This is a genomic window from Microbacterium sp. AK009 (assembly GCF_013410955.1).
GTDB lineage: Bacteria > Actinomycetota > Actinomycetes > Actinomycetales > Microbacteriaceae > Microbacterium.
In genome coordinates, this window is the sequence record NZ_JACCCG010000001.1 from 55,394 (window position 1) to 110,703 (window position 55,310).

General features: G+C 70.9%; 61 protein-coding genes (2 of these 61 running past the window's edge). 25 read left to right on the forward strand and 36 right to left on the reverse strand.

Going from position 1 to position 55,310, the window contains the following annotated elements:
* The 3 genes from HDC37_RS00280 to HDC37_RS00290 form a co-directional block, all read right to left on the reverse strand.
* Positions 1-434, reverse strand: the start of a protein-coding gene (locus tag HDC37_RS00280; RefSeq protein WP_179558431.1) for a DUF6177 family protein. It extends 652 nt beyond the left edge of the window; the window shows 434 of its 1,086 coding nt (coding positions 1-434); the start codon lies at positions 432-434; its stop codon lies off the left edge, out of view.
* On the reverse strand, positions 431-1,204 hold the full coding sequence (locus HDC37_RS00285; RefSeq protein ID WP_179558432.1) for an FHA domain-containing protein: 774 nt from the start codon (positions 1,202-1,204) through the stop codon (positions 431-433). Before HDC37_RS00285 ends, HDC37_RS00280 begins: the two co-directional genes overlap by 4 nt.
* Positions 1,205-1,296: 92 nt before the next feature.
* Entirely contained in the window at positions 1,297-1,599 is a 303-nt protein-coding gene (locus tag HDC37_RS00290; protein ID WP_179558433.1) for a YrhB domain-containing protein, read from the reverse strand.
* A 122-nt stretch (positions 1,600-1,721) separates the two neighbouring features.
* Between HDC37_RS00290 and HDC37_RS00295 the strand changes: the two genes are divergently transcribed.
* Positions 1,722-2,153, forward strand: coding sequence for a hypothetical protein (locus HDC37_RS00295; protein WP_179558434.1), 432 nt, complete (start codon positions 1,722-1,724; stop codon positions 2,151-2,153).
* Between the two features lie 90 nt (positions 2,154-2,243).
* Here HDC37_RS00295 and HDC37_RS00300 read toward each other — a convergent pair whose 3' ends face one another.
* The 11 genes from HDC37_RS00300 to HDC37_RS00350 form a co-directional block, all read right to left on the reverse strand.
* Positions 2,244-2,501: a hypothetical protein gene (locus HDC37_RS00300; RefSeq protein WP_179558435.1), complete on the reverse strand. Its 258-nt coding sequence runs from the start codon at positions 2,499-2,501 to the stop codon at positions 2,244-2,246.
* A 12-nt stretch (positions 2,502-2,513) separates the two neighbouring features.
* Positions 2,514-3,161 carry a TNT domain-containing protein gene (locus tag HDC37_RS00305; protein ID WP_179558436.1) on the reverse strand — a complete coding sequence of 216 codons (648 nt, stop codon included), beginning with the start codon at positions 3,159-3,161 and terminating at the stop codon, positions 2,514-2,516.
* 91 nt (positions 3,162-3,252) lie between these two features.
* On the reverse strand, positions 3,253-3,564 hold the full coding sequence (locus tag HDC37_RS00310; protein ID WP_179558437.1) for a YrhB domain-containing protein: 312 nt from the start codon (positions 3,562-3,564) through the stop codon (positions 3,253-3,255).
* The gene (locus HDC37_RS00315; RefSeq protein WP_179558438.1) at positions 3,561-3,983 is read right to left on the reverse strand and encodes a hypothetical protein; all 423 of its coding nucleotides are present in this window, start codon (positions 3,981-3,983) and stop codon (positions 3,561-3,563) included. Before HDC37_RS00315 ends, HDC37_RS00310 begins: the two co-directional genes overlap by 4 nt.
* 40 nt (positions 3,984-4,023) lie before the next feature.
* Complete coding sequence (locus HDC37_RS00320) at positions 4,024-4,323, reverse strand: YrhB domain-containing protein (RefSeq protein ID WP_179558439.1); 300 nt, start codon at positions 4,321-4,323, stop codon at positions 4,024-4,026.
* A 264-nt stretch (positions 4,324-4,587) separates the two neighbouring features.
* Positions 4,588-4,992, reverse strand: coding sequence for a hypothetical protein (locus HDC37_RS00325; RefSeq protein ID WP_179558440.1), 405 nt, complete (start codon positions 4,990-4,992; stop codon positions 4,588-4,590).
* 6 nt (positions 4,993-4,998) lie between these two features.
* Positions 4,999-5,592 (reverse strand): hypothetical protein, encoded by a 594-nt coding sequence (locus HDC37_RS00330; protein WP_179558441.1) that lies wholly within the window; start codon positions 5,590-5,592, stop codon positions 4,999-5,001.
* A gap of 7 nt (positions 5,593-5,599) precedes the next feature.
* Positions 5,600-8,581: a hypothetical protein gene (locus HDC37_RS00335; RefSeq protein ID WP_179558442.1), complete on the reverse strand. Its 2,982-nt coding sequence runs from the start codon at positions 8,579-8,581 to the stop codon at positions 5,600-5,602.
* Positions 8,582-8,584: 3 nt separating this feature from the next.
* A complete protein-coding gene (locus HDC37_RS00340; RefSeq protein WP_179558380.1) occupies positions 8,585-8,929 on the reverse strand; it encodes a DUF6507 family protein in 345 nt (114 codons plus the stop codon).
* Positions 8,930-8,942: 13 nt separating this feature from the next.
* The gene (locus HDC37_RS00345) at positions 8,943-9,254 is read right to left on the reverse strand and encodes a pore-forming ESAT-6 family protein (protein ID WP_124291785.1); all 312 of its coding nucleotides are present in this window, start codon (positions 9,252-9,254) and stop codon (positions 8,943-8,945) included.
* Between the two features lie 15 nt (positions 9,255-9,269).
* A complete protein-coding gene (locus HDC37_RS00350) occupies positions 9,270-9,602 on the reverse strand; it encodes a hypothetical protein (protein ID WP_124291784.1) in 333 nt (110 codons plus the stop codon).
* Positions 9,603-9,752: 150 nt separating this feature from the next.
* On the opposite strand from HDC37_RS00350, the gene HDC37_RS00355 reads away from it, so the two are divergent.
* Genes HDC37_RS00355 through HDC37_RS00365 form a run of 3 tightly spaced genes read left to right on the forward strand, consistent with a single transcriptional unit; the run spans position 9,753 to position 13,349 of the window.
* A complete protein-coding gene (locus HDC37_RS00355) occupies positions 9,753-11,585 on the forward strand; it encodes a glycoside hydrolase family 15 protein (protein ID WP_179558443.1) in 1,833 nt (610 codons plus the stop codon).
* Entirely contained in the window at positions 11,582-11,944 is a 363-nt protein-coding gene (locus HDC37_RS00360) for a DUF4870 domain-containing protein (protein WP_179558444.1), read from the forward strand. Before HDC37_RS00355 ends, HDC37_RS00360 begins: the two co-directional genes overlap by 4 nt.
* Positions 11,945-11,963: 19 nt before the next feature.
* Positions 11,964-13,349: a glycine--tRNA ligase gene (locus HDC37_RS00365; RefSeq protein WP_179558445.1), complete on the forward strand. Its 1,386-nt coding sequence runs from the start codon at positions 11,964-11,966 to the stop codon at positions 13,347-13,349.
* On the opposite strand, the gene HDC37_RS00370 is transcribed toward HDC37_RS00365, so the two are convergent.
* The gene (locus HDC37_RS00370; protein WP_179558446.1) at positions 13,350-13,772 is read right to left on the reverse strand and encodes a DUF1801 domain-containing protein; all 423 of its coding nucleotides are present in this window, start codon (positions 13,770-13,772) and stop codon (positions 13,350-13,352) included.
* Complete coding sequence (locus HDC37_RS00375; RefSeq protein ID WP_179558447.1) at positions 13,769-14,341, reverse strand: HhH-GPD-type base excision DNA repair protein; 573 nt, start codon at positions 14,339-14,341, stop codon at positions 13,769-13,771. Before HDC37_RS00375 ends, HDC37_RS00370 begins: the two co-directional genes overlap by 4 nt.
* A gap of 79 nt (positions 14,342-14,420) precedes the next feature.
* Between HDC37_RS00375 and HDC37_RS00380 the strand changes: the two genes are divergently transcribed.
* From HDC37_RS00380 to HDC37_RS00435, 12 genes are all read left to right on the forward strand, one after another.
* Positions 14,421-16,811: an FtsX-like permease family protein gene (locus HDC37_RS00380; RefSeq protein WP_179558448.1), complete on the forward strand. Its 2,391-nt coding sequence runs from the start codon at positions 14,421-14,423 to the stop codon at positions 16,809-16,811.
* A complete protein-coding gene (locus HDC37_RS00385) occupies positions 16,808-19,486 on the forward strand; it encodes an FtsX-like permease family protein (protein ID WP_179558449.1) in 2,679 nt (892 codons plus the stop codon). Before HDC37_RS00380 ends, HDC37_RS00385 begins: the two co-directional genes overlap by 4 nt.
* 4 nt (positions 19,487-19,490) lie before the next feature.
* Entirely contained in the window at positions 19,491-20,453 is a 963-nt protein-coding gene (locus HDC37_RS00390; RefSeq protein WP_179558450.1) for an ABC transporter ATP-binding protein, read from the forward strand.
* Complete coding sequence (locus HDC37_RS00395) at positions 20,450-21,169, forward strand: ABC transporter ATP-binding protein (protein WP_179558451.1); 720 nt, start codon at positions 20,450-20,452, stop codon at positions 21,167-21,169. Before HDC37_RS00390 ends, HDC37_RS00395 begins: the two co-directional genes overlap by 4 nt.
* Positions 21,153-22,616 (forward strand): FAD-dependent oxidoreductase, encoded by a 1,464-nt coding sequence (locus HDC37_RS00400; RefSeq protein ID WP_308472034.1) that lies wholly within the window; start codon positions 21,153-21,155, stop codon positions 22,614-22,616. The genes HDC37_RS00395 and HDC37_RS00400 overlap by 17 nt, the downstream gene beginning before the upstream one ends.
* 99 nt (positions 22,617-22,715) lie before the next feature.
* Positions 22,716-23,096 carry a hypothetical protein gene (locus tag HDC37_RS00405; RefSeq protein WP_179558453.1) on the forward strand — a complete coding sequence of 127 codons (381 nt, stop codon included), beginning with the start codon at positions 22,716-22,718 and terminating at the stop codon, positions 23,094-23,096.
* Position 23,097: 1 nt separating this feature from the next.
* Complete coding sequence (locus HDC37_RS00410) at positions 23,098-23,499, forward strand: phage holin family protein (RefSeq protein ID WP_179558454.1); 402 nt, start codon at positions 23,098-23,100, stop codon at positions 23,497-23,499.
* Positions 23,489-23,791 carry a hypothetical protein gene (locus tag HDC37_RS00415; protein ID WP_141936698.1) on the forward strand — a complete coding sequence of 101 codons (303 nt, stop codon included), beginning with the start codon at positions 23,489-23,491 and terminating at the stop codon, positions 23,789-23,791. Before HDC37_RS00410 ends, HDC37_RS00415 begins: the two co-directional genes overlap by 11 nt.
* Before the next feature lie 158 nt (positions 23,792-23,949).
* Positions 23,950-24,792 (forward strand): uroporphyrinogen-III synthase, encoded by an 843-nt coding sequence (locus HDC37_RS00420; RefSeq protein ID WP_179558455.1) that lies wholly within the window; start codon positions 23,950-23,952, stop codon positions 24,790-24,792.
* Between the two features lie 2 nt (positions 24,793-24,794).
* Positions 24,795-25,535, forward strand: coding sequence for a sulfite exporter TauE/SafE family protein (locus HDC37_RS00425; RefSeq protein ID WP_179558456.1), 741 nt, complete (start codon positions 24,795-24,797; stop codon positions 25,533-25,535).
* A gap of 25 nt (positions 25,536-25,560) precedes the next feature.
* Complete coding sequence (locus tag HDC37_RS00430) at positions 25,561-26,097, forward strand: GNAT family N-acetyltransferase (protein ID WP_179558457.1); 537 nt, start codon at positions 25,561-25,563, stop codon at positions 26,095-26,097.
* 53 nt (positions 26,098-26,150) lie between these two features.
* Entirely contained in the window at positions 26,151-26,549 is a 399-nt protein-coding gene (locus tag HDC37_RS00435) for an ester cyclase (protein WP_179558458.1), read from the forward strand.
* 45 nt (positions 26,550-26,594) lie between these two features.
* On the opposite strand, the gene HDC37_RS00440 is transcribed toward HDC37_RS00435, so the two are convergent.
* Entirely contained in the window at positions 26,595-27,263 is a 669-nt protein-coding gene (locus HDC37_RS00440; protein ID WP_179558459.1) for a TetR/AcrR family transcriptional regulator, read from the reverse strand.
* 95 nt (positions 27,264-27,358) lie between these two features.
* Here HDC37_RS00440 and HDC37_RS00445 point away from each other — a divergent pair, with 95 nt between their 5' ends.
* Both HDC37_RS00445 and HDC37_RS00450 read left to right on the forward strand, forming a co-directional pair.
* The gene (locus HDC37_RS00445; RefSeq protein ID WP_179558460.1) at positions 27,359-28,375 is read left to right on the forward strand and encodes an SDR family NAD(P)-dependent oxidoreductase; all 1,017 of its coding nucleotides are present in this window, start codon (positions 27,359-27,361) and stop codon (positions 28,373-28,375) included.
* A gap of 2 nt (positions 28,376-28,377) precedes the next feature.
* Positions 28,378-29,304 (forward strand): alpha/beta hydrolase, encoded by a 927-nt coding sequence (locus tag HDC37_RS00450; protein ID WP_179558461.1) that lies wholly within the window; start codon positions 28,378-28,380, stop codon positions 29,302-29,304.
* A 37-nt stretch (positions 29,305-29,341) separates the two neighbouring features.
* Here the strand turns inward: HDC37_RS00450 and HDC37_RS00455 are convergent, their stop codons facing one another.
* From HDC37_RS00455 to cofG, 6 genes are all read right to left on the reverse strand, one after another.
* Positions 29,342-30,775, reverse strand: coding sequence for an HNH endonuclease signature motif containing protein (locus tag HDC37_RS00455; protein WP_179558462.1), 1,434 nt, complete (start codon positions 30,773-30,775; stop codon positions 29,342-29,344).
* Positions 30,776-30,881: 106 nt separating this feature from the next.
* Entirely contained in the window at positions 30,882-31,673 is a 792-nt protein-coding gene (locus tag HDC37_RS00460) for a DNA/RNA non-specific endonuclease (RefSeq protein WP_179558463.1), read from the reverse strand.
* Positions 31,670-32,287, reverse strand: coding sequence for a 2-phospho-L-lactate guanylyltransferase (gene cofC / locus HDC37_RS00465; protein WP_179558464.1), 618 nt, complete (start codon positions 32,285-32,287; stop codon positions 31,670-31,672). The genes HDC37_RS00460 and cofC overlap by 4 nt, the downstream gene beginning before the upstream one ends.
* Positions 32,280-33,296, reverse strand: a complete 1,017-nt coding sequence (gene fgd / locus HDC37_RS00470) for a glucose-6-phosphate dehydrogenase (coenzyme-F420) (RefSeq protein ID WP_179558465.1) — start codon at positions 33,294-33,296, stop codon at positions 32,280-32,282. The genes cofC and fgd overlap by 8 nt, the downstream gene beginning before the upstream one ends.
* Complete coding sequence (locus tag HDC37_RS00475) at positions 33,293-34,807, reverse strand: NAD(P)/FAD-dependent oxidoreductase (protein ID WP_308472035.1); 1,515 nt, start codon at positions 34,805-34,807, stop codon at positions 33,293-33,295. The genes fgd and HDC37_RS00475 overlap by 4 nt, the downstream gene beginning before the upstream one ends.
* Complete coding sequence (gene cofG / locus HDC37_RS00480; RefSeq protein WP_308472036.1) at positions 34,804-37,218, reverse strand: 7,8-didemethyl-8-hydroxy-5-deazariboflavin synthase CofG; 2,415 nt, start codon at positions 37,216-37,218, stop codon at positions 34,804-34,806. Before cofG ends, HDC37_RS00475 begins: the two co-directional genes overlap by 4 nt.
* A 105-nt stretch (positions 37,219-37,323) precedes the next feature.
* On the opposite strand from cofG, the gene HDC37_RS00485 reads away from it, so the two are divergent.
* Positions 37,324-37,815: a hypothetical protein gene (locus HDC37_RS00485; protein ID WP_179558466.1), complete on the forward strand. Its 492-nt coding sequence runs from the start codon at positions 37,324-37,326 to the stop codon at positions 37,813-37,815.
* An 18-nt stretch (positions 37,816-37,833) separates the two neighbouring features.
* Here the strand turns inward: HDC37_RS00485 and HDC37_RS00490 are convergent, their stop codons facing one another.
* Together HDC37_RS00490 and HDC37_RS00495 are read right to left on the reverse strand one after the other, a co-directional pair.
* Entirely contained in the window at positions 37,834-38,655 is an 822-nt protein-coding gene (locus HDC37_RS00490; protein ID WP_179558467.1) for an ABC transporter permease subunit, read from the reverse strand.
* Positions 38,652-39,845: an ABC transporter ATP-binding protein gene (locus HDC37_RS00495; protein ID WP_179558468.1), complete on the reverse strand. Its 1,194-nt coding sequence runs from the start codon at positions 39,843-39,845 to the stop codon at positions 38,652-38,654. The genes HDC37_RS00490 and HDC37_RS00495 overlap by 4 nt, the downstream gene beginning before the upstream one ends.
* A gap of 93 nt (positions 39,846-39,938) precedes the next feature.
* Here HDC37_RS00495 and HDC37_RS00500 point away from each other — a divergent pair, with 93 nt between their 5' ends.
* The 3 genes from HDC37_RS00500 to HDC37_RS00510 are packed head-to-tail and all read left to right on the forward strand — an operon-like array spanning position 39,939 to position 42,396.
* Positions 39,939-41,000 (forward strand): enoyl-CoA hydratase/isomerase family protein, encoded by a 1,062-nt coding sequence (locus HDC37_RS00500; protein ID WP_179558469.1) that lies wholly within the window; start codon positions 39,939-39,941, stop codon positions 40,998-41,000.
* Between the two features lie 5 nt (positions 41,001-41,005).
* Positions 41,006-41,875, forward strand: a complete 870-nt coding sequence (locus tag HDC37_RS00505; RefSeq protein ID WP_179558470.1) for an LssY C-terminal domain-containing protein — start codon at positions 41,006-41,008, stop codon at positions 41,873-41,875.
* Positions 41,872-42,396, forward strand: coding sequence for a hypothetical protein (locus HDC37_RS00510; RefSeq protein ID WP_179558471.1), 525 nt, complete (start codon positions 41,872-41,874; stop codon positions 42,394-42,396). The genes HDC37_RS00505 and HDC37_RS00510 overlap by 4 nt, the downstream gene beginning before the upstream one ends.
* Before the next feature lie 16 nt (positions 42,397-42,412).
* On the opposite strand, the gene HDC37_RS00515 is transcribed toward HDC37_RS00510, so the two are convergent.
* Positions 42,413-42,988, reverse strand: coding sequence for a TetR/AcrR family transcriptional regulator (locus tag HDC37_RS00515; protein WP_179558472.1), 576 nt, complete (start codon positions 42,986-42,988; stop codon positions 42,413-42,415).
* A gap of 87 nt (positions 42,989-43,075) precedes the next feature.
* Between HDC37_RS00515 and HDC37_RS00520 the strand changes: the two genes are divergently transcribed.
* A complete protein-coding gene (locus tag HDC37_RS00520) occupies positions 43,076-43,783 on the forward strand; it encodes an SDR family oxidoreductase (protein WP_179558473.1) in 708 nt (235 codons plus the stop codon).
* A gap of 1 nt (position 43,784) precedes the next feature.
* Here the strand turns inward: HDC37_RS00520 and HDC37_RS00525 are convergent, their stop codons facing one another.
* From HDC37_RS00525 to HDC37_RS00535, 3 genes are read right to left on the reverse strand one after another with little or no spacing between them, the layout of a single operon-like run.
* Complete coding sequence (locus HDC37_RS00525; protein WP_179558474.1) at positions 43,785-44,849, reverse strand: low specificity L-threonine aldolase; 1,065 nt, start codon at positions 44,847-44,849, stop codon at positions 43,785-43,787.
* Between the two features lie 24 nt (positions 44,850-44,873).
* A complete protein-coding gene (locus HDC37_RS00530) occupies positions 44,874-45,548 on the reverse strand; it encodes an SDR family oxidoreductase (protein ID WP_179558475.1) in 675 nt (224 codons plus the stop codon).
* Positions 45,541-46,947, reverse strand: coding sequence for a DUF6421 family protein (locus HDC37_RS00535; protein ID WP_257021224.1), 1,407 nt, complete (start codon positions 46,945-46,947; stop codon positions 45,541-45,543). Before HDC37_RS00535 ends, HDC37_RS00530 begins: the two co-directional genes overlap by 8 nt.
* 88 nt (positions 46,948-47,035) lie before the next feature.
* Between HDC37_RS00535 and HDC37_RS00540 the strand changes: the two genes are divergently transcribed.
* Entirely contained in the window at positions 47,036-47,536 is a 501-nt protein-coding gene (locus HDC37_RS00540; protein ID WP_179558476.1) for an Lrp/AsnC family transcriptional regulator, read from the forward strand.
* Positions 47,533-48,477: a diacylglycerol kinase family protein gene (locus tag HDC37_RS00545; protein WP_257021225.1), complete on the forward strand. Its 945-nt coding sequence runs from the start codon at positions 47,533-47,535 to the stop codon at positions 48,475-48,477. The genes HDC37_RS00540 and HDC37_RS00545 overlap by 4 nt, the downstream gene beginning before the upstream one ends.
* A gap of 110 nt (positions 48,478-48,587) precedes the next feature.
* Here HDC37_RS00545 and HDC37_RS00550 read toward each other — a convergent pair whose 3' ends face one another.
* From HDC37_RS00550 to HDC37_RS00580, 7 genes are all read right to left on the reverse strand, one after another.
* A complete protein-coding gene (locus tag HDC37_RS00550; protein ID WP_179558477.1) occupies positions 48,588-50,120 on the reverse strand; it encodes a CoA-acylating methylmalonate-semialdehyde dehydrogenase in 1,533 nt (510 codons plus the stop codon).
* A gap of 52 nt (positions 50,121-50,172) precedes the next feature.
* Positions 50,173-51,510, reverse strand: coding sequence for an aspartate aminotransferase family protein (locus HDC37_RS00555; RefSeq protein WP_179558478.1), 1,338 nt, complete (start codon positions 51,508-51,510; stop codon positions 50,173-50,175).
* Between the two features lie 103 nt (positions 51,511-51,613).
* Positions 51,614-51,811, reverse strand: coding sequence for a hypothetical protein (locus HDC37_RS00560; protein ID WP_179558479.1), 198 nt, complete (start codon positions 51,809-51,811; stop codon positions 51,614-51,616).
* 173 nt (positions 51,812-51,984) lie between these two features.
* Complete coding sequence (locus HDC37_RS00565) at positions 51,985-53,148, reverse strand: ABC transporter substrate-binding protein (protein ID WP_179558480.1); 1,164 nt, start codon at positions 53,146-53,148, stop codon at positions 51,985-51,987.
* 97 nt (positions 53,149-53,245) lie between these two features.
* On the reverse strand, positions 53,246-54,025 hold the full coding sequence (locus HDC37_RS00570) for an ABC transporter permease (protein WP_179558481.1): 780 nt from the start codon (positions 54,023-54,025) through the stop codon (positions 53,246-53,248).
* Positions 54,022-54,861: an ABC transporter ATP-binding protein gene (locus HDC37_RS00575; RefSeq protein WP_179558482.1), complete on the reverse strand. Its 840-nt coding sequence runs from the start codon at positions 54,859-54,861 to the stop codon at positions 54,022-54,024. Before HDC37_RS00575 ends, HDC37_RS00570 begins: the two co-directional genes overlap by 4 nt.
* A protein-coding gene (locus HDC37_RS00580; protein ID WP_179558483.1) for an ABC transporter permease crosses the window boundary here: on the reverse strand, positions 54,858-55,310 show its end. Its footprint extends 507 nt past the window's final position; 453 of the gene's 960 nt are visible here — the last part of the coding sequence; its start codon lies beyond the right edge, outside the window; its stop codon occupies positions 54,858-54,860. Before HDC37_RS00580 ends, HDC37_RS00575 begins: the two co-directional genes overlap by 4 nt.

A 55,310-nucleotide genomic window follows, 5' to 3' on the forward strand; every position in this document is an offset into this window, starting at 1 on the left:
GCGTCGAGGACGCCGCCGAGGCGCACGGGCCGGCTCACCCGGTGGCGGGTGGACACCGTGACGACCAGCTGCAGGCGGCTCTGGATCGTCGCGCGCACGAACGCCGGGTGCACACGGCTCGGGTCGAGCGGACCGCCCGGTGAGAGGACCGCGTCGGGGGTGTCGAGGCGCATGCCGGAGCGGGCGTCGTAGAAGCCGTCGCTGCGGGTGCGGATGATCCAGTGCCCCTGGGTCGCCGAGAGGGCCTCGGCGAGAGGTTCGGTCATGCGCGCGTGCTCGCCCGAGACGACGAGGGGCCGGCGGCCGGCGGCGGCGGTGCGCCCGATGAGGTCGCTGAGTCCCTGCGACAGGCTCAGCACCTCGCCGTGGATCTCGGTGAGCACCCAGTCCTCGCCGGTCGCATCGGCGAGCGGGTGATCGATGGTGAGCGTCATCGCGCCTCCGTCACCGACAGGCTCCGATCGCCGAGGTCGATCTCGGCGGGGAGCGGAAGCGGGGTGCGCTGGTGGGCGATGAGCGGATGCCGGTTGCCGGCCGTGCGCACGAAGGTGCCGTTGGTCGAGCCGAGGTCGGTGATCCACAGGCGCGCGCCGTCCCATTCCAGTCGCGCGTGCGACTTCGACAGCGAGCGCGAGAGGTCGGGCCACTGGAACACTTCGGCCGGTGCATCGGCGGGCGCGAGGGGAGTGCGTCCGAGGATGAGCGCCGACTCGAGCGAGAGGCGCTCGCCGGAGTCGAGGCGGACGAGCGGCGCGCCGCCGCGCGCCCCGGCGCGGGGGCGTGGGGCAGGGGTCTGCGCCCGGGGGAAGGTGACCGGCGCCAGGGCGGGCGCGAAGGGGTCGCGGCCCCGGCGGAGGTCGAAGGTCTCGAGCTGTCCGCGCAGGAGCGCCGGCAGGAACGAGCGTCCTGCTGCCGCGCCGGTGCGTGCACTCACCGTGCGAAGGCCGATCGCGAGGCCGCCGAGGGCGCGGCCCCCGCGCGCGAACTGCCAGGCGGTGACGGCGACGAGGATCGCGGCGATGACGAGAAGCGCGATGCCGAGGGCGGGGGCGCCCGTGACCAGGGCCAGGATGCCGCCGATCGTGGCCACGAGCGGAGCGGCGAGGTCGATGAAGACCGCCCCGGCGAACTGGCCGGCCCGAGCGCGGGCGGTGAGCACGAGGGGGTCGACGTCGGCCAAGCGCAGCGAATCCTGTGTGGTCATCGTGTTCTTGTGTTCTTCCCGTTCCGGCGAACCCTCCGATCCTAGTCGGGGGCTGCCCGGCGCCCCCTATCCGGGCACCGCCCCGGTCATCGTCAGGATGACTCGCCCTCCCGAAGCCGCGCGAGCTGGACATCGGCCGCTTCCGCGGTACCCAGCGGGAACGGTGCGGAGCCGTCCTTAGGTATCGCGAAGGGGCCGTTTCCGGCGAGTGCCTGCATGACGTCCCCGTCCTCCATGAACGCGCGGCTCTGATAGCCCTGCACCCACCAGCGTCCGTGGTCCTCGGGCTCCCCGATCAAGACGCAGGGAATTCCGCTGCGCTGCTCCACCTCGGCGAGCATCCGGAGAGCAATCCGGTGTGCCCCGGCGGCATCCATCTGATCAGCCGCACTCATCGGGGACCCGCCTGCTGACGAGGACTCTCAGGTCCGAGCTCACGGTATCGCCGGTTTCGTCGAGGACATCGCGATAAGCCTAGACACACGTCAGGTATGTCGTCCGTCGTCAGAATAGGGGTGTGGATGACGCAGGGATTCTCGCATCGTGGGCTGACCGCCTGTCCTATCTCGCGTTGACGAAAGACGGGTCGTTCCTGGTCGGGTGGGGGGACCTCGAGACGGCGTTCGCCATTCGCGAGGCACCAGCGGGATTCACCGTCGACAAGCAGAGTCGGGGTCAGTGGGCGACGCTCGCGCGCTTCTCGTCGCTGTCGGAAGCGAAGGCCTTCCTCGCGGTCTGCCTGGCATCGATCTGGCGAGCGGACCGTGGACTCGGGGATATCTTCCCCGCCGAACCCGCGCCGGACACGACCGTCACCCGGACCGATCAGGGATACGACGTCGAGACCCGGGGACACCGAGCATCCTTCCGTCAGCGTACGGACGCGAAGCGCTACACGTACGTCGCCGGCCACGGGCTTCAGCGGGTCAACGCCCTCCTTATGCAGTAGATGCGCCCTCTTGTGGGCCTTCCTCGAGGTGTCGTGCACCGCCGGAGCTCCTTCTGATCCGACACGAGCCCGCCCGTCCCGCTTCCGGGGTCAGGTGCGCGAGGAAAGGAAGTCTCGCAAGAAGCGCAGTCCTTCGACAGCGTCTGCCAAGGCCTCCGACCGATCGCGGTAGGAGCGACGCGTGGTCTCGATGACTCCCGCGCGCTCGTCCGTCACGACCGTGTACCACGTGCCGTCCCGCTCGAAGAGGCACAATCTGTTCGCAGTCGCCCCGGTCGGCTCGGAACGGGTCAGCCATCGTTCGAGACGCTCCGCCTGGACGACCTCGTCGAACACCGATTCGTTCACGGGGCCACTTCTTCAGGGTGCCGCGGGATTCGAGGAGGGCACCACCATCCGCATCTGTCCTTCTCGTACGAGGTCGCGGATGCCCATCGATGCCTCCTGGACCGCAAATCGGACGCCGCCCCCTTCGCGCCCGAACCACGGCGGCGTGACGGTGGCGGCGACCCGGATCGGTGCTGTCGTGAGGAACGACTGAAGGGGCTGATCCAGGGCGGTGACCGGAAGCGAACGCGCCTCGAACGACGTGCCGGTCGGGTAGAGGAGGAACCCGTCGAGGGCTCCGATCCGGTCGACCAGCAGGCCGGCGGGCAGGTCGATCACGGTGTCTCTCACCCCGCGGGCGGCCAGATCCATCACGTGCGGGGCCGCCCAGGTGAGAAGCCGTTCCCGCTCGGCGTCGGGGATGTTCTGCGGATCGGGGAGCGGCGAGAGCGCGTACTGATAGAGCGCGGAGACGATCTCCGCGGCAGATGAACGTCGCAGCAGCACGCGCGCCGTTCCGTAGTCGACCGTCGAAAGCGCCCATCGATCGCCGGCGTCGGCGACGACGAGCGACCCTTCCCACGGCACTCCGTCGTCACCGGGAAGGAGGACAGCGCGGTCGGGGACACCGTTCTCGCGCAGGGCGGTTCGGACATCCGCCCACGAGGTCGCGGGCGTCATCAGTCTCCTCTTTCGTCGCAGAACATCGCCGTCAAGCCTATGCATACGGCCGACGTCGCCGGCCGCGAACTGCGTCAGGTCGACGACTTCCTCATGCAGGAGACGAGCCGATCGGGTGATCCTCCGAATCCAGCGCTCGAATCTGTGCGTCCACGTCGCGAACCGTAGGAAGCGCGAACGGCGCCCCACCGTCTTTCGGCACGACGATCGGCGCGTTCCCGATCAACATGGCGTCGATGTCGCCGCTCTCGACATACCCTCGCCCCTGGTAGAAGAACACCCAGTGCCGACCGGACTCGGCCGGATCACCGAGGACGATGCGCTCGATACCGTCCTCGGCGGTCGACTGCTGGAGTGAGGCTTCGACGAGTCGGCGAGCTTCCTCAGCCGTCCGCGCGCTCACGAGGCGGCGCCTTTCGTCGATACTGGACCGGCGAGCGCGCAATTCAGGACCTTGCCTTCGGCCACCGCGAGGTTCGACATCGTGTCGGTGCCGCACGGCGTCGACACCTCCAGTGTCGGGTTCCGCCCCGCGTGCGCCAGGGCGGAGATCATCTCGTGGGCCCGCTCGGCACGAAAGTTCATGGGGTCGTCAGCGGTGATCGTCCATCCGGCGCCGGCCACACCATCTCGGACGCGACGGCCCAGCAGTTCGGCCAGCTCGGGCTCGGAGGCGTCCGCGCCGGTCGCGAGAAATGCATCCCGGCGCCGGAACGCCTCGTCACCGAACCAGCGCGAGACCTCGGCGTCATCGAGCTCACCGATCGGCCGGTCATGGGTTCGCAGCCACGTTCCCGCCGCGGTCCACCAGAGCTCACTCACAGCCCACCTGCTGACAAGGATCCTGACGTCTCCGTCCACCTCACACCTCCCCTTCCGCGACGTTCAGCCGTTTCATCTGCTCACGCGCAGGGTGCGCGCTCGACAGCCGGTAGGGCGTGGACCCATCCTTCGGGACGACGATCGGACCGTTGCCGGCGAGGGCCGCGTCCTCGTCCCCATCTTCGATGAGGCCCCGGCTCTGGAAGGCCTGCACCCACCAGCGTCCGTAGTCCTCCGGATCGCCGACGAGGACGCACGAAACTCCGCCCGCCTCCTCTGTGTCGGCCAGCATTCGGCCTGCGATGCACTGCGCCTCGGCCGCATCCATCTCGTCAGCCATGGTGTTCGCCCGGGTGGCCCTTTCGATCGTTCATCCTGATTCGGATCCCGCCGTGTCGCCAGCGCCGTCCGCAAAGACCTTCCACCGAGTTGATGCCCTGGTAGGCGCCTACTCGACGCCGTCCAACCGGGCATACATCCCGTCGCGTCGCAGATCTGGCGTCATTCTGCTCCTTCGTTACGCCGGAACGCCCCGTTCGAGTACACGGCGACCGGCGTCTTCTCGCCATTCTCCACAGCTTGGTGGGCGGGGACTTTCGGGAGTTCATCCGATGGATGCGCGCAGATCCGCCGCCGGGACGTCGACGTATCGGCCGAATCTGGCAGCCTCGATGTCGCTCGCGAACCGCCAGTTCCGGCCGGACGCGGCGTCGCTAAACACGAATCCATCGTCGAGATTTCCGGAGAGCTCGAATCCGCTCGGGGGCTTCGCCGTTCCGTCGGTGCGCATCTCGATTCCGTGACTGACCGGGCGGAGCCCACGCTCCGCCCGGACCTCTTTGGCGAAGTGAAGTGTGAGGTATCGGTCGACGTCTTCGGCGGTGTGAGCGACGAAGGCAGTCCCGCGATCCTCGTCGCGCCAGGTCCGCCGCACCGACCATTCACGGATGGCCGACGAGGACGCACGAAACCCCGCCCTGGAGAACAGGCAGCCGGCGGTCGATTTCACCGGGCTTCATTCAGCGGTGAAAGCATCGTAGGTTCGGTTCGCGACCATACGCATGAATTCCTCGGCACGCGCGGCCGAGATCTCTTCGAGGTCAGACTCGGTCGGTCGGTCGACGGCGTTCGCCACCTTCCCTTTCAGGTCTGGGGCCCACTGATCCAGGTCGCGCAGAACCTCGTCCGTCACAACGCCGTCGATCACCCTTCGCCGAAACAGCGCCTGCGGAACGCGCGTCCGGCCGCGCAAGCCGAAGAGAGTGAAGTAGCGGCTCAGGTTCGGTTCCGCGACGACCGGGGTGTCGGAGCCCAGCCAGACACGACGATAGAACCACCGGGATGCGAGCGCATCGACCGCCCCCGGGCCGAGGTCGGGTCGCCCCAGCCGCAACATCTCCTTATAGCGCGGTCCGGCATCCGAACCCGACGGATCGATCGACGATGTGTCCAGACTCTCGGACGAGGCGATCGCCTCCGTGACCCTTTCGATCAGCCATGCCGGGTCGACATCATGGGCTGCGGCGAGCGCCGCCACCGCCTCGTGGTCGGACTGCGGAGTCTTCGCCCGGCCCCAGCCCGTGAAGGCCTCGACCGCGCGGGAGACCAACGGGGCGTCAGCGTTGGTAGACATGCAGCGGCCTCCCGGTGTGCGCATCGATGATGGTGATCGATGTGACGTCCTGGTTCGCTATCAATCGCGGGAGCTCGTACTGGTTCCACACGGAGCCCTCACGCACCGCCCCGATGTAGGCGACGACGTCACCCTTGGCATTCTCGGCGATCGACGAGGAGACGGCGCGCCACGTTTCGGCTGTTTCGGGTCGACTCCAGTCTCCGGGCATCTGCTCGAGCAGGCCCTGTTCCGCCAGCATCTGCTCGAGAGTAGCGGAGCGCTGCGACTGTGCGAACACGCCCGCGCCGTCCATCGCCGACACGAAATCATCGCCCACCGTGACCCGACCCGACCAGAACACCACACCATCTTCCGGCGTGCGTGCATCGAAAGCGTCGACGAGCGAACGATCGACCAGTGCCTCATCGATCGCCGCGGCGGAGTGACCCGAGGGCATGGGCTCGGGATCGACCCGGGCAGCGGTGTCGAAGTAGCCGTTCCCGGGTCTCGGCTCGGGCCAGCCGATGTCAGGAGCTCCGTCGGGGCGAGGGACGGAGCCGAAGACGTCGTTCATCGCGGCGTCGAGTTCCGCGCGCAGCTCAGGATCGACGCTCGGCAGGCGCGCCTGCTCGTACAGGTCGTGCACCGCCATCTTGGCGTCGAAGCTCGCGTCGGTGTGGAACTGCACCTCGATCACACGGCTGCTCTGGGGGTCGAAGAAGGTGCTGTTGATGCCGACGTAGCCGTCGGAACCCCAGGCGTTCTTGAGCGGTCCGAAGGGGACGAGACCTTCATTCTGCAGGTCGTCGAGGATGCCCGAGACCGTCGGCGTGTACGCGTCGTCAGCGACGACGTAGGTGTACCGCACGGTGTCCTTCATGCCCGCGACGATCTCTCGGGCGTCTACCCCGGGTGCCGAATCCTGCAGGTCGTCGGCCACCTTGCGGTAGAGCGACTCGTCGCTCTTCAGGCGGAAATCCAACCCCTCGAGGCGTGCCTCGGGATGCCGGGCCGCAATGCTCTGCACCGTCTCGGTGAGCCGGGGCTCGGCGGTGCGCGAGCCTGCCAGGAAGTCGTCGACGACGGCCTTCTGCGACTCGGTGAGGGTGAGCCCCGGGTCTTCCGAGCTCTGCCACGCGACCGGAGCGGATGCGTCCTGAGGCGATGACGCGTTGTCGGAGGACGACGCGTCGGGGGACGAATCACCGGTTCCCGCGTCCGCGTCACCCGCGGCGTACCCGTCATCAGCGTCTCCGGAGCCACCACCGTCGCCGACGGAGCCATCCCCGCCGCCGTGGCCGGAGTCAGGGCCCGACCCGCCGCCCGCCGCCGTCTCGGGCTCACGGATGACCGTCGATTCGCCACGCACACCGCCCGCGCCGACAAGTTCGGGCTCGCGCACCGGAGCGGGGACGGATGTCTCTGCACCGCCGTCCCCAGCGCGCACGCTACCGCCTGCGGCGTTGTCGAACGACCCCGCCGGCATCTCGATCACACCGCCGGGGAACTCCAGCACCGGCGTGCCGGCCTCGTCGACTCGGGCGTAGACGTTCTGCGGGTCGACACCGACCTCGTCGAGGATCCGCATGGCGGACGCCGAATCGGTCGCGGTGTACACCTCGACCGGGCCGAGGTTCACGTCGACGGGCGGGGTGTCCAGTCGCCCGATCAGGTTGTCGAGGCTCCCGAGCCCGGCGCTTCCGAGGCGCATCGTGCCGTTCACCGCCCAGGCGGCCGGGTCGACGAAGTCGGCGACCCGCGCCATCCGGGAGAGGACGGATGCCGCGGTCGAGGCCGTCTTCACACCGGCGACCGCCGCACCGCCCACCGGGATGAGCGCGGTGCCGACGTTGAACACCGACTCGCCGAGCGCGGTGCCGGGGTCATCGGCCCACTTGTCCCAGGCGATGAGCGCCTTGCCGGTGTTGATCGCGGCTTCGTCGGCCTGCGCCTTGAAGTCCCGCACCTCCTGGGGGAGGAACCCGTCGCCGCCGAACTGCTGCATGAGCGTGTCGGCGTGAAAGATCGGCGCGAGCACACCGACGTTGGCGGCACCGGCGAACAGCAGATTGCCGAGGTTCCCCCACGCCGCGCCATAGGCGTCGCCCGAGAAGAAGTCCCCGGTGGCGGGGTTGTAGCCGAGCACGAGGGTCCCGAGACCCTCGACCGTGCCCCAGATGCCGCCGACGGCGATGCCCTCCCAGAGGAAGTCCTTGAAGACGAAGTTCGCCGTCGCCTCACCGCAGCCCTCGGTGCGCTCCACCTCGGCGCCCCAGGGCATCTCGGTGCCCTCGGGGATCTCGTCGATGCCGTAGCCGAGGGCATCATCCTCCGACTGCGCCGCCCGAAGCGGATCGGCGCCGTAGAGAGCGCGGATGGTGTTCGCGCAGTCGCGCTCGGCCTCCCAGAGGAGCACCTGCTGCGCGTTCACCTGCGCGATCAGGTCGTTGTTGCGGTCGACGTATTCCTGGACCTCGTGCCACTCCTTCGTGACGGTCCGGTACTGCTCCACCGGTTCGGCCGAGCTCGTCGACCCGGCCGCGCCGTAGGCGTTCCACGAGCCCTGGTACGACGCCGCGGTCGTGCCGTACGCGCCGTACGCGGTGTAGGCGGGGTTCACCTCCTGCACCTGCACGCCGCCGGCGATCTCGGCACGGAAGGCCTGCGCGTCCAGCCGCAGCTGGTCGAGCGCCGCCTTGATCGGGCGCACCGCCTCGGCGAATCCGCTCAGAGCCTGCGACACCACGGACAGGTTGTCGCCGACCTGCGTGGACTGGGTGTTCACCGGCTGCATGAGGTCGAGCACGATGCCCGACTCGGGCGCCTCGTACACGGCGGCCATGCCCTGCCACTTCGTGTGCACCGCGGCACCGTGGTCGCGTACCTGACCCGACACCGTGGTCACCGTCGCCGCATGCAGCTCGATGGTGTCCGGATCGATGTCTCTACCCGGAATAGCGTCCGGATCGATGGCACTCGGCATGGGTCACCTCACCCCCGGCGGCAGCACGGGCGGGTAGACCGTCGCGTGCGCCGCGGACTGCGCGTTGGCCGCCATGTCCAGGTCGCCCTGCACGTACGCCTCGGTCGCGCTCACGACACCCGTCGCGGCAGCGCCGATCCGGGTGCTCATCCCCTGGATGCGGGGACCCTCGTGAATCTGGAAATACGACTGCACCGCCTCAGCGATCGCGGCCGACTGCGTGGCGGTCACCGCCCCCTCGAGGGCGGGACTGAGGTTGTTCAACGCGGTGCCGAGAGCCTCGGCATCGACGTTGACGTCCTGCAGTACGGCGACGACCCCTGACGGTTGGATTCTCCAGCCCGTCACAGGTCAGCCCTTCTCAGCCGATGGATTCGACCGCGGTACGCGCCTTGCTGAGGGCGGTCTGCGCCGACTCGTCATTGCGCTCGAGCGACGAGCGGAGCGTCTGGATGATCGAGCGCACCTCGCCGGCGGCGTTCTTCCACCGCAGCTCCTTGGCTCGATAGTCCTCCGAGACGCCGTCGGCGGCGTAGTCGGCCATCGCCGCGTTCACGTCGCGGTCGTGGGCGTCGATCAGCGTCTCGAGCTGAGCGGCGACACGGTTGAAGTTGTCCTGCGCGTTCTGCGATGCCGGGATGCTGTAGTCCCGGCGGTCACCCTGATTGGCCATGATGATCCCCTCCCGTCATCGAGCGCCGAAGCGCGCCGCGTCGAACGATGAACCCGACTCGAGGCTGGTGGTGGAGTCGACCATCGACGCCTCACCCTCCTGGAACGACCGGTCCATCCCTGCGATACCGCCGAGCACGCCGTCCAGGGCGAGCTTCAGCTCACCCGAGATCGCGTCCGTACGGGCCTTGAAGCGGTCGAACGCTACGCGTCCCGCTCCCTGGAACTGCCCCTCCAGCGGCTCCGCCGCCTCCAGCAGCTGCCGCACCAGCAGAGCCAGCTCGTCGCTCGACCCGGAGGTCGCCTTTCCCAGCACGCCCAGCGTGTCAGCCCCCATCGCGAACTTCATCGCGTACCTCCCCGAATCGTGGACAACGACTTCGACAGCCTAGACAACCGCGAAACCGCCTTCCACACACATGAGAGAACTCTCCTTTTCGGCCTCTCCAGCTGGCACGATGAGACCGACGGTCACGACGGCCGGATGGGAAGGGCCCTCATGGCGGATTACCCCAACATCGCCGACCACGGCGTGATCGGCGACCTGCAGACGGCGGCGCTCGTGGCCACCGACGGCACGATCGACTGGTTCTGCGCCCCGAGGTTCGATTCCCCGAGCATCTTCGGGTCGCTGCTGGACGCCGAGAGGGGCGGGTCCTGCAGCATCCGTCCGATCGCCGACGACGTGGTGATCCGGCAGCTCTACCTTCCCGACACCGCCATCCTCGTCACCCGGTTCATGACCGAGGACGGCGTCGGAGAGGTGGTCGACTTCATGCCGATCGCGGGCAGGGGGCACACCCAGCGCCACCGCATCGCGCGTCTCATCCGGGTCGTCCGCGGGGCGATGGAGTTCGAAGCCGAGGTGCGCCCGCGATTCGGCTACGGACAGCACCCCGAGAGCATCGAGGTCACACCCGATCACGGTGTGGTGTTCGCCGGAGCCGGCCAGACCCTCACCGTCCACCGGGTCGGCGATGTCATCGAGCGTGACGGCGCCCCCGCCGGCCACCTGGAGATGGTCGACGGTGCCCTCCGCATCCGGGGCGAGCTCCGCGCCGGTGAGAGCACGGGGCTGCTCCTGGAGACCGGCGGTGCCCGCGCCGAGCGGATCCCGGCCGGTGAGCTGGACCGGATGTTCCGGCGCACTCAGCGGTTCTGGCGCGAATGGGTGGACAGATCGACCTATCGCGGTCGATGGCGGGAGGTCGTCACACGTTCGGCCATCACCCTGAAACTCCTCACCTACGCGCCCACCGGAGCCATGGTCGCCGCACCGACGGCCGGACTCCCCGAGCAGGTCGGCGGCGAGCGCAACTGGGACTACCGCTACACGTGGATCCGCGACGCGTCGTTCTCCGTCTCGGCCCTTCTCGCCCTCGGGTATGCCGACGAGGCCGAGGCATTCGTGGCGTGGCTCGCCGATCGCGTCAAGGAGAGCGTCGGCGATGAGTCGGGTCCGCTGAAGATCATGTACCGCGTCGACGGCACCCACGACCTCGACGAGACGGTGCTCGAGAACTTCGAGGGCTACCGCGGCTCACGACCGGTGCGTATCGGTAACGGCGCGGAGGACCAGCTGCAGCTGGACATCTACGGCGAGGTCATGGACTCCATCGCCCATGCCCAGGCCCAGGGTCTGATGCTCTCCCACCACGGGTGGACCGAAGTGGCCCGCATGCTCGACTGGGTGTGCGACAACTGGCAGCGGGACGAAGAGGGAGTCTGGGAGACCCGCGGCGGGCGGCAGCGCTTCACCTTCGGGCGCCTGATGTGCTGGGTGGCGCTGGACCGTGGCATCCGTCTGGCGGAATCGATCGGAAAACCCGCCGACATCGTCCGCTGGCGTACCGAGCGCGACGCGCTCTACTCCGAGATCATGACCGCCGGGTGGGACGACAAGCGTCGTGCCTTCGTTCAGCACGAGGGAACGGACGTGCTGGATGCATCGCTTCTGGTGATGCCGCGGACCGGCTTCCTCTCGGCGCGCGACCCCCTGTGGCTGTCCACCCTGCGGGCGATGGATGAGGAACTCGTCTCCGACAGCCTCGTCTACCGATACAACCCGGCGGCATCGCCCGACGGCCTGCGCGGGTCGGAGGGCACGTTCACCCTCTGCTCCTTCTGGTACGTCGACGCCCTGGCGCGGTCGGGGCGGGTGGATGACGCGCGGCTGACGTTCGAGAAGATGCTGACCTACGCCAACCACCTGGGCCTCTACGCTGAGGAGATCGGTCTCACGGGTGAGCAGCTCGGCAACTTCCCGCAGGCGTTCAGCCATCTCGCCCTCATCACCGCCGCCGTCAACCTCGACAGGATGCTGGGAACATGACCAATCCACCGCCCGTCCCGCCCGCCGCCGCACCGTTGAATCCCGCCGATGAGAAGCTCTGGGCAACCCTCGTCCACCTCGGTGGGCTCTTCTTCGGGTTCCTCGCGCCGCTCATCGGCTACCTCGTGCTGAGGGATCGAGGGCCGTTCGTCCGGGCGCAGACGGCCACGGCGCTGAATTTCCAGCTGACCCTGATCATCGCCTACGTCGTCGGCGGCATCCTGACCTTCCTCCTCATCGGGGTCTTCGTCATCCTTGCCGCCTACGTCCTCAACATCGTGTTCTGCATCATCGCCGCCGTCGCCGCCAACCGCGGCCAGTGGTACACCTACCCGCTGTCGATCTCGTTCGTCCGATAGGGCTCACTAGAATCGACGGGTGCCCGACCAGTCCCGTCTCGATAAAGTCATCGCCCTCGCTCGCCACCGCGGGTTCGTCTTCCAAGCGGGCGAGATCTACGGAGGGTCGAGGTCGGCGTGGGACTACGGGCCGCTCGGCACGGAGCTGAAGGAGAACATCCGCCGCCAGTGGTGGCAGACGTTCGTCCGTGGGCGCGGCGACATGGTGGGCCTGGACTCCTCGATCATCCTGCCCAAGCGCGTGTGGGAGGCCTCGGGCCACGTCGCCACCTTCACCGACCCGCTCGTGGAGTGCCTGCAGTGTCACAAGCGCTTCCGCGCCGACACCCTGATCGAGGACTTCGAAGCCCGCAAGGGGCGCGCGGCCGAGAACGGCCTGGCCGATGTGCCGTGCCCGAACTGCGGGACGAAGGGGCAGTACACCGAACCGAAGGCCTTCTCGGGCCTGGTGAAGACCTATCTCGGCGTCGTCGACGACGAGTCGGGGCTGCACTACCTACGTCCCGAGACCGCGCAGGGCATCTTCGTCAACTTCTCCAACGTGCTCACCGCGAGCCGCAAGAAGCCTCCCTTCGGCGTCGGCCAGGTCGGCAAGGCGTTCCGCAACGAGATCACTCCGGGCAACTTCATCTTCCGCACCCGTGAGTTCGAGCAGATGGAGATCGAGTACTTCACCCCGCCGGTCGAGGCCGAGACGTGGTTTCACCACTGGGTCGAGGCGTGCTGGAGCTGGTTCGTCGACCTCGGCATCGACGAGGCGAACATGCGCCGCTTCGACGTTCCCGCCGAGGACCGCGCCCACTACTCGGCCGGCACCATCGACCTGGAGTACCGCTTCGGCTTCCCAGGCAAGGAGTGGGGCGAGCTGATGGGCGTCGCCAACCGCACCGACTACGACCTCAAGAGCCACAGCGAGGCATCGGGCCAGTCGCTGACCTTCTTCGATCAGGCCTCGGGGGAGAAGTACACCCCCTATGTGATCGAGCCTTCGTTCGGTCTGACCCGGTCGATGATGGCGTTCCTCGTCGATGCGTACCACGAGGAGGAAGCGCCCAACGCCAAGGGTGGCACCGACAAGCGCACCGTGCTGCGCCTCGACCCGCGCCTGGCCCCGGTCAAAGCCGCCGTCCTGCCGCTCTCGCGCAATGAGCAGCTCTCGCCGATCGCCCGCGAGGTGGCCGACGACCTGCGCGGGCAGTGGAACGTCGACTTCGACGACGCCGGCGCGATCGGTCGTCGCTATCGCCGCCAGGACGAGATCGGCACGCCGTTCTGCGTCACAATCGACTTCGATTCGCTCGAGGATCGGGCGGTCACCGTTCGCGACCGCGACACCATGGGTCAGCAGCGCGTGCCCCTCGAAGGCCTGCGCGCCTATCTCGCGGAGCGTCTGAAGGGCGCCTGATCAGCCCGTCACCGTGATGGCGGCGTACTCGCCGCCTCCGCTCGTGACCGACGCCAAACTCTGCACGAGGATGTGGCGGAGCACATCGAGGTCGACCTTCTCGAGATCGGTCAGGTAGATGCACGACACGCTCGAGGTGTGCGGTCCGAGCTGTGCCAGGTCGTCGGCGTGCGCCGCGACGGCATCGACGTACACCGTGGTCGAGGCCTTCCGCGGCGCGAACGCCAGCAGCGGCATGTCGCCCTCGGTGCCGGTGGGGTAGCGGTAATGGCAGCTGCCGAAGCCGATGATCGTGCCCCAGAGCTCGGGCTCGCGACCCGAGATCTCCCGCATCATCGTCACGAGCGTCTGCGCGTCGCGCCGGCGACGCTCCGGCGTCACCGCCGCGATGTACTCCTCGACGCTGCCGCCGGTGGCCTTCACGACGACTCCTTCGCCTTCGCCTTCATCGCGCGCTTGTGCTCGCGCACCTTCGTCAGCGACTCGGGCGAGACGATGTCGGCGACGCTGCGGAACGCCCCCTCCTCGCCGTAGGGCGCGGAGGCCTCCCGCCATCCGGCGCCGGTGTAGCCGTACTGCTTGCCGAGGAGGGCGAGGAAGATCTTCGCCTTCTGCTCTCCGAACCCCGGCAGCTTCTTCAGGCGTTTCAGCACCTCGGCGCCGTCCGGCTCGCCGCGCGTCCAGATCGCCGAGGCGTCGCCGTCCCACTCCTCGACCACCGCGGTGCACAGCGACTGCACCCGCGCCGCCATGGACCCGGGGAAGCGGTGCACCGCCGGGGTGGCGGAGAACAGCTCGGCGAAGGCGTCGGGTTCGAAGCTCGCGATCGCCGCGGCGTCGAAGGTGCCGGCTCGCTCGGAGATCTTCAGCGGCCCCGCGAAGGCGGTCTCCATCGCCACCTGCTGATCCAGCAGCATCCCGATCAGCAGCGCGAGCGGATCGTCGCTGAGAAGCTGATCCGCGGTCTCATCACCGGTGATGTGAAGCGTCATGCCGACAGTCTCCCACCCGTTAGGTTGTCAGGAGCCATCGATCGGACGGCCCATCGATCGGACCAAGGAGGTGCGCGACGTGGCGGATCCGCGCACGCTCGTCACGGCCGGCCTGGTCCTCCGTCGAGCCCGTGCCCGCGCCGGGCATCTCGCCGCGCTGGCGGCGACCGTCGCCGTCACGGTGACCACCGTCATCCTCGTCCTCGTCGTCACCGGCAAGGCCGAGTCGCTCGCCCGCGCCGACGCGGCCGCCGGCACTCCCGAAGACGAGGTCGCCGCCGCCGTCGCCGTCGGTGCGGCGTCGCTTTCCTCGGCGCTTCCCTCCCTGCTCCTCACCGTCGCGGTCGTGGCGGGCGTCGCGGTGGCGCAGCTGGGCCGCCTGCTCGCCGCAGCGCGTGAGCACGAGACCGACACCGCCCGTGCGCGGGGACTCTCGCGCCGCCAGGCGATCCTGCTCCACACGATGGAGGCGGTGGCGGTCGGTGTCGCCGGCACGATCGCGGGTGCGGCGTTCGCCGCCGGGCTCGCGTCGGCGATCGGAGGGAGGGATGCCGCGTCCGCGGCGCTGTCGCAGACGGCGGTCGCGGCTCTGGTCGCGCTGCTCCTGGCGGGGATCCTCGTCGCGGCGCTCGCGCGGCGCTCGGTCACGCGTCGCCGGGGAGCACGGGCGACCACGATCTCCGCCGTGGCCCTCGTCGTCGCCGCCGCGGCCCTCGGCCTCTGGCAGATCGGATTCGCCCGCCCCGGGGGATTCGACCCGGTCGTGGCGCTCACCCCCACGGTCGTCCTCCTCGCCGCGGCGCTGGCGGTGCTGGCCGTGTTCGGCGCCGTCGCGCGCGCCGCGGCCCTCCCGGCAACGCGCGCCCGGGGTCTGGAGACCGCGCTCGGTCGGCGCCAGCTCGCCCGCCGGCTTCCGCTCTCGGGGGTCGCCGTGCTGCTGGTGGCGCTGACGGTGTCGCAGGCGGTCCTCGCCGGTGCCTTCGCCGGCACCTGGGCCGCCGCCGCGACCGACTCGGCCGCGCTCCGCGTCGGAACCGATCTCCGCGTCGACCTGACACCGCAGAGCGCCTCCCCCGCGGACCTGGGTGCGGCCGCCGCCGTCGACGGCATCGACGCGGTGGCGGGCGCGGTCACCGATGTGCTCGAGTTCGGCGACGACGAGGTGAGCCTCGTCGCGCTCCCCGCCGCTCTCGCGCCACAGGTCATGACCGCCGCGGGAGGTGCCGCCGACCCCGCCGCGCTCGTGCGGACGGTCACAGGGGAGAGTGACATCGGCGGGATCGACGTGGTGCGCGCCGCACCCGTCGCGCTCGGGGACGCCGCCACGGGCCTGGCGATCACCGTGTCCGCGCGGTGGACGAGTGCCGACGTCAGTGGTGCGCTGCAGCCGCTGGCCATTCTCGTCGACGCGCGCGGCACCGCCGTGGCGCAGCCGCTGTCCCTGGCCCCGGCGCCGGCCGATGACGCGCGGGTGGTTGCCGAAGCCGCCCTCCCCGAGGGCGCAGCGCCGTGGACGCTGGCCGCACTCGTCATGCGGGTGGGGCCCACCCCGGCGGTGCCCGCCGGAACGGTGACCCTCGAAGAGGTGTCGACGGTCGGCGGCGACGGCCTCGACCTCGCCGGCTCCGTCGTCTTCGCGGGCGGCGACCGTGAGGAGGTGATCTGGCTCGCCGACGGTCAGGAGCGCGGCGCCGAGACAGCGCCGGCCGAGGCCCTGCGGGTGGCGGTCTCGGATGCGTTCGCGGCGCGGTTCGGCGTCACTGCGGGTGACCGCCTGGACTACCGGGTGGCGGGAACCGGCCGGCGCGGCGAGGTGCTCGTCACCGCCGTCGTCGCGGCGATCCCCGGAGCCTCACGCGCCGACGCCGTCTTCGCGGTGACGGATGACCTCCTCGTCGCCTCGCTGCAGCGCGGAACATCGTTCGCCCTCCCCGGCAGCGTGTGGGCTGCGGGCCGCTCGGATTCCGACGCCGCCCTGAGCGCTGCGCTCGACGACCGAGCCGTGCGTGTCGCCGTCCCGGGGGTGGCCGACCGGATGGTCGGGGTGCTCGTTCCGGGGTGGTGGGTGGCTGCCGGTGGCGCCGCCGTTCTTGCGCTGATCGCCACGCTCGCCATCGTCCAGTCGCTCGCTCTCGCACGGGGCCCCGAGGTCGCCGTCCTCCGTGCGCTCGGTGTCACCGCTCGCCGGCAGGCGCGGCTTCGCGCCGCCGAGCTCGGAGCGATCCTCGGCGGGGCCGCCCTCCTGGGCGCCGCAGCCGGCGCGGCGGTCGCGTTCGTGCTGGCGGCGCCCCTCGTCCGCGCGACGACGCCCGGCATCCTTCCCGTGGCCCTCTCCCTTCAGCCCGCCTGGGTTCCGCTCGTCGGCGTCGTGACCGTGCTCGTCGCCGGGCTCGCCGCCACCGTCGTCGGCGCGGGTCTGAGCGTCCGTCGCGCCGCCCGTGACGCCGTCGTCGGGGAGGAGGCCCGGTGAGCGGCCGAATGACCCGCGCCGCGCTCCTGCGCCGCCACCTCGGGTTCGCCTCGGGCGGCGGCTTCGTCGTCGCGCTGCTCGTCCTTGTGCTCACCGTACTCACCACGGCCGCTCCGGTCGCCCTCGGGCGACTCGGCGATGCGACGGTGCAGTACCGGCTCGCAGGGCTCGGCGCGGTCGAGCGCGACGTCGTCGCCGACGAGAACGGGATCCCTCTGGAAGGGTTCGCGGCCGAGGTCGAGCGCATCCGCGCCGAAGCGGCGGCGCCGCTCCCCGACATCCTGCAGCCGGCCCGCACGGTCGCCGTCGGGTCTGCCGCTCCCCTCACCGACCAGCCGGGGACCGCCGAGATCGCCGTGGCCGTCGACCCGCGCTACGAAGAGGACGTCGACATCGTCGAGGGCCGACTCCCCGAGCCCGCCGTCTTCACCGACCCCGGCGCGGACATCGCCGACGGACAGGCGTTCGGGCGGATCGAGATCGTCCTCTCCACCGACACCGCGGACGAGCTCGGGTGGGAGCTCGGGGCCACGCGGCAGATCACGGGTTTCGCCGGGATCGTCGATGTCGTGCTGGTCGGCGTCTTCGAGCCCGTCGACGCCGACGCCGCCTACTGGCAGCACGTCCCGTCGGTGCTCGAACCGAACATCTTCGACGATGGAAATCGAGCGCGCGTGGTGACCGGGACGGGGTTTGCCCACCCGGCTTCCCTGCGGGCGACGTCCCCCCAGGGCGACAGCGTGAGCACCATCGTCTGGTATCCCTTCGACGAGACCGCGGTCGATGCGCGCGACGCGGAGTCGGTCGCCGCCGGTCTCCGTCTCCTCACCGCGGTGGGGCACACCGTCTCCGAGAGCTCCGCCGGACCCGGCGGCATCCTCAGCCTCCGATTCACCGCCGACGTCATCGGCGCCATCGAGGCCGCGCTCGCTCAGGAGCGGGCGACAGCCGGAGTGGTCGCCATGATCGCGTCCGGCCCGATCGGCGTGGCCGCCGCCGTGCTGATCCTCGGGTGCCGGCTCGTCTTCGACCGGCGCCGGCCCGCCCTCCGCCTCCTCGCCGCGCGCGGGGCCGACACCCGACAGCTCCGGGCTCTCCTCGCGCTCGACGGCGTCGCCTGCGGCATCCTTCCCGCCCTCCTCGGCATCGGGATCGGCGTGACCCTCGCGCAGCTGGCTCTGGGAACCGTTCCCGACCTCGCGGGTGTCGGGGCGGCTGTCGCCGTCGGTCTGTTTCCCGCCGCCGTGCTCGCCGTCCTCGCGCCGACCGCGGCGGACCGCCGGCCCCGCGCCGACCTCGGCGGTCGCGGCTCGCGGCCGCGTGTCATCCTCGAGGGCGCTGTACTCGTCCTCGCCGCCCTCGCCCTCACGCTGCTGCTCGTCCGAGGCGCGGGCGACGGCGCCGACCTCCTCACCGCCGCGACCCCGCTGCTTCTCGCCCTCGTCGCGTGCGTGGTCACGCTGCGGGTGTATCCGATCCCGCTGGCGGTCCTCCTCCGGCGTTCTCGCGGCGGTCGCGACCTCGCCGGCTACCTCGGCGCCGTGCGGGCGCTGCGCGAGCCCGCCATCGGGCTCACTCCTGTGCTCGCTCTCGTGGTCGGGGTGTCGGTGGCGGTGTCCTCCGGCATCCTCCTCTCCACCGTCCAGGCGGGTATCGACCGCTCGGCGGGTGCGCAGATCGGCGCCGACATCCGGGTGGCGGGCGGCATCATCACCGGCGACCAGCTCGCGCAGCTGAGCGCCCTCGACGGTGTGGCGGCGGCGACCGGCATCTCGGGAGCCGAGCCCGTCACCCTCGACATCGACGGTGAGCGGGTCGGCACGTCGGCGTTCGTCGTCGACGCCGACGTCCTCCGGGCGGTGCAGGGGGAGGGACCCGGGATGCTGCCGCCCGGCGTCTCGCTGGCCCCGACGTCGGGGCCGCTCCCGATCGTCGTCTCCACCGCGCTCGCCGACGAGATCGACGGCCGCGACGGCCTGCGCGTCGGCTCCCTCCCCGCCGAGGTCGTCGGGGTGCTCGACGGTCCGGCGCCGATCGGTGCGCGAGCGGCCTGGCTGGCGCTTGACGCGTCGGCCGCCGAGGAGGCGCTCGGGCGTGACCCGAGCGACCGCACCGCGGTGCTGCGGCTGGCCCCGGGCGGCGACCCCGGCGCCGTCGTCGACGCCGTGCGGGAGGTAGTGAGCCCCGCCCTCCGCATCGACACCGCCCGCGAGATCATCGGCCAGATCGAGGCGAGCCCCGCCGTCGCGGGCCTGCGCGCCGCGCTCCTGGCCGCGACGGGACTCGCGGCGCTTCTGGGTGCCCTCGCCGTCGTGATGACGCTCACCCTCGCAGCCGCGCCGCGGGCGCGGCTGCTGGCCCTCCTCCGCACCCTTGGCGCCCCGGCCCGCGTCGGACGCGCACTGGCGGCGTGGGAGGTCGCGCCGGCGGGGCTGGCCGCCCTCGTCGCCGGCACCCTCTTCGGAGCCGTCGTGCCCCTCGTCGTTCTGACCGGGGTGGACCTGAGGTCGTTCACAGGATCGACGGCGCAGCCCGCCTATGCCGTCGACCCTGTGATCCTCGGGGTCGCCCTCGGCGCTTTCGTCGCGCTGGTGACGGCCGCCACGCTCATCGCCCTCGCGGTCTCGCGCCGCGCCCGCACCTCGCGTCTCCTGCGTACGGTCGAGGAAGGATAGGACCATGGACTCCACCACCCGCCCGCGCTCGGGCACGGCGCCCGACGCCGACATCTGGTGCGCCGACCTCGTTCGCATCTTCCAGGTGCCCACGGCCTCGGGGCCGGGCATCGAGGTGCAGGCCCTTCAGGGACTGAACCTGCGCGTCGACGCCGGAGAGCTCGTCGCCCTCGTCGGGGCATCGGGGTCGGGCAAGTCGACGCTCCTGTCCATCCTCTCCAGCCTCGACCGGCCCACCGCCGGAGTGGCGATCGTCGCCGGCCACGACCTGCTGACGATGAAGGAGAAGGAGCGCGTGGGCTTCCGCCGGCACAGCGTGGGATTCGTGTGGCAGCAGACCTCGCGCAATCTCTTCCCCTATCTCACCGCCGCCGAGAACGTCGCGGCGAGTCTCGCCGTGACCGGGATCCCCCGCGGCGCCGCCGCCCGCAGGGCGCGTGTGAAGGAGCTTCTCGATCTCGTCGAGGTGGGGCACTGCGCTGCTCGCCGACCGGCGGAGATGTCGGGCGGCGAGCAGCAGCGGGTCGCGATCGCCGTCGGCATCGCGAACGACCCGCAGGTGCTCCTCGCCGATGAGCCGACCGGTGAACTCGACGACGCCACGAGCGCTCACGTGCTCGAGGCCATGCGCACGGTCAACCGCGAGCGCGGCATCACCACGCTCATCGTCACGCACGACCCGGGGGTGTCCGACCATGTCGCGCGCACCGTGCAGATCCGCGACGGGCGCACCTCCACCGAGGTGCTGCGCTCCACGCGCGTCGACGAGCACGGCGCCGAGGAGCACATCGCCGAAGAGTACGCCGTGCTCGACCGGGTGGGGCGGCTGCAGCTTCCTGACGAGTTCGTCGCGGCGCTCGACCTCCGCGACCGCGTGCGCCTGGCTCTCGAACCCGACCACGTCCAGGTGCGCCCGGAGGAGAGAGCGGATGCCGCGCCCGACGCTCCCGGGGAGGATCGCCCGTGAGCGCCGGCGGGCCTGCGGCCCTTCGGGGCGAGGGCCTCACTCGCACCTTCCGCAGTGCCGCCGGTGACGTGCACGCCTGCGTCGACATCGACCTCGAGGCGCGCCCGGGAGAGCTCGTCGTCGTCACCGGCCCCTCCGGCGCGGGGAAGACGACCCTCCTCAACATCCTCGGCACGCTGGAACGCCCTGACGCGGGCCGCGTCTGGGTGGGCGAGACCGAGGTGACCGCCCTCGATGAGGACGCACTGGCCGAGGTCCGCCGACGCGACCTCGGGTTCGTCTTCCAATCGTTCGGCCTGATCCCCGTGCTCTCCGCGGCCGAGAACGTGGAGCTGCCGCTGCGGATCGCCCGCACCGACCCCCGTGAACGCGACCGGCGGGTCGCCGACGCCCTGCGACAGGTCGGGCTCGCCGACCACGCCGGGCAGCGGCCCGGCGAGCTGTCGGGTGGGCAGCAGCAGCGGGTCGGGATCGCCCGGGCGATCGTCGCCGAGCCGCGCGTGCTCATCGCCGACGAGCCGACCGCGCAGCTGGACTCCCGCACCGCGACCGCGGTGATGGACCTGATCGTCGATCTCGTCCACACCCGGGGCATCGCCGCGGTGATCGCGACTCACGACCCGATCCTCCGGGCACGAGCCGATCGGGTCGCCGAATTGCATGACGGCCGTTTGCTGGCCGCCGAAGGGAGACTGCGCCGTGACCGACGCCGCTGACGTGACATCCGTTCCCTCCGACCCCGCGGCGAAGCTCGTGATCGTCGTGGGCGGCGGCGTCGCGGGCCTCGTCGCCGCACTCGAGTGCGCGAAGGTCGGGATGCGCGTCACCGTGCTCGAGCGCGACACCCGGGTCGGCGGCGTCATCCGCCGCGAAGAGGTGGGCGGGGTCGCGGTGGACCTCGCCGCCGACGGCTTCTCCACCCGCGGCGGGGTGGTCGCGGCCGTGCTCGACCAGGTGGGGCTCGGCGATGCGGTGATCCGTCCCGAGCACGGCGGGCGCTTCATCGCGGGCGCAACCGGCGTCGCCCCCCTGCCGGCCGAGACCGTCTTCGGCATCCCCGCGAACGCCTGGGCCGAAGACGTCCGCCGCCACATCGGATGGTCCGGCGCGTGGCGCGCCTATCTCGACCGCCTCCGCCCGCCGCTCACGATCGGCCAGGAGCAGAGCCTGGGGCGTCTCGTGCGCACCCGCATGGGCGACCGGGTCCGCGACCGGCTCGTCGCCCCGCTCAGTGTCGGCGGGTACGCGGTCGACCCCGACGACGTCCTCGTCGATGAGGTGGCCCCGGGCCTGAACGCCGCGCTCACCCGCACCGGATCGCTCGCCGGTGCGGTGGCGGCCGTCCGCGCCGAGCGCGACGGCGGAGAAGACGGCCTCGCCGGGCTGTCGGGCGGGATGGCGCGGATCATCGACGGGCTCGTCGCACGCCTCTTCGACTTCGGCGTCGAGATCCGCACCCAGGTGCCGGTCACCGGGATCCGGCGCACCGGTGACGCCGGGGGTCGGCCGTGGCTGGTCCAGACCGACGACGAGGCCATCGCCGCCGACGCCGTCGTCGTGGCCGTCGACGAGGACGGCGCACGGGCCGTCCTCGCCCATGCCGCCCCGCAGCTCGCCTCCCTCGCCGTCGACGTCGCCCCCACCGTGCCGCGGGAGTCCATCACCCTCGTCTTCGACGCCCCCGGCGGCGCGGTCGACCGGCCGGGGCCCGTGGTGCACGCGGTGCCGGGAACCCGCAGGGCGTCGACGCTTCTTCACCAGACCGGCCGATGGAACCATCTGCGCGCTGCGGCCGGGGAGAGCGGCGTCGTCGCCCGCGTGACCTTCGGGGGCCCGGGCGATCCCCCGGCCACGGCCGCGCTCGATGACGCGGCAGCGGCGACGATGGCGCTCGCCGAGGCATCCGCTCTGCTGGCCCTTCCACTCGACGGCGTCCGTCTGCGCGGCACGCACCGATACCGCTACGACCAGCCACCGCCCGCGTCGGCCCGGGGGCGGGCCGAGCGCGCCGCGCGTGCCCGTGCCGCGCTGACGGCGGCGCCCGGGATCGCGCTCGTCGGCGCCTGGCTGGCGGGGACCGGGCTAGCGCAGGTCGTCGACGATGCGATCGACCAGGCCGATGCTCTTCGACGAGGTGTGCTCTTCGGCGGCGTCGCCGGGTGATTGTGCCCCGCGCGACTGCACGCGTCAAGAGCGGATGCCGTCAAAGGAATACGCCGCTACTGTGTAAGGGATTTCACCCGACGAACGTGAGGAGACGTCATGCGAGGCAAGATCGGGCTGGTCATCGGGCTGGCCGCCGGCTACGTCCTGGGATCCCGTGCGGGGCGCGAGCGCTACGAGCAGATCAAGACCCAGGCGGAGAAGCTGTGGAACCAGCCTCCGGTGCAGAAGCAGGTTGCGAAGGTGACGGAGTTCGCCAAGTCCAGCGCCGCCTCCATCCCCGGCACGCTGTGGGACGGCGCGGTGAAGGTCACCAAGGCGGCCACCTCGAAGGACACCAGTGGCGATCAGAAGGCCGCGGAGGTCAAGCGCGCCGCGAAGACGTCGGCGGAAGCCGTGAAGGATGCCGCTGCCGACGCCGCCTCCGACGCGTCGTCTGCTGCGGAGAAGACGTCGTCCTCGTCCACCCCCGGAGCCTGATATGACGACCCCGCGGGGCTTCCGCGACCGGGCTGACGACAGCCTGCTGACGCTTGTCGGCGAGATCCCCGAGCTGGTCAAGAACCTCATCGTCGCCGAGATCGACTCGGCGAAGAAGTGGTTGGCCAAGACCGCGAAGGACGCCGGTATCGGGGCGGGATGGTTCGTCGCGGCCCTGTTCGTCCTCTTCTGGTCCGTTCCGGTCCTCGGCACGTTCGTCATCGCCGGACTGTCGTCGTGGTGGCCGGTGTGGCTGTCGGCCATCGTCGTCTTCGCGGTGATGATCCTCATCGCCCTGGTCCTGGCGCTTCTGGGCTATCTCCGCTTCCGGCGGCTCTCCAACCGTGAGACCCCGGTCCAGTCGATCGCCCTCGACGTGAAGGAGGTGCGCGATGAGCTCTGAGGTCTCGCCGCGCAAGAGCGCTGTGGCCCCGGTCCCCGTCCCCCGCACCGCCGTGCCGATCGGCATCGCCGACCCTGTGGAGCAGGCGCGAGCCGAGTTGAAGGCTGCGCTCGCCGCCATCGAAGTGAAGGCCAACGTGCCACGGCGGGTCTCGGAGGCCACCGACCGCGAGGTCGAGCGCGCCCGCGACTTCGCGCGGCGCAATCCCGGTGCAGCGACCGCCGCCGTTGTCGCCGCCGCCGCAGCGGTGGGCGGGCTCGTGTGGCTGTTCGTGCGGTCGTACACCCGGTGAACTGAGATATCGGTCGCGAGGCGGTCTCGCGCGGCCAGGGGTATGCTCGGGAAGCAGGCAGTGCAATGGAGCGGATGCTGCCGATCGCGCGCATGCACCTGCGCGCGTCGGTTGCTCGAAGTGCGGGCGGCCGAACACGCCCCACGAGAGTCGACTGAATGAACCACGCAGCTCACGACCCGTCAGCCAAGCCCCTCGGGGGTTGGCGCGTCCTCGTGCCCCGCGGTGGCCCGTGGGGCGATGGGGTGGCGGCGTCGCTGCGACGACAGGGCGCGACGCCGGTCATCGCTCCGCTGATCAACTTCGCCCCCACGCGCGATCACGAGACCCTCGAGAAGGCCCTGGCCGACCTCGCTGCGGGCGCCTTCCGTTGGCTGACGGTGACGAGTGCGACCACCGTCGATGTGCTCTACGCGTATCGCGCCACCATCCCCGCCTCCACCAAGGTCGCCGCGGTTGGCGAGACGACGTCGGCGGCTCTGCAGGCCGTCGGCTACAAAGTCGACCTCGTGCCCGAGCGCGACAACTCCGCTGCGGGAATGGCCGAGCAGCTCATCGGCCTCGAGCCCGAGCCGGTCGACATCCTCACGCTCCGGAGCGAGATCGCCAAGCCCGTGCTCACGCGCAGCCTGAGTGATGCCGGTCACCGGGTGCGGAGCGTCGTGGCGTACCGCACGGTGGGAGTGCCGGTGGCCGACCGCGTCGCCCGCGACGTCGAGAGCGGCCGCATCAACGCCATCCTCGTCACCAGCGGGTCGGTGGCCGAACAGGTGCACGCCCAGTTTCCCCACATCCCCGAGACGACCGTGATCGCCGCCATCGGTCCCCGCACCGCACGCGATGCCCGTCGTGCGGGCCTCGAGGTCGACGTCGTCGCCGACACGCAGACCGTCGATGCGCTCATCGCCGCGGTGGCGACCTTCTCCCTTCCCCACTCGGCCGATGAGTTCGCGCCGCAGACGGGCGTGATCGGGCTGCCGGGCGTCGGTCGCGAAGACTGAGGGTGCCCGAACTCAGCCCGTTCGCGTGGGTGCTCCTCGCTGTCGCGGCGGTCGTCATCGGCCTGTCCAAGACGGCGGTCCCGGGCGCGGGCACTCTGGCGGTCGCGTCGTTCGCCGCCGTGCTTCCCGCTCGCGAGTCGACCGGCACCATCCTGCTGCTGCTGATCCTCGCCGACATGTTCGCCATCACCATGTACGTGCGGCACGTCAACTGGCGTGCGCTGCTGCGGCTGGCCCCGGCGATCGTCGCCGGCCTGCTCGTCGGCGTGCTCTTCCTCGCCGTCGCCGATGACGCGTGGGTGAAGCGGACCATCGGGGTGCTTCTGCTCGGGGTGATTGCGGTCACGCTGTGGCGTCGTCGGATGGCGTCGGCCCTCGTCGACGGGCCGCCTCGGCGCGGCGCCGCTGCGGTCTACGGCACCTTGGGCGGCTTCACGACGATGGTCGCCAATGCGGCGGGACCGGTGATGTCGATGTACTTCCTCGCTGCACGCTTTCCGGTGAAGGAGTTCCTCGGCACCGCGGCGTGGCTCTTCGCGATCGTCAACATCAGCAAGGTGCCCTTCTCGGTCGGGCTCGGACTCATCACCGTGCCGGGTCTCCTCCTCGACGCGATCCTCGCTCCGCTTGTGGTGGCGGGCGCCCTCGGCGGTCGCTGGATCGCGGACCGGATCGACCAGCGGCTGTTCGAGCGACTCGTGATCATCCTCACCGTCGTCGGAGCGGTCTATCTGCTGATCTGAGGGTCGCACCCGGTAGCCTGCCGCCGTGACATCGCTTCGCACGGACAGGTTCCTGCTCGCCCCGCTCGACGAGGGCGATCGCGACGCGTTCGTCGCCTATCGCCGCGACCCCGCCGTCGCGCGATGGCAGTCGTGGACGCCCGACTTCGGCGTCGCGGACGCGGACCGCCTGATCGAGGGCCAGCCGACCGGTTTTCCGCCGCCGGCGGGGGAGTGGCTGCAGCTGGCCGTCAGGGATGCCGGTTCCGGAGCCCTCCTCGGCGATGTCGCCGTGCACACCGTGGCCGGCCCGCCCGACACGTACGAGGTCGGTGTGACGGTCGCGGCCGAGCATCAACGGCGCGGCGTCGCCGGTGAAGCCCTGGGCGCGGTCGTCGCCGCGCTGTTCGACGATCACGGCGCGCACCGGGTGATCGCGACGTCGGATCAACGCAACGCCGCGGTGGCGCGTCTTCTGACCGGACTGGGTTTCCGGCACGAGGGTCGTGCGGTGGAGGCGGACTGGTTCAAGGGCGAGTGGACGACCCTCGACACCTGGGCGATGCTGGCGCGCGAACGGTAAGGGCCTCGGCTCGCCGACGATCAGGTGCCCGGCTTGCCGACGATAATGAGCCTGTGGAGCCCTGGCAGATGCACGAGTGGTTCGCGGACTACATCGACGCGGCCAATCGCCACGATCTCGACGCGATCCGCGGTTTCGTGCACGCCGGGGTGCGGCGGGCTCACCGGCCGGCGGGCGTCGAGGCCTGGGTCGGCGACCTCGCCGACCTGTTCCACGCCTTCCCCGACTGGCGGTGGCGGATCATCCAGGTGGTCGCCGAGGACGATCGCATCGCCGCACATGTGCGGGGAAGCGGCACGCATACGGGGGTCTGGGAGGGCATCGCGCCCACCCGGCGCCATGTGAACGTGGCCGAGTTCGCCGTCTACACGGTGACTGCGGGCCGTGTTACGGCCTTCTCGGGATCGGAGCCGTTCGAGCTGCGGGCGCAGCTCACCGAGTCCCGCGTCTGACCCGTGTTCGGGCTGGAAGTCGGCGCTGGATGTCGGCGCTCGGTGTCAGCGCTTCCGCCGGCAGGCCAATCCGTCGAGCAGGAGGTCGATCGCGATGCCGAGCTGCGTCTCGTCGTAGATGAGGGGCGCCGACTCCGCCAGATGGCGGAGGAGGGGGAGATCCGCGGTGGGCGCGTCGGCGAGGGCCTGCTGGAACTCGGGGAACTGAGGATGACCGGCGGCGCGCTGCTGCAGCAGGTGTTCGCGGGCGGTCGCGCCCGCCAGGGTGGCGAGCGTCGCGAGAGCGCGCGCGGCGGTGGCTTCGTCGAAACCGGCGGCGAGCATGATCCGCAGGGTCTGCTCGACCGGTTCCAGGACGGCGATGTCGGCTGAGGTCAACCGGATGTAGACCCCGAAGCCCTCGGAGGCGATGACCGCGTCGTACATCGAGACGGCGAGCAGCCGGCAGGCCTCGCGCCAGTCGGCGCCGTCGGGGATGACGACGGGGGAGAGTTCGGTGGTGAACGCGTCGTGGGCGACGAGCTCCCGCAGGGTCTGGACGTCGCTCACGTGATGGTGGACCGACCCGCGATCCACGCCCAGGTGCTGGGCGACGGCCTGCATGGTCACCTTGTCGGGATCGAGCTCTCGGGCCGCCTCGACCACCCGTGCCCGCGTGAGACCGGCACGGCGGCCCCGGCCGCGTCGAGCTTTCGAGGAGGGTGTTTCGGCCACGCAGGATTCTATCGCAACCCGCATTGAATTCACGAGCGTGAATTCCTACACTTTGGAGCGGACCCCGATCAGGGTCCCATCGAGAAGGAGTCCTCATGACGAACACCCCGCCGCTCACCGCCCAGAGCACCATCGGTACGTGGCTCAGCCATCCGGTCGGTGGGGAGCTGATCCGAGGGCTTCTCGCCCAGGCGGGCGTGGGAGATGACGCGCTGGCTCCCGTCAGCGGGCTTCCGCTGCAGCAGCTCGTGGCGATGAGTCAGGGGAAGATGCCGCAGTCCGTCGTGGACGATCTGGTGCTCCAGGCCAACGGCGGGGTGGTGCCCGAGGTCTCGGACGAGCCGACCGGCTGGGTGGAGAAGATCACCCCCGGGCGCTTCGCGGGCGAGACGGTCATCGTCACTGGCGCGGCGTCGGGGATCGGTCGTGCAACGACGAACCGCATCGCCCGTGAGGGCGGCCGCGTGGTCGCGGTCGACATCAGCGCGCAGCGGCTGGCCGAGCTCGCGGCGTCTCTGCCCGGCACCGAGCTCGTGACGGTGGCCGGTGATGTCACCCGACAGGACGACATCGACGCGGTGGTCGCGGCGGCGGGTGACCGGATCGACGCGCTGGCGAACGTCGCGGGGGTCAATGACGACTTCTCGCCGCTGCACGAGACGACGGATGACATGTGGGATCGCGTGATCGAGATCAACCTGACGGGAAGCTTCAAGCTGACCCGTGCGGTGCTGCCGGCGATGCTGGCCGCGGGTCGGGGGTCGATCGTCAACGTCTCCTCCGAGGCGGGTCTCCGGGGGAACGCATCCGGGAATGCCTACACTGTCTCCAAGCACGGTGTGATCGGGATGACGCGGAGCGCGGCCTTCATGTACGGGCCGGACGGCATCCGGGTCAACGCCGTGGCTCCCGGCGGGGTCGCCACCGGGATCCCCATGGCGGCCCACCCGTCTGAGCGGGGGCTCGCGAGACTCACGCCGTTCCAGCGGCAGATCCCGTCGATCGCGACGGCGGAGCAGCTCGCCGCGTCGATCACCTTCCTGCTCAGCGACGACGGGGTGAACATCAACGGAGCCGTCCTGACCTCCGACGGCGGCTGGTCGGTCCAGTAGGCATGGATCTGGACAGGGTCGACCCCGCGCTTCGCGCCGGGACGCGTCGGGTGCGCCTGCCCGACGTGTCGCAGCGGTGGATCCGTTCCACCCTGCGGTTCGTCACGCGCGTGATGCCGGTGCCGCGAATCGAAGGTGTTCGCGTGGATGTGCGCCGCGTGGGTGCTCAGCGCCTCCGGGTGTATCGCCCTCAGAAGCGTTCGTCGGAAGCTGCGCTGCTGTGGGTACACGGCGGCGGACTCCTCTTCGGCGATGCGCGCCAGGACGAGCGGCTGTGCGCCGAGACGGCGCGAGCCCTCGGCATCGTCGTCGTCTCGGTGAACTATCGGTTCGCGCCCGATCACCCTTTTCCGGCTGCGCACGACGATGTCTACGCCGGCTGGAAATGGCTGCAGACGGAGGTCGGCCGGCTGGGGGTGGACCCCACTCGGGTCGTCCTCGGCGGTGAGAGCGCCGGCGGGGGACTTGCGGCGGGCGTGGCGCAGCGCGTCCGCGATGAGGGCGGCGTGCAGCCGATCGGCCAGTGGCTGTTCGCTCCGATGATCGATGACCGGACGGCGGCGGATCGCTCGCTGGATGCCCTCGATCACGCGGTGTGGAACAACCGCCACAACCGGGTCGGCTGGACCGCCTATCTCGGTGGCGCGGCGGATGGAGCGACGATGCCGCCCTACGCCGCCCCCGCTCGCCGCGAGGACCTCACCGGGCTCCCGCCGACCTACCTCGCGGTGGGTGACATCGAGCTCTTCTTCGCCGAGGTGCGCGACTACGCACAGCGCCTCGCCGCCGCCGGAGTGCCGACGACCCTCGATGTCGTACCGGGCGGGCCGCACGGATTCGAGAGCTGGGCCCGTGACACCGAACCTGCTCGGGCGCTCCTCTCCCGTGCCCGCACCTGGCTCTGGGATGTCATCTCGACGCCGGCCTGACGGGATCAGTCCTCCATCAGATGGGGGCTGGACCAGATCAGAAGGGTGCGACGCCGTACCCGCCGTCGTCGGTGGGGACGAAGGCGACGCGTGAGGGTGGGTGGCTGTCGTAGGTCTTCCCGCCGGGGCTGGTGAATTTCAGGATGCCGCCGGGGAGCTGTTCCACGTGCCAGTTCGTGGCGTGTTTGAGGGTGTGGTGTCGGGCGCACTCGTTGCAGAGGTTGTCGTTGCAGCTGGGCCCGCCGAGGGCGAAGTCCTTCGAATGGTCGATGTGGCAGAGCTTCGCCGGCCTTCGGCATCCCGGTGTTCGACAGGTCACATCCCGGGCATTGAGGAACCGGGTCTGGGAGGGATGCAGGGTGTACCTGTCGACGGCGGTCACGACTCCGGTGATGGGGTCGGTCATCACCCGTTCCCAGATCCGGGCGGTGCCCGCCATGCGCCTCGCGGTGTCGGGGTCGACGGGGGTGACCCCGTTTAGTTCGGCGCCGGAGTTCGTGACGCCGGTGAGGGTGGTGATGGGGATGGTGATCTGCACTTCGGCGCGGATTGCGCCGAGTCCACCGGTGGTGGGGTCGGTCGGGTCGATCACCGGGGTCCCGGCGAGGAGCATGTCCAGGGCCAGGTCGCAGCGGATCTCGTCGAGGGTCCGGTCATCGAACCACGGCTCGCTGCCCTCGCCGAGCGAGGGGCCGCCGTCACCACCACCGTCACCGGTGCCGTTATCGTCACCGTCGCCGGTGCCGTCACCGCGACCGCTCCCACTCGTCTTCTGCGCCGTGCCCTGCCCGGCGGCGTAGGCGCGCCGTTTCGCGCGGTCGACGTCCTTGACCGTGGTGCCCTGGCCGGTGAGGCGGTGGTAGGCGCCGTGGATGTAGACGTTCCCGCCCACGATCGTCAGGGCCGAGAGGGTGTCGTCCAGGTCGGTGACGAACACCCGCCGCCCTCGTATCGCGGTGTCGTGTCGTTCCTGGAGTGGGCGCGGGTCCAACACCTCCGCGCGCTGCCGGGCGTACTTCTTCGTCCGCGGCACCGTCTGCCGCTCCGCCTCCACCAACACGATCCGCTCGTACGCCGCCCGATCCACCGGGTCCTCGATCACCCGTCCGGCGTCTTGGATGACCTGCGCATGCGCCCGCGTCACCCGCCCCTCCGCCAACGCTTCCATCGTCTGCGGGAACCCGTGCACGAGCTCGTGGGCGTCGTGCATCTGGGTCTGCATCGACCGGTCATTGACCCGGACGGCCATGCCCAGTTCGAGGGCCATCGACCGTAGCGGCATGTCCCGCTCCCGCGACGACGCCGACCCGATCCGCGACCGCTGCTTGAGCGTCAACGCGTACGCGTCCGCCAGCAGCCGAGTCTCCTTCGCCTCCAACGCCGCTCGCCGCCGGCGCAGCTTCGCCAATTCGTCCGCGAACACCCCGGCGCGCTTGTCTTCCGCCCGCCGCCGCTTCTCGTCCGCGTCCACTCGTATCCCCGTCTCGATGACCTACCCACATCATCGCAGGAGGTTCCGACATCGGAGCATGACGGTGCCCAACAGATTCGAAACTAAGAACGAAAAGGTGGGACCATCAGCCGCGCCCCCACTGAATGTCGGAGACCTCCGAGAGCTCGCGCCATCCCTCCGCACGCGCGCCCGCCGTTCCGAGCACGTCAGCCGCGCCCAACGGCCCGAAGTCCAGACCGGTCGCCGCGGTGATGTCGCTGATGGGCACCTGGAACGTCCGGAACGCGCCCAGACGATTCACCGCGACGACACCCTCGCGGGTGTCGACCAGCTCCGACTGATCCAGTACGAATCCTGTCGCCTCGAGCGCCCCGGCGCGCACCCATGCGACGACCTTGAAGAACCGCAACGGCACGCGCACGCCGCGGTACGGCGGATCCTCCTCGCCGAGAATGGGCGCGGTGAACACGCTCACCCGCTGATCCGACGCCTCGGCGAACGCAAGCACGTGATCCTCGAGCCCCAGCCACAGCTCCTTGGACTGATTGAAGTCGGCGGCCTGTGGTGCGGCGTTCGTGTAGAAGAAGGTCGCCTCCGTGGCATCTCGAGCTTCGGCGGGCGTTCCCCAGCCGGGATCACGCCGTCGCACCAGGTGCCCCCGATCGAGGTCGTTGCGGGCGTAGACGTCCGGCCCCACCTGCTCGCTCTCCGGTGCGCGGGGGTCGAGTCGCCACTCGCCGGTGCGCGGTAGATCGAGCAGCCGTGCGCCGTCGATGTTCACCCCGGTCACGGCGGCGAGCCGCCGCTCGGCATCGAGCAGCACGCTGAATCGCGGGTAGTCGAGCAACCGCCCGCCGCACACAGACGCGGGCAGCGGCACCTCGATACCGAGGAACCCCGCGTCATATCCGCTCATTCGAGCACCGCCGTCGTCCGCGCCCCGAGTCCGATCCCGCGGGCCTCCCTCAGCTGCTCGGCCGTGTCGACGTCTCGCCGGAGCGTCGAGTCGCGCGGCACCTCGAGCACCTCGCACCCGAGCGCGCGATGCGCGGCGAACGATCCCTCGCCGAAGGCCGACCTCCACGCCACACCGGCCCGCGCCGTCACGAGCGTCGACCCGGTCCCCTCCGCGTCGGCGACGACCCCGCGTTCCACCTGAGACGCCGCCCGCAGCGCGACGGCCAGATCGTCACCCCGCAGCGCGGGCACGTCACCGAGGAGGGCGGCCCGCGGCATCCGATCCCCTGCTGCATCTATGCCGGCGGCGATCGCGGCGTTCAGCCCGCGTGCCTCGCCCTCGGGGACGAACCGCAGACCGGGGATGTCGGCCGCGTGAAGCGGCAGCGTCGCCTCGTCGGTCACGACGATCACCTGCGAGACGAGGGGGCAGGATGCCGCGGCGGCGACGGTGTCGAGAGCGATCGCCCGCGCGAGCGCGACACGGTGGACCCCGTCGACGGACAGCCGCGACTTCCCGCGGGTGGTCGCCTTCACCGGGACGACGACCACCCAGGAGGACGGGTCAGGCATCGGCGAAGCGTGCCCGCAGCCGGGGCAGGATCTTCTCGCCGTACGTCCGGAGGAACTCGGCCTGGTCGTGACCGGGGTCGTGGAAGACGAGGTGGCGGAACCCGAGGTCGACGTAGCGGGCGATCCGCTCGACGTGCTCCTCGGGGTCGGTCGAGACGATGAACCGCGACGCGGCCCGCTCGATCGGCAGCTCGGCGGCCCGGCGCTGCATCTCGATCGGGTCGTGGATGTCGCGCTTCTCCTCGGGCGAGAGCGCCAGCGGCGCCCAGAAGCGCGTCTTCTCCAACGCCGTCGCGTGGTCGGGGTGGAACGAAACCTTCACCTCCATGAGGGTGTCGATCGCGTCTTCCGGGCGCCCGGCCTTGCCGAGCCCCTCCTGCAGCGCCGGCAGCAGCGTGTCGGTGTAGAGCGACGGATCCTTGCCGCTGGTGGTGATGTAGCCGTCGGCGATCCGGCCGGCAAGCCGTGTTGCCGCCGGGCCCGACGCGCCGATGTAGATCGGCACCTTCTGATCGGGCCGGTCGTAGACCGTCGCGCCGTCGACCGAGTAGTAGGTGCCGTCGAAGGTCACCCGCTCGGCCTCCCAGAGCTTGTCGATGAGCTGGATCGATTCCTTCAGGCGCTGGAACCGCTCGGGCGGGTCGGGCCACTCGAGGCCCAGCGTCACCTCGTTGAGGGCCTCGCCCGTTCCGACACCGAGGATGACCCGGCCCGGGAACATCACCCCGAGGGTCGCGAAGGCCTGTGCGATCACCGCCGGGTGGTAGCGGAAGGTGGGGGTGAGCACCGAGGTGCCCATGACGATGGTCGACGTGCGGGCACCGATTGCGCCGAGAACCGGGATGGCAGCCGGGGCGTGCCCGCCCTCGTGCATCCACGGCTGGAAGTGATCGGACAGGAACACCGAGTCGAACCCCATCTCCTCGGCGAGGACGGCGAAGTCGGTGAGCTCGGTCGGACCGAACTGCTCCGCCGACGCCTTGTATCCGAACCTCAGCGGTACGGTCATGTCTGTTCCCTTCCTCGTGCTCCCACCGGGGTCCCGGTGAACTCCGTTCCATCCGTCTGCGACAGCCGCCGCCTGAAGGCGTCGACCGTTCCCGGCCAGAGGAGCGTCAGCCGCCCCGACCGGTCGTCCACGTACCAGTTGCGGCATCCGCCCGAGAGCCAGGGGGTGGATGCCGCGGCGGCGGCGATCTCGCCGACATACGCGCGCTCGGCGGCGGGATCAACCCGCAGCACGCCGTCCGAGGTGAGACCTCGGCGCTCGAGCGCCGAGACGGCATACGCCGCCTGCTCCTCGATCATCAGCACGGCGGAGTTGTGACCGAGTGACGCGTTGGGCCCGTTCAGCACGAACAGGTTCGGAAAGCCGCTCACCACTGTCGAGGCGAACGCGCTCATTCCCTCCGACCAGTGCTCGGCGAGGGTGGTTCCCGATTCGCCGCGGACGAGCTCGGCGTACGGCTGGCGGGATGAAGCGAAACCGGTGGCGAGCACGACGGCGTCGACCTCGACCCGACGTCCGCTCGCAGCGACGAGGGTCATTCCGTCGGCCGCCGCGAGCGCGGAGGGCTCGAGGGTCACCGCATCGGAGGCGACGGCGGAATAGAAGTCGTCCGAGAGCAGCACGCGTTTGCAGCCGAACGCGTAGTCGGGTGTGAGGGCTCGGCGCAGCGCCGGATCGGCGACCTGGCGTCCGAGGTGCGCGAGCGCGATCGCGCGGGCGGATTCGGATGCCGCGGCATCGCCCGAGCGCGAGGCGAAGCGCTCCTCGCCCTCGCGGTAGAGATCGTCGCGCAGGCGCGCGAGCTCATCGGGGTGCGCGGCGAAGCGGGCGCGCTCGGCATCGGTGTATTCGCGGGCCTGGCGCGGCACGATCCACACCGGTGTCCGCTGGAAGAGCGTCACATGCGCGGCGGTGCGGGCGAGCTCGGGAACGAGCTGGACCGCGCTCGCCCCCGTGCCGACGACCGCGACGCGCCGGCCCGCGAGATCGGCGGTGTGATCCCATCGCGCGGAGTGGAACAGGGGGCCGGGGAAGGTCTGGAGCCCCGGCACCTCGGGGATGAGCGGTTCGGTCAGCCGGCCGCACGCCAGGACGAGGGCCTCGGCGGTGATCTCGCCTGCCGGGGTGCGCACGCGCCACCGCGCTGTGACGTCGTCCCACTCGGCACCGAGCATCGGGGTGCGAAGCCGTATCCGGCTGCGGAGGCCCTCGCGGTCCGCGACGTCGTCGAGGTAGCGGCAGATCTCGTCGCCGCGCGCGAAGACGCCCGACCAGTCGGGGTTCGGGTGCGCGGCGAAGCCGTACAGGTGGCTCGGCACGTCGCACGCGACGCCCGGGTAGGTGTTGTCGCGCCAGGTTCCGCCGACCGCGTCGGCCCGCTCGAGGATGACGACGTCGTCGTGTCCGGCGCGGCGGAGGGCCATCGCCATACCGAGACCGGCGAACCCGGCGCCGACGATGACGACGTCGGCGCTCCGCGGCAGCGGAGGTGGAACGGGGGCGTGGCTCACTCGACCGCCCCGGAACTGGAGGGAGGATGCGACACCGTGCGGTAGTCGGTCGTGCGCAGCCGGAACGGGCGGAACAGGCGTGCGGCGATCGCCGCGGCATCGGCGACGGGCAGTTCCTGGCCGCACTCGATCCCCGCCTCGGGCTTGACCCGCCCGTCCAGGAGCGTCCCGCCGAGGTCGTCGCCGCCGGCCCCGAGGAGCACGGCGGCATCAGCGCGGCCGACCCGCGTCCACGGGATCTGGATGTGCGGGATGCTCCCCGACAGCAGCAGACGCGACACCGCGATCATCGCGCGGTGCTCGTCGATCGCGGCGCGTTCCGCGACGAGCGGCACACCGCCCGCGGGTCCTGGAAGGGGGATGGGGACGAACTCGGTGAAGCCGCCGCCACCGACCTCCTGCAGATGCCGGAGCCGCTGGAGGTGCGCGATCCGCTCGGCGGCGGTCTCGACGTGGCCGTAGAAGAGCACGGAGGTGGAGCGGAAGCCCGCGCGATGCGCGGCGGTGATGGCCTCCTCCCACCGTTCGATCTCGAGGTCGCCCGGTGCGACGGCGGCGCGGACGCGCTCGTTCAGCACCTTCACGCCCGTCCCGGGGACGGTGTCGACCCCCGCCTCGCGGAGGGCCTGCAGCGCGCCGGCGAGACCGAGGCCGCCGCGATCGGCGAGGTCCCAGACGTCCTGCGGGCGGTAGGCGTGCAGGTGCAGCGTCGGGGCCGCCGCGCGCGCTGCCCGCGCGATGGCGAGGTAGGCGCGCGGGTCCTCTTCGGCGGGGAGGTGCCCCTGGATGCACAGCTCCGTGGCGCCGAGCAGCGCCGCGTCGGCGGCGATCTCGGCGACGTCGTCGAGGTCGAACGTGTCGGGCCCCTCGGCTCCCGCGGCGCGGAAGCCCGTCGAGGTGAGGTTGCGGTTCACCACCAGGCTCACCGCCTCACCGACGGTGTACCGGCGCACATCGTCGGCCGTCGCCGTGAGTGCGTCGAGATCGGAGCCGGTCGCCGCCAGCAGGCGCTCCCACTCGGCGTCGTCGACGGCGAGGGGGTCGGCGGCGGCCCGCTCGAGCAGGACGCCCAGATCGCGGCCGCCGCCCGCAGGGGAGAGGCGCAGTTCGGTGCGGGGCGGGCGAGCGGATGCCGCGTGCGGCGACGTCTCGGGCTTGGCCAGGCCCGTCGCCGGGTCGGCGAGGAGCGCCACCGCATCGTGGAGGCCCGGGTCGATCCACTCCGTTCTGGCGGTGACGTACTCGGGCTGGGCGGTCAGGCGCTCGGCGAGGGTGAAGCCGAACTCGGCCGTGCGCGCGGCCAGCTCGTCGATCTGCGGCCACGGCCGCTCGGGGTTGACGTGGTCGGCGGTGAGCGGCGAGACCCCGCCCCAGTCGTCGGCGCCGGCGCGGACGAGGAGCTCGAGTTCGCGTGGGTCGGAGAGGTTCGGCGGCACCTGGACCCGGGCGCGGGGCCCCAGGACCAGCCTCGCCGTGGCGACCGCCGCGAGGTACTCGCGCATCGTGGCGTCGGGGGCGCCCTGCATCGCCGTCCGGGGCTTGGCCCGGAAGTTCTGCACGATCACCTCCTGCACATGCCCGAGTCGCCGACCCCCGGGGCCGTCGACGCGATGCGCCTCGTCGGCCGCGCGGATCGCGACGAGCGACTCGGCGCGGTCGCGGATCGTCTCGCCGATCCCCACCAGGATCCCCGTCGTGAACGGCACGCGTGCGCGACCGGCATCCTCGATCACCGCCAGGCGGACGGCGGGGTCCTTGTCGGGCGAGCCGTAGTGCACCTGGCCGGGCTCGGCGAAGAGCCGCCGCGAGGTCGTCTCGAGCATCATCCCCATCGAGGGGGCGGTGGGCCGCAGCTGTTCGAGCTCGCTCAGCGTCATCACGCCGGGGTTGAGGTGGGCGAGCATCCCCGTCTCGGCGGTGATGAGGCGGGCGATGTGGCCGACGTAGTCCAGCGTCGAGGCGAAGCCGTGGTTGTCGAGCCACGCGCGGGCCTCGGGCCACCGATCCTCGGGGCGGTCGCCGAGGGTGAGGAGCGCCTCCTTGCAGCCCATCGCCTGACCCTGGCGCACGACGGCGAGCACCTGTTCGGGCGACATGAAGGCCGGCTTGTGCTTCTTCTTCAGCTGCAGCGGGGTGTCCACGAACACGCAGTAGTGGCAGCGGTCACGACACAGCGTCGTCAGCGGAACGAACACCTTCCGCGAATAGGTGAGGATCCGGCCGCGTCCGGCGGCGTCGAGACCGGCCGTCCGCACTGCGGCGGCGAGCTCCAGCATCCGCTCGAAATCCGCGCCGTCGGCCTGGAGCAGGATCTCGGCCTCGTCGACGTCCAGTCGCGCGCCGGACTCCGCTCGCGCGAGGACGTCGCGGGCGGAGAGTCGGGAGGTGCGGACCGGATCGAGCAGGGTCACCTTCCCAGTCTTGCACCGTCGCCCGACAGCCGGGCGCGGCGATCGTTGCGGCTCCGTGAGCAAAAGCGTTCTCGAGCGCCCGCCGGGCGCTGGCAGACTAGTCGCATGGTGACCCTGCTGCTCGACTCGACGCGGCTCGAGGTCGCGCTGTCGGTCACCGAGCGCGCGCTGTCATTCCGGAAGGGGAATGTGCTGATCGAGCGGTCGGCGATCACCAAGGTGCAGTTGACGGATGACCCGTGGACCTGGCTCCGCGGCGCCGCGAGCCCCGGCACGTTCGTGCCCGGGATGGTCGCGATGGGGACCTTTAAGATCGCCGACGGTGCCGATTTCGCGATCGTCCGGCGGCGACGTCCCGGTGTCGTCATCGACCTCGACGGGCACCCCGAGTACGCGCGCGTGATCCTCACCACGCGCCACGGCGTCGCCCTCGCCCAGGCCCTGCGCCTCGACACCGACGCGACCCCCACCGACGTGGTCGACATCATCGCCGCGACCGGCCCCATCGAGACCGTGGCACCGAAGCCCAAGCCGCGTCGTCGTCCGTCACCGGCACCCGCGCCGTCACCCACTCCATCACCGGCTCCCGCGCCCTGACGGCAGCCGGTCCCCGACTCAGGTGACGTCGCGTCGCCAGCTGACCACGTGCCCGAGCACGACGAGCACCGCCGCGTAGGCGACGAGCACGAGACCGCCCGCCCACCATGCCAGGGGCTCGGGTCCGCCCGCGCCGGAAGCAGCTGTCAGGATGCTCTCTCCCACAAGCGCATCGCTGGCGGCGCCGGGGAGGAAGCGCAGCACGTCGCCGAGGCCCTCGACGAAGGATGCCGCCAGGCGGGCGATCGGCTCGAGGAACAGCGTGAAGACGAGGACGCCGACGATCGCGCCGACCTGGTTGCGGATGAGGGCGCCCACGCCGATGCCGATCCACACCCACAGCACGAAGGCGATGAGCATGCGGCCGAGAAGCGCCCAGGTGTCGCCCGAGGTGAGGTCGGTGTCCAGGCCGTAGCCGGCGAGGAACGCCGCCGACGGCCCCACGGCGGCGATGACGCCCAGCACGCCGAAGAGCAGACCGACGAAGAGCCCCACGACGAGCTTCGCTGCGAGCACGAGTCCGCGGCGCGGGGTGGCGAGGAAGGTCGAGGTGAGCGTCTTGTGGCGGAACTCACCCGTCACCATGAGCGTGCCGATGAGGAGGGGGAAGACGTAGCCGACCGCGGTGGCGGTGCTGTACAGCAGTGCCGGAATCCCCTCGGGTGGGACCGGCGGGGCCCCCTCGCCGCCGATCGACCCGGTCGATGCGGCCGCGAAGACGAAGGCGAGCACGGCGGCGTTGAATCCGATGTACCCCACGAGCGCAATCGCGAGCACCCACCAGATCGACGTGGTGAACAGCTTCGTGCTCTCGGAGCGGCTGGCGGCGATGAGGCTCATCGTGCTCCTCCCCTGTCGGTCGTCGGGTCGGCGCCCGGGTCGTCGCCTCCAGGGCGGATCACATCGATCACCCCGGTGCTCGCGACCGAGAACGAGCGGTCGGCGGCGGGAGCAGGGTCCGGCGCACCTTCCGGCGCTGCCTCTGAGGCGTCGTCGTGCGCATCGGGTGCTGCGTCAGGGGCTGGGTCGGGGGCTGCGTCGGGCGCGGAGACGGGCTCGACCGCGGTGCCGGCCTGCGGTTCGGGTTCTGGTTCGGGTTCCGGTGCATCCGGCAGCCCCGCGGCGCTCGGGTGGGTGCGGACGCCGTTGACCAGTTCAAGGAACACCTCCTCGAACGCAGGCCCCTTCCGCTGCAGCGACGACAGGGCAACTCCCGCCTCGGCGGCGACCCGCCCGATCTCCTCCGTGGTGTGCCCGCGGACGGTGAGGCCGGTGCGCAGCACCTCGCCCTCGATGCCGGCCGCCGCCATTGCGGCGACGAGCGCCGCGCGGTCGGGCGCGTCGACGACGGTGGCGAATTCCGCCGGATCGGCGAGGTCGGCGATCTCGCCCTGGAAGACCAGGCGCCCGCGCGAGATGATCAGCAGCGCGTCGACGGTCTGAGCCACCTCGGCGAGGAGGTGCGACGAGACGAACACGGTCCGGCCCTCGGTCGCCAGCTGGCGCAGGAACCCCCGCATCCACTTGATGCCCTCGGGGTCGAGGCCGTTGGACGGTTCGTCGAGGACGAGCACCCCCGGGTCGCCGAGCAGAGCGTAGGCGAGCCCCAGCCGCTGGCGCATGCCGAGGGAGAACCCGCCGATGCGTCGGCCCGCGACATCCGCCAGTCCCACCAGGCCCAGGACCTCGTCCACCCGTGACTCGGGGAGCGAGGCCGCCTGCGCGTACACCTTCAGATGGTTCGCGGCGCTGCGCCCCGGGTGGTAGCTGGAGGCTTCGAGCACCGCGCCGACGGTCTGCAGCGGGTGGCGCAGCTGCGCGTAGCGCTCGCCGCCGATGAGCGCGGCGCCGGCATCAGGGCGCACGAGGCCCAGCAGCATCCGCAGCGTCGTGGTCTTTCCGGCCCCGTTCGGGCCGAGGAACCCGGTGACCACTCCGGGCTCGACCCGCGCGGTGAACCCGTCGACTGCCGCGACGGCACCGAACCTCTTGGTCACCCCGGAGAAGTCCAGCACGTGTCCATCGGGCATGCCGAAGTCCCCTCGTCGTGGAAGCTGTTCGCCTCCATCTTGGCCGATCACCCCTTCCCGGGCGAAAAGGCCCGCTGCCGGTAACGTGGCACTGTGACCGACACCGACCGTTCTCACGTGCTCACCCGCATCGCGAACGGCCTCGGCCATCTCACGCTCAACCGCCCGCGCGCCATCAACGCGCTCGACCTGGGCATGATCCGCGACCTGCACGCGGCGCTGGACGCCTGGGAGCGGCATCCCGGGGTGGATCTCGTCGTCCTCGACGGCGCCGGCGAGCGAGGATTCTGCGCCGGGGGAGATGTGCGTGGCCTGCGCGAGCAGATCCTCGAGGGCGATCCGGATGCCGCGGGCATGTTCTTCCGCGCCGAGTACGCGCTGAACGCGCGGATCGCCGAGTACCCCAAGCCCATCGTCGCCCTCGCCGACGGCGCCACGATGGGCGGCGGCATCGGCCTGGCCGGGCACGCGGCGGTGCGCGTCGTGACCGAGCGGTCGCGCCTTGCGATGCCGGAGACCCGGATCGGATTCACCCCGGATGTCGGGGGCTCCTGGCTCCTCGCGCGGGCGCCTGGGCGTCTCGGCGAATATCTCGCGCTCACCGGCCGCACGATGGATGCCGCCGACGCGCTGTACGCCGGCTTCGCCGATCACCTCGTCGTCGCCGACAACCTCGAGGCGCTCCGCGAGGCGCTGCAGAATCGCGCCGATCCCGCCAGCCCCACCGAGATCGTGCTGCTCTTCGACGACACCGCCGGGGCGCCCTCGCTCGCGGCCGCTCGGCCGTGGATCGACGACGCCTTCGCCGCCGACACCGTCGTCGAGATCGTCGAGCGCCTGCGCGCCCGGCCCGAGCCCGAGGCGGCTGCGACCGCCGACACGCTGGCGGAGCTCTCGCCCACAGCGCTCGCCGTGACGCTCGAGGCGGTGCGCCGCGCCCGCGCACTTCCCGACCTTCGCTCCGCGCTCGCGCAGGAGTACGGCCTGGTGCTGTGGTTCGCCGCGACGCAGCCCGACCTGGTGGAGGGGATCCGCGCGCAGCTGGTGGACAAGGACCGCTCGCCGCGGTGGAACCCCGCGCGGCTCGGCGACGTGCCGCTCGAGACCGTCGCCGACGCCTTCGCCTTCTCGCCGTCCCGGCCGCTCTGGGGTTGACCACGATGTCGCCGAGGTCGGAGCGTGCGCGGCGTCGCCGCATCTCGCGTGGGGCGGCGGTCGACTGGTTCTTCTTCGTCTTCGCAGGTCTCGCCGCCATCTGGCTGGCCTACCTCAGCCTCACCGAGTCGTTCCGGGTCGGCTGGTGGGGAATTCTCGTCGCCATCGCCTTCTGGGTGCTGCTGGCCTACCTCGTGCTTCCGCGCCTGCACCGCATCCTCACGACGATCTACGTGCCCGACTACTTCATCGGCCGCACGCGCACGAGCGACGGACTGCTCGGCGACCCGGTGAACCTCGCGTTCATCGGCGAGGCGGAGCAGATCAAGGCCGCCCTGCGCGCGGCCCGCTGGACCGAGGCCGATCCGGTCACCCTCGCCTCGTCGTGGCGCATCGTCACCTCGACGCTCAGCCGCCGCAGCTACGGCGAGGCGCCGGTGAGCCCGCTGTTCCTGTTCGGGCGCCAGCAGGACTTCGCCTTCCAGCAGGAGGTCGACGGAAACCCGGCCAAGCGTCACCACGTGCGGTTCTGGCGCTGCCCCGACGACTGGCTGCTGCCCGGCGGCTACCGTGTCGACTGGCTCGCCGCCGGCACCTTCGACACCGCCGTGGGGTTGTCGCTGTTCACCCTCCAGATCACCCACCGCATCGACGCCGACACCGACATCGAGCGCGACCACATCGTCCGGTCGCTGCGGGAGGGGGCGCCGGAGATCACCGTGAACGTCATCGCCGACTTCTCCACCGGTTACCACTCGCGAAACGGCGGCGGCGACAGCATCCGGACCGATGGCGATCTCCCGGTGGTCGACGTGCGCGCGGTGCGGGTGCCGCCCGTCGAGGCGCCGCGGAGTGCGGGGGAGGTGATCGCATGAGGCAGGACGACCACCCCAAGAAGCGGGTCGCCTTCGAGCCGGCCGAGCGTCTGCTCCAGCCCACCGGCTACGACCCCGACATGAAGCGTCCGCCCACGATCATCGCGGGCACCCTGCTCGTCCTCCTCGGCGTGCTCGCCGGGGCCGCGTGGGTCGTCGCCTCCTCCGGCGTCTGGCCCGAGTGGGTGGGAGAGGTCGCCGCGATCGTCGGCGGCGACGGGGGAGACGTTCCCGACCGCGTCGAGCAGAGCACCTTCATCGTCTTCGCGGCGTTCAGTGCCGTGTTCCTCGCGGCGGAGGCGACGATGGCGCTGCTGGTCTTCCTCGGGGTGAACTGGGCGCGGGTGCTCGTCATGGTCTTCGCGGCGCTGACGATCTCGGCGGCGTTCGTGCGGTGGTGGGCCGAGGGTCAGCAGATCGAGATCACGACCACCTTCGTCTCGCTCGGCATCGACATCCTCATCCTGCTCGCGCTGTCGAGCCGGAGCGCCGCGGCCTACGCCCGGCGGAAGGAACGCTGAGCGGTCCGGTGGCTGCTCAGCGCGGCGCGATGCCCGCGAGCGTGGCGTCCACCAGCTGCCTCGCGACCGCCGGATCCAGCGGGCGGTGGCCGAGCAGGAGCCGGTACCAGGCGAATCCCAGGAGCTGGTCGATGGTCTGCTCCACGTCGAGATCACCTCGTGCCTCTCCCCGCGACACCCCACGCCGAAGTGCTTCCTCGATCGGACCCCACCAGCTCTCGTGCACGCGGCGGTAGGCGGGGAGAAAGTCGGGGTCGAGCTGGGCCTCGGCCATGAGTGTGCGATTGGCCAGTGAGGTGCCGCGATCGCGGTCGGCGCTGCGCGCGAAGACCGGCTCGAGGATTGCCAGCAGATCTCCGCGCAGGCTCCCGGTGTCGGGTGCGGGAACGCGCTCGGGCCCGACGCCGATGAAGGCTTCCAGGATCAGGTCGGCTTTCGATCCGCCCCACCATCGGTAGATGGTCTGTTTGCCCACGCCCGCGCGCCTGGCGATGCCCTCGATCGTGGTCGCGCCGTAGCCCACTTCTTCGAGCAGATCCACGGTCGCATCGAGTACGGCCTGCGTTGGGGCGGCGCGACGGCGAGTGGACATGGCGAAAGTCTAACCGTTGACGAGACGCTACGTCTCGTTCTACTCTGATTACGAGACGTTGCGTCTCGATTTGAACGAGGAGTGATCATGGAAACCGACAACGGGCGGCGCGCGGTCATCACCGGCGCGGGGCGGGGGATCGGCGCGGCCGCGGCGGGCATCCTGGCCGCGGCGGGATGGGAGGTCGTCGCCCTCGTGCGCGACGTCGCATCCGCGGAGGAGCGGTTCGCGAGCGCGACGGGGGTGCGGGTGATGCGAGCGGATGTCGGCGATGCCGTCGCCCTCGCGGCCGTCGCCGCCGAGATCGACGGGGCGGTCGACCTCCTTGTCGCGAATGCCGCGCAGTTCTCGCCGTGGGACGAGACCGTCCTCGGGGCCGACATCCCCGCGGTGGAGGCTGTCATCGACACCAATGTGCTCGGTACCTGGCGGACCGTCCAGGCCTTCGCGCCGCTGCTGCGACGGCGCGCCGGTGGCGCCATCATCGTCGTCGGCAGTGGCGCGGGCTCGCACGGCGACCCGCAATTCGGTGTCGGTACGTCGCCCGGCGCGGCCGGGTACGCCGTCTCGAAGGCGGCGGTGCATGTGCTGACGCGCAAGCTCGCCTCAGAGCTCAGGGGGGAGGTGGCGGTGTACGCCGTCGATCCGGGGCTCACAGCCACCGCTCCCGGGATGGCCGACTTCGGCGCGCGGCCCGTTCGCGAGGGCGCACAGAGCGTCCTGTTCCCGGTGCTGCACCCCGGCTTTGTTGTTCCGGGCACGCTGACCCGCGACGGCGGATCGCTGCCGTGGTGAGCTAGACGGTGAGCCGCGACAGTTCCGCGACGAACGCGTCGACGTCGTCCTCGGTGGTGTCGAAGGAGCACATCCACCGCACCTCGCGGCGCGCGGCGTCCCAGTCGTAGAACCGGAACTTCGCGCGCAGCTGATCGGCGACCCCCTCGGGGAGGATGGCGAAGACGCCGTTGGCCTGCGTGGGCTGGGTGAACTCCACTCCCGCGATCGAGCCGTCGGCCAGGCCCGCCTCGACACCGGCCCGCAGGCGCTGGGCCATCGCGTTGGCGTGGCGGGCGTTGCGCAGCCACAGGTCGCCCTCGAGGAGGGCGACCAGCTGCGCCGAGACGAAGCGCATCTTGCTCGCCAGCTGCATGTTGAGCTTGCGGAGGTAGGTCAGCCCCGTCGACGCTGCGGGGTCGAGCACGACGATCGCCTCGCCGAGCATCGCGCCGTTCTTGGTGCCGCCGAAGCTCACCACGTCGACGCCGACGTCGCGGGTGAATGCCCGCACCGGCAGGTCGAGCGCGGCCGCGGCGTTCGCGATGCGCGCCCCATCCAGGTGTAGCCGCATCCCGAGCGGGTGGATGTGATCGGCGATCGCGCGGATCTCCTCGGGGGTGTACAGGGTGCCGAGCTCGGTGGACTGCGTGATCGAGACGACGAGCGGCTGGGCACGGTGCTCATCGCCCCAGCCCCACGCCTCCCGATCGATCAGCTCGGGCGTGAGCTTGCCGTCCTCGGTGGGAACGGTGAGGAGCTTGATGCCCGCCACGCGCTCCGGCGCCCCGCCCTCGTCGACATTGATGTGCGCGCTGGATGCGGCGATCACGGCGCCCCAGCGCGGAAGCATCGACTGCAGGCCCACGACGTTGGCACCCGTGCCGTTGAACACCGGGAAGGCCTCGACCCCCTCGCCGAAGTGCGCCGTGAAGACCTCCTGGAGGCGTTCGGTGTACACGTCTTCCCCGTAGGAGATCTGGTGGCCCTCGTTGGCGGCGGTGATGGCCGCGAGCACCTCGGGGTGGATGCCGGAGTAGTTGTCCGAGGCGAAGCCGCGCACGGCGGTGTCGTGGATGGTCGTCACGTCGATCAAGCCTAGGTGTACGAATCAGGCGTCGAGCGTGACGACGTCGTCGTTCACCGACGAGGCTTCGGCGGAGAACAGCGCGACGAACTCGGTGGCGACGCGTTCCTCGAGACCCTCGAGGCTCTTCACGCGGAAGACGACCGCGGCGCTCGACGCCGGTTCACCGGCATCCCTCGCGGCCTTGGCCAGGCCGTGCGCGACAGCGCGCGTCCACGCCTCGCTCGCGGCCTTCACCGCGGCGTAGTTCGCGCCGCCGGCCAGCGGCCGGGCGACTGCGGTCGAGGAGATCATCGCCAGCCGCCCGACCGGCGAGGCCACGAGGTCGTCGAAGAACGCGCGGGTGACGTGCCGAAGGGCGGTGAGCGAGGTCTCGAGCACCCGGTAGTCGTGGTCGCTCTGCCCGGCCAGGCCGCCGCCGCCGCGCCATCCGCCGACGAGGTGCAGGATGCCGTCGACGCGGCCGTGCGCGGAGCGCACCCTTGCCGCGAGCCCGATGACGGCTGCCTCGTCGGTGAGGTCGACCGTCTCGGTCGCGATGCCGGAGACGGCGGACGCGAGAGCGGCGAGCTTCTCGGGATCGCGCCCCGCCACCACCACGTGCGCGCCCGCAGCGGTGAGGGCCTCGGCCGCGACACGGCCGACCGCGCTCGTGCCGCCGGCGAGCAGCACGACCCGGCCGGCGACGGCGTCAGTCATCCGTGCCCCGGATGCCGGCGGTCGACTCGATCACCGGACGCATCTTCTTCTCCAGCGCCTCGAAGAACATCGACAGCGGGAACTCGTCGTCCAGCACCGCGACGGTGTACCCCTTCGGCGCGCCCGCGAGCACGTCGTCAGGGAGCCCGCGCGCCCAGCGCGACGCCGGGTGCGGGGTGAGGGTCTGTCGCACGAGGTCGTAGGCCGCGAGCCAGTGGGCGGTCTTCGGTCGGTCGATCGAGCGCCAGTACAGCTCGTCGATCGCGTCGCCGAGCGCGACGACCGCGGCGGGCACGCCCTCCCAGTCGAATGCGAGCGAGGTGTCGGTCCAGTGCAGCACACCGCGCTGGTGAAGCCACGCGAACAGCAGTTGCCCGCCGAGTCCGTCGTAGTTGCGCACCCGCGAGCCGGTGATCGCGAAGCGGAAGATGCGGTCGAAGATCACCGCGTACTGCACGAGAACCGCGTGCTCGAGCGTCTCGGCCTCGATGTCGTCGAGGGTCTCGCCGGCCTCGACCCGCGCCCGGAGACGCGCGGTGAGGCCGACGCACTCGCGGAACGCGGTGAGGTCGCACCGCAGCTCCTCCAGCGAGTAGAGGAAGTACGGCATCCGCTGCTTGATCATGAACGGGTCGAAGGGCAGGTCGCCGCGCATGTGGGTGCGGTCGTGGATGAGGTCCCACATGACGAAGGTCTTCTCGGTGAGCCGCTGGTCGTCGAGCATGCGCGCGGCATCGGCGGGCAGGTCGAGCTTGGTGATCTCGGCGGCGGCCCGGGTGACCCGGCGATAGCGGGCGGCTTCGCGGTCCTGGAAGATCGCGCCCCAGGTGAAGGTCGGGATCTCCCGCATCGCGACGGTCTCGGGGAAGAGCACGGCGCTGTTGGTGTCATAGCCGGGGGTGAAATCCAGGAGCCGCAGCGACAGGAAGAGGCGGTTGGTGTATTCGGTCTCGAGCTGAGCGATGAACTCGGGCCAGATCACCTCGACGAGCACGGCCTCCAGGTGCCGGTTCGGTGAGCCGTTCTGGGTGTACATCGGGAAGACGACGAGGTGACGAAGACCGTCGACGCGGTGCTCCTGAGGCTGGAAGGCGACCAGGGAGTCGAGGAAGTCGGGTTCGGCGAAGCCGCCGTCCGCCCAGCGGCGAAGGTCGACGACGGATGCGGCGAGGTAGGCCTCGTCATGCGGGAAGCGCGGCGCAAGCGCGGTGATCGCGTCAGCGATGGCGGCCACGAGCTCGCGCGCGCGGTCGTGCACCTGCGGATCGGGGATCGAGCCGTCCTTCACCTGGAGATCCTGGATCGCGGTGGCCGCGGCTTTCAGGGCGAGCCACTCGGGCGAGGTCTCGACTCCGGACGCGGACAGCGAGGCCGCGGGCGCGGGGATGACGGTGCTCATGCCGTTCAGTATAGGAAACATTCCGGCTGGTTGCCATTCTGACAGGAGGATTTCCTGTATGGCGGCGGTCCACTGCTACGCTCGACGCATGACCGGAGGCGACGTTCACGGCCCGGCCCCCCGTCTCGACGACGACATCGACGCCGGGATCGTCTCGGTCGTGAGCACCAACGCCCGCGCCACGCTGGCGGAGCTTTCCGCGGCGGTCGGGCTGTCGGTCTCGGCGGTGCAGACGCGCCTGCGGCGCCTGGAGGCGCGCGGGGTCATCACCGGCTACCGCGCGCAGCTCGACGCCGAAGCGGTCGGCAAACCCCTCTCGGCGTTCGTGGAGATCACCCCGCTCGATCCCGGACAGCCCGACGACGCCCCCGAGCGCTTGGAGCACCTCGCCGAGATCGAGGCGTGCCACTCCATCGCCGGCGACGCCAGTTACATCCTGTTCGTCCGCGTCGAGAGCCCGCGCCATCTCGAGACGCTCATCCGCGACATCCGCGCTGCCGCCCAGGTGAACACCCGCACCACTGTCGTGCTGCAGACCTTCTACGAGAACCGGCCGATCCGGGTGCCCCGGGGTACGGTCGACCAATGACGACCGACGGTTCGGGCCTGCTCATCCTCCGCAACAGCCGGTCGGGGACAGCGGTGATCCGCACCGATCCCGCCGACCTGTTCGCCGAGCGCCTCCCCGCGGCGCGCGTGCACGAGCTGGACGAGGGCGAAGATCTCGCGGATGTCGTCGACGCGGCGTTCGTGGGGGGTGATGCGCCCGCGGTGCTCGGCGTCTACGGCGGTGACGGGTCGGTGTCGCGCATGGCGGGCCTCGCCCGGCAGCACGGCGTCCCCCTGCTGGTGATGCCCGGGGGGACCTTCAACCACTTCGCCCGGTCGGCGGGCCTGGACGACGTCGAGACGGCGGTGGAGGCGTATCTCGCGGGCGACACCGTCGAGGTCGCTGCGATGGAGGTCAGCGAGGCCGGGGCGGAAGCGGTGCTCGTCCTCAACGCCGCGTCGGTGGGCGCCTACCCCGAGCTGATCGAGGAGCGCGACCGCCGGCGCCGCCGGCTCGGGAAGTGGCTCGGCGGCATCGTCGCCGCCTGGCGCACGATGCGCACGGCCGAGCCGCTCGTGATCGTCCGAGAGGGTCGTCGCGCTCGGGTGTGGTCGGTGTTCGTCGGCGTCGGCACGAACGACCCGAAGCGTGTCGCGACGATGCAGCGCGAGACCCTCGAGGACCCCGTCCTCGACATCCGGATCCATCACGCCCGGGGCACGCGCCTGCGCGCGATCGCCTCGCTCGCCTTCGGGAAGCGCACGGCGGCGGTGCTCCGCGCCGTGCGGCTCATGCCCGAGAAGCGCGACGTCGAGCGGCTGCTCGAGACCGAGTTCGAGATGACGGTGCGTCCGGGGCCCGGCCGGCCCGAGGTGTGGGTGCACGACGGCGAGCTCGAAGAGCCGCGCGGCGAGGAGTTCACGCTGCGCTTCACTGTGATCCCCGCCGCGCTGACGGTCTTCGCCCCGTGCTCCCGCTGACCCCCTCCTCCGATCCGCGAGAGTGCATCTGGGCGCCGAGGAGGCGGGTAGACCCCTGATTCTCGGCGCGCAGATGCACTCTCGCGGTGGAGAGTGGAGAACGAGGCGCGTCAGCTGTGCTGGGGGAAGCCCAGGTTGATGCCGCCGTGCGACGGGTCGAGCCACCGGCTCGTGACGGCCTTCTCCTGCGTGAAGAAGTCGAACCCGTGCGGCCCGTACGCCTTCGCGTCGCCGAACAGCGACGCCTTCCACCCGCCGAACGAGTGGTAGGCCACCGGCACCGGAATCGGCACGTTGACCCCGATCATCCCGACCTGCACCTCGTGCTGGAAGCGCCGAGCGGCACCGCCGTCGTTGGTGAAGATCGCGGTGCCGTTGCCGAAGGCGCCGGAGTTGATCAGCTCCAGCCCCTCCTCGTACCCGTCCACCCGGACGACCGAGAGTACCGGGCCGAAGATCTCGTCGCGGTACGCCGCCGAGGTGGTCGGCACACGGTCGATGAGGGTCGGTCCGACCCAGAACCCGTTCGGGTCGCCGTCGACCTCGATGCCGCGTCCGTCGACGACGACGTCCGCGCCGTCACCGGCGGCCACGTCGACGTACGACGAGACCTTGTCGCGGTGCGCCGCGGTGATCACCGGGCCCATGTCGCAGCCGCGTGTGCCGTCGCCGGTCCGCAACGTCGCCATGCGCGCTGAGATCTTCTCCACCAGCGCGTCGGCGACCGCGTCGACCGCCAGCACGACCGAGATCGCCATGCACCGCTCGCCCGCCGACCCGAAGCCGGCGTTCACCGCCGCGTCGGCGGCGAGGTCGAGGTCGGCGTCGGGGAGGACCAGCATGTGGTTCTTCGCCCCGCCGAGCGCCTGCACGCGCTTGCCGTGCCGGGTTCCGGTCTCGTAGACGTAGCGGGCGATGGGAGTCGAGCCGACGAACGAGATCGCGCGCACCTCGGGGTGTTCGAGCAGCGCGTCCACGGCCACCTTGTCGCCGTGGACGACGTTGAGTACGCCGTCGGGAAGGCCCGCCTCGGTGAGGCGCTCGGCCATCCAGTTCGCCGCCGTCGGGTCCTTCTCGCTGGGCTTGAGCACCACGGCGTTGCCCGCAGCGAGGGCGATGGCGAAGAACCACATCGGCACCATCGCGGGGAAGTTGAACGGGCTGATGATCCCGACCACGCCGAGCGGCTGGCGCAGGGTGTAGACGTCGATGCCGGTCGAGACGTTCTCGGAGTACGCGCCCTTGGTCAGGTGACCCAGGCCGCACGCGAACTCCACGACCTCGAGGCCTCGCGCGATCTCGCCGTGCGCGTCGGAGATCACCTTTCCGTGCTCGGAGGTGAGGATAGCGGCGAGTTCGTCCTTGCGCTGATTCACCAGCTCGCGGAAGGCGAACATCACCTGCTGGCGTTTGGCGATGCTGGCGTTCTTCCACTCCGCCGCGGCGGCCGAGGCGACGCCGACGACGCGGTCGACGTCGTCGGCGGTGGCGAAGCGCACCTCCTTCTGCACCGCGCCGAGCGCAGGGTTGTAGACCGGGCCGGTGCGGTCGCCCGCTCCCGCCCAGGGGGCGCCTCCCACCCAGTGATCGAGGATCGCGGTCGCGGACGGCGTCGTCTGCTCCAGGGTCGTGGTGTCGGTCATCTCTTCCTTCCGGTGGGTCCCCTCGTGAGGGACACGTGGTTCCAGTGTGTCGTCAGAGCCGCACGGTGGCGAGGGCGGCGTCGTAGATCTCCAGCGCCTCGGCGACCTCGTCGGCGGTGACCACGCACGGCGGTACGACATGGATGCGGTTGTCGGCGGTGAAGGGCAGCAGGCCCCGCGCCATCAGGTCTTTCTTGAGCGCACCGATGCCGGCGGCCGGCAGCGGCTCTCGCGTCTCACGGTCGGCGACGAGCTCGAGGGCCCAGAAGACCCCTTCGCCGCGCACCTCGCCGATGACCTCGTGCTTCTCGGCCAGGGCGAGAAGGCCCGGGCCGATCGCCTCCGCACCCATGCGGCGGGCGTTGTCGACGATGCCCTCGGACTCCATCGCGTCGAGCGCCGCGATGATGGATGCCGCGGCGAGCGGGTGTCCGCTGTAGGTGAGGCCGCCGGGGAAGACCCGCTCGTCGAACGTGGCGGCGATCTCGTCGGAGATGATCACCCCGCCGACGGGCACATAGCCGGAGTTGACGCCCTTGGCGAAGGTGATGAGGTCGGGCACCACGTCGTAGCCGTCGAACGCGAACCAGCGTCCGGTGCGGCCGAAGCCTGCCATGACCTCGTCGAGGATGAGGAGGATGCCATAGCGGTCGGCGAGGGCGCGCACACCGGCCAGGTAGCCCGGCGGCGGCAGCAGCACCCCGGCGGTGCCGGGCACCGACTCCAGCAGCAGGGCGGCGATGCTTTCCGGGCCCTCGGCCTGGATGACGCGCTCGAGGTGGTGGAGCGCCCGTGCGCTCTCGTCCTCTGGCGTGGTCGCCCAGAACTCCGAGCGATACAGGTACGGGCCGAAGAAGTGCACGTGCCCGCGGGCGTACTCGTTCGGGATGCGACGCCAGTCGCCGGTCGCGACGATCGCCGCCCCGGTGTTGCCGTGGTACGAGCGGTAGGTCGACAGCACCTTCTCGCGCCCCACCTCGCCCTTGGCCGCGGCGTGGAGGCGCGCCATCCGGACCGCGTTCTCGATCGCATCCGCCCCGCCGTTGGTGAAGAAGACCCGGTTCATCCCCTCGGGGGCCCGGGCGACGATGCGGGCCGCGGCCTCGCCGCGCTGCAGGTTCGCCGTTGCGGGACCGATCGTCGCGAGCCGCGCGGCCTGCTCCTGGATGGCCGCGACCACCGCGGGGTGCTGGTGGCCGATGTTGACGTTCACGAGCTGGCTCGAGAAATCCAGCATCCGATGGCCGGCGTGATCCCACACCGTCGTTCCCGACCCGCCGGCGATGACGGGGAGGTCCAGGCCCGCCTGCGCCGACCACGAGTGGAAGACGTGTGCGCGATCGAGTTCTTTGGCCCGGGCGTCGAGATCGGTCTGGATGTCGGTGGTCATGGTCTCTCCTCATGCGGCGAACGTCGGCACGGCGCGCATATGCAGTCTCGCCGATCGCGGGCGTGTTGGGGAGAGGGGGACGCCGAGCGTGCTGCCTCTCCGCTCAGGCGCCGAGAAGCGAGAGGGCGTGGAACAGCACGTACGCCGGCCACACGATCGCCTGCAGCAGGCCGAGGATGAACCCCCAGAACGACCCGTCCGACACCGACACGAAGTAGATCGCGGCGCCGATGTAGGCCAGGAAGAAGAAGAAGCCCCACGCGCCGGAGTTGACCACGGTGACACGACTGTCGGATGCCATGAGCTGACCTCATCTCCTCCCGTCGGGCGTTCACGTCGATGATCGCGGGGCGCCACGGGTGGCGCCGGGTCCAAGGTCCCGCGAGACAGCACTCCGGCGTCGAGACCGACCGCGGTGCAATCGGTCTCGACGCGCAGGTGCCGTCTCGCGGAGCAGCGATGGTGCGGCGCGACCTAGTTGCCGCCCTCCTGCAGTTCGACCTCGATGGGCTCGAACGACTCGCCGAAGACGTCGACGCCGTCGGCCTCGAGCTCGTCGAGCGCCTGCTGGATGTACTCGTTCGAGTACGCCGTCGCCGGCGGCTTTTCGGTGATGAGGCGTGCACCGGTCTCGTTGACCGCCGCGAGGGCGCCCTCGACGGTCTGCGTCCACGCCGCTTCGTCGATGATGCCGATGCCGTCGGTCGCCGGCCAGATGAGCTTGTTGGTCTCGTTCATCATCCACAGCTCGTGGCTCGGGCCCCAGCCCGAACCCGACGCGAGGGTGATGTCGGCGGCTTCCTCGGGGTTGTCTCGCGCGTACGCCCACCCCTTGATGACGGCCTTGAGGAAGGCGACGGCCGTCTCGGCGTACGCCTCGTCGGACTCGAGGCGCTGGGTGTCGGCCCAGATGGCGTCCTGCAGCATGGCGCCGACGGTGTCCTGGTAGCTGATGACCGAGAAGTCCTCCGGCTGGTACAGCTCACCGGTGTCAGGGTCGACGGTCTCCAGCAGCTGAGCGTACTCGTTGTAGGTCATCGCCTGGGCCGCGTCGATGTCGCCCTGCAGGAAGGCGTTCATGTTGAAGTCCTGCGTGATGATCTCGACCGTCGTGGAGTCCAGACCCTCGGCGGCCATCGCTGCGAAGATCTCCCACTCGTTCCCGAAGCCCCATGACCCGATGCGCTTCCCCTCGAAGTCGGCGACCGACTCGATGCCCGCGTCGGCCCACGAGACCTGAAGCGTGCCCGAGCGCTGGAAGATCTGGGCGATGTTGGTGAGGTTCGCGCCCGCCTCGATCGAGCCGAGCACCTTGGGCACCCAGGCGATGGCGAAGTCGACGTCGCCCGCGGCGAGGGCATCCTGCGGCACGATGTCGCCCCCGGAGGGGATGATCTCCACCTCCAAGCCCTCCTCCTCGAAGAAGCCCTGGTCGGCGGCGGCGAAGTAACCGGCGAACTGCGCCTGCGGCAGCCACTGCAGCTGGAGCTTCACCGGGGTCAGTTCTCCGTCGGATGCGCCGCCCGAGGCGTCACCCCCGCCCGCATCGGAGCCGCCGGAAGAGCAGGCGGTGAGGACGAGCGCCGCGGTGAGCGCGGCCGCTCCGGCCGCGAGGATGCGGCGTGTGCTGTGTCTCATGGTGGTTTCCCTTCGAATCCCTCCCGGGATCACGTCGTGCGATGGGATGGTGCGGTGTCGGCCCCGCCGGGTGCGGGGACGCTGTCAGGGGCGGGCGTCATCGCGCGCCCCCCGGAGAGAGACGGCGGAGCACCAGGCGCTCCAGAGCCGCGGTGGCGAGGAAGAACAGCAGGCCGAGCGCGATCGCTGCGGCGACGTAGGCCCACGCGCGGGCGTAGGCGCTCGTGGCGGCCGAGGTCGAGATGAAGCTCCCGAGGCCCCCGCGGGGCCCGCCGAAGTATTCGGCGACGAGCGCGGAGATCACCGCGAGCGAACTGGCGATCCGGATGCCGGTGAGAAGGAACGGCGCGGCTGTCGGCAGCGTCACCGCGCGGAAGGCCTGTGACGAGGTGGCGGCGTAGCTGCGCATGAGGTCGCGGTGCACCGGGCGGGTCTGACGAAGGCCCCGGAGGGTGTTGACAAAGGCCGGAACGAACGACGCCAAGGCTGCGATCGCCTGCCGCCCGAACTGGCTGTCGGCGCCGAACATGGAGTTCAGCACCGGGGCGAGCGCGACGATCGGCACGACGGCGAGCGCGGCGACGACCGGCGCCGACATGCCGTCGACCGCCTGCCACCGGGCCGCGAGGGCGGCCAGCGCGACGGCGAGGACCGTGCCGACGATGAGCCCGAGGAGCGCGTTCGTGCCGGTCACCAGGGTCGCGTCGGCGATCGCGGGAGCGAAGGCGATGAACTCCTCCGCGATGGCCGCGGGGCTCGGGAGCAGATAGTCCGAGACCCCGACGACCCCGACCAGCAGCTGCCAGACGCCGAGGAAGATCAGCCCGACGGCGATCGGGGCGATGATCCGCAGGCGCTCGGCGGTGGCGGCCGTCATCGCATCTCCCGCGTCGCGGCGCGCTCGCCGTCGGCCTGGCCGTGGAGGGCTTCGCGCACCGCGGTCACTCTGTCGAAGAAGACGGATGCTTCGCGCAGGGCCTCATCGCGTCGGGTGTCCCCGAAGCTGACATCCACCACCGAGGTGATCCTCCCCGGGCGCGGCGACATGACGACCACCCGGTCGGAGAGGAAGACCGCCTCGGGGATGGAGTGGGTGACGAAGACGACGGCCGCGCCGGTCTCGGTCGCGATGCGCGCGAGCTCGGCCTGCATGCGCTCGCGCGTCATCTCGTCGAGGGCGCCGAACGGCTCATCCATCAGCAGCAGCCGCGGCTGCTCGGCGAGGGCCCGCGCGATCGCGACGCGCTGCTGCATCCCTCCCGACAGCTGGTCGGGGTACCGGTCGGCGAAGTCGGTGAGGCCGACCATCTCGGTGAGCTCAGCCACCCGGGAGCGTCGCTCTGCGGCGCCGACGCCGTGGATCTCGAGCGGCAGGGCGATGTTCGCCGCCACGGTGCGCCAGGGGAGGAGACCCGCCTGCTGGAAGGCGATGCCGTAGTCCTGGTCGCGCCTGGCCTGGGACGGGTCTTTGCCGAAGACCTCGATGCGCCCTGACGAGGCGGTGTCGAGGTCGGCGATCAGGCGCAGCAGCGTCGATTTGCCGCACCCCGACGGACCGATCAGCGATACGAATTCGCCGGGGGCGACGGTGAGGTCGACGGCGGTGAGCGCCTGCACCTCGCCCGCGGCGGTGGCGAACGTCTTCGTCACGTCGGTCGCCGAGACCGCCGCGGTCGTGGTCGGTGCTTCGGTGGTGGGGGTGGGGGCGCTCATGCGGTGACCTCGCCTCGTCGATAGTTCTTCAGGATGACGCCGAGGACTGCGATCGACCCGGCGGCGATGAGCCCGAGGGCCACCGCGCCGAAGATCGGCCCCCACGCCTTGGCGGGATCGCCCGATGCCTGGCCGGCGAACTGGATGAGAAGCCGGCCGATCCCGCCTTGGAGGCCGGTGGACACCTCGGCGACGACGGCGCCGACCACGGCGTTGGCCGCCCCCAGGCGCAGGGCCGGGAGGAGGTAGGGCACCGCGGCGGGGAGCCGCAGGCGCCAGAGGGTCTGCCAGTACCCGGCCGAGTAGGTCTGGAAGAGCTCGGCGTGCAGGCGCTCGGGTGACTGCAGCCCGCGGAGTGCGCCGACGGCGATGGGGAAGAACGCCAGGTACGAGGCGATGACGGCCACCGACATCCAGTCCTGCCACTGGGCGCCGGCGATCTCGATGCG

Coding starts and splice junctions, on each gene's coding strand:
- HDC37_RS00285 (WP_179558432.1), bottom strand. CDS start 1,204: ATGACCACACAGGATTCGCTGCGCTTGGCCGACGTCGACCCCCTCGTG.
- HDC37_RS00290 (WP_179558433.1), bottom strand. CDS start 1,599: ATGAGTGCGGCTGATCAGATGGATGCCGCCGGGGCACACCGGATTGCT.
- HDC37_RS00305 (WP_179558436.1), bottom strand. CDS start 3,161: ATGACGCCCGCGACCTCGTGGGCGGATGTCCGAACCGCCCTGCGCGAG.
- HDC37_RS00320 (WP_179558439.1), bottom strand. CDS start 4,323: ATGGCTGACGAGATGGATGCGGCCGAGGCGCAGTGCATCGCAGGCCGA.
- HDC37_RS00335 (WP_179558442.1), bottom strand. CDS start 8,581: ATGCCGAGTGCCATCGATCCGGACGCTATTCCGGGTAGAGACATCGAT.
- HDC37_RS00345 (WP_124291785.1), bottom strand. CDS start 9,254: ATGGCCAATCAGGGTGACCGCCGGGACTACAGCATCCCGGCATCGCAG.
- HDC37_RS00350 (WP_124291784.1), bottom strand. CDS start 9,602: ATGAAGTTCGCGATGGGGGCTGACACGCTGGGCGTGCTGGGAAAGGCG.
- HDC37_RS00355 (WP_179558443.1), top strand. CDS start 9,753: ATGGCGGATTACCCCAACATCGCCGACCACGGCGTGATCGGCGACCTG.
- HDC37_RS00360 (WP_179558444.1), top strand. CDS start 11,582: ATGACCAATCCACCGCCCGTCCCGCCCGCCGCCGCACCGTTGAATCCC.
- HDC37_RS00375 (WP_179558447.1), bottom strand. CDS start 14,341: ATGACGCTTCACATCACCGGTGATGAGACCGCGGATCAGCTTCTCAGC.
- HDC37_RS00390 (WP_179558450.1), top strand. CDS start 19,491: ATGGACTCCACCACCCGCCCGCGCTCGGGCACGGCGCCCGACGCCGAC.
- HDC37_RS00405 (WP_179558453.1), top strand. CDS start 22,716: ATGCGAGGCAAGATCGGGCTGGTCATCGGGCTGGCCGCCGGCTACGTC.
- HDC37_RS00410 (WP_179558454.1), top strand. CDS start 23,098: ATGACGACCCCGCGGGGCTTCCGCGACCGGGCTGACGACAGCCTGCTG.
- HDC37_RS00415 (WP_141936698.1), top strand. CDS start 23,489: ATGAGCTCTGAGGTCTCGCCGCGCAAGAGCGCTGTGGCCCCGGTCCCC.
- HDC37_RS00420 (WP_179558455.1), top strand. CDS start 23,950: ATGAACCACGCAGCTCACGACCCGTCAGCCAAGCCCCTCGGGGGTTGG.
- HDC37_RS00445 (WP_179558460.1), top strand. CDS start 27,359: ATGACGAACACCCCGCCGCTCACCGCCCAGAGCACCATCGGTACGTGG.
- HDC37_RS00450 (WP_179558461.1), top strand. CDS start 28,378: ATGGATCTGGACAGGGTCGACCCCGCGCTTCGCGCCGGGACGCGTCGG.
- HDC37_RS00460 (WP_179558463.1), bottom strand. CDS start 31,673: ATGAGCGGATATGACGCGGGGTTCCTCGGTATCGAGGTGCCGCTGCCC.
- cofC (WP_179558464.1), bottom strand. CDS start 32,287: ATGCCTGACCCGTCCTCCTGGGTGGTCGTCGTCCCGGTGAAGGCGACC.
- fgd (WP_179558465.1), bottom strand. CDS start 33,296: ATGACCGTACCGCTGAGGTTCGGATACAAGGCGTCGGCGGAGCAGTTC.
- HDC37_RS00485 (WP_179558466.1), top strand. CDS start 37,324: ATGGTGACCCTGCTGCTCGACTCGACGCGGCTCGAGGTCGCGCTGTCG.
- HDC37_RS00490 (WP_179558467.1), bottom strand. CDS start 38,655: ATGAGCCTCATCGCCGCCAGCCGCTCCGAGAGCACGAAGCTGTTCACC.
- HDC37_RS00495 (WP_179558468.1), bottom strand. CDS start 39,845: ATGCCCGATGGACACGTGCTGGACTTCTCCGGGGTGACCAAGAGGTTC.
- HDC37_RS00505 (WP_179558470.1), top strand. CDS start 41,006: ATGTCGCCGAGGTCGGAGCGTGCGCGGCGTCGCCGCATCTCGCGTGGG.
- HDC37_RS00510 (WP_179558471.1), top strand. CDS start 41,872: ATGAGGCAGGACGACCACCCCAAGAAGCGGGTCGCCTTCGAGCCGGCC.
- HDC37_RS00515 (WP_179558472.1), bottom strand. CDS start 42,988: ATGTCCACTCGCCGTCGCGCCGCCCCAACGCAGGCCGTACTCGATGCG.
- HDC37_RS00520 (WP_179558473.1), top strand. CDS start 43,076: ATGGAAACCGACAACGGGCGGCGCGCGGTCATCACCGGCGCGGGGCGG.
- HDC37_RS00530 (WP_179558475.1), bottom strand. CDS start 45,548: ATGACTGACGCCGTCGCCGGCCGGGTCGTGCTGCTCGCCGGCGGCACG.
- HDC37_RS00535 (WP_257021224.1), bottom strand. CDS start 46,947: ATGAGCACCGTCATCCCCGCGCCCGCGGCCTCGCTGTCCGCGTCCGGA.
- HDC37_RS00540 (WP_179558476.1), top strand. CDS start 47,036: ATGACCGGAGGCGACGTTCACGGCCCGGCCCCCCGTCTCGACGACGAC.
- HDC37_RS00545 (WP_257021225.1), top strand. CDS start 47,533: ATGACGACCGACGGTTCGGGCCTGCTCATCCTCCGCAACAGCCGGTCG.
- HDC37_RS00550 (WP_179558477.1), bottom strand. CDS start 50,120: ATGACCGACACCACGACCCTGGAGCAGACGACGCCGTCCGCGACCGCG.
- HDC37_RS00555 (WP_179558478.1), bottom strand. CDS start 51,510: ATGACCACCGACATCCAGACCGATCTCGACGCCCGGGCCAAAGAACTC.
- HDC37_RS00560 (WP_179558479.1), bottom strand. CDS start 51,811: ATGGCATCCGACAGTCGTGTCACCGTGGTCAACTCCGGCGCGTGGGGC.
- HDC37_RS00565 (WP_179558480.1), bottom strand. CDS start 53,148: ATGAGACACAGCACACGCCGCATCCTCGCGGCCGGAGCGGCCGCGCTC.
- HDC37_RS00570 (WP_179558481.1), bottom strand. CDS start 54,025: ATGACGGCCGCCACCGCCGAGCGCCTGCGGATCATCGCCCCGATCGCC.
- HDC37_RS00575 (WP_179558482.1), bottom strand. CDS start 54,861: ATGAGCGCCCCCACCCCCACCACCGAAGCACCGACCACGACCGCGGCG.